Genomic DNA, 57,671 nt, shown 5'->3' on the forward strand with positions numbered 1-57,671 from the left:
CGTTCTTTAGCCAGCCAGGACAGCATAATGGTGTTCTCGTCGTCTGGGTGAGCGGCTACGTAGAGCACAGACCCCAGTACATTGAGTTTTTTGAGATTGAGAAGAATTTCCCCCGGAGGGAGCGGTTTGGGTACTTGAGCATACCCGACAGTATAAACAAACAGGATTAGAGCGAAGAGTGAAAAACGAAGCCTCATTGAAAATTGCTCAGGTTATTAGTAGATAAGGGAGCTTAAATGTACCAAAGTATGGGCAAACTAAGCCCGTTGTTGCGACGAAAGCCGATTACAAATTAATAACTGTTAATTAATATGTATTTAACTAACAATAAATTGAATTATATCTTTGGATTGTCGGAAATCTGTTTAACTTTGAAAATACCAAAACACTAACCGTCAAATTGTATGATCTTCGTCTGTATTGCCATCCTGGGATTGCTCATTTACGCAGTATTTCATCAATCCACTACGAATGAAAAAGTAACCCCAATCAGAATGGCGGCGTCGATCATGATTGCATTAAGTATTCTAGCTGCTGTACACGTGTTTATTCGTGAACGCAAAATTGCCCGCTCAACGGCTTCTAAAATTATGCACCACCAGACTGGCGTTCAGCAACGTGTAGCCGTGGCCTTACGTAATCGGAGGTAAGTGAATTGATAAGTATAGAAGAATCAGAAGATACCTACTTAATCTCAATAGCAGAGGAAGCGATACAAATCGCTTCCTCTTTTTTTATTTTATCAGGAGATTATATAACGTGTAATGGCAGGTAGAGTAGGAATGGAGTAGAATCTCGCTCCAGAAATTGTTAGGGATTGAAATAAGAAAGAAAAATCTCATTTCTAGTCAATTTCCATGTATTGCACTTTTTAATACAAGATTAGTTAAGCTAAATAAACGCGATAGTAAAATAAGCTATAAATGGATTTTTGAAATTAAATCATTGTATATATAGATACAATGTACTGTATGACAGATAGTTAAATGGTAATTTTATTGAAAATATACAATAATAAAACTTTTTATTAAATCGAAATAAATCTATTAATACGTAACTGGAATAATTTTTTTAAGATGAAATAAGCCTTTAAAAATCTGTCTAAGTACTAGTATCATTTTCTTTCGAGTAACGATAATATTTAGAATTTCTGAATATTAATCAAAGCCCTACACCGAATTCAATTCTCTTTGAACAAGTACACATCAGCCTTTTATAAAGACTGAAATAATGCCGTTGTGTCAGTATACAGACCACAACAGGTTCGCTTAATAAAAGGATCAGGGAATATTCAGTCTCTATTATTAACGTATGAAAAAGCGTCAACCTTTATGGCTTACTCTGCACGCTACCGGAGTGAGTTATTACTGTAAACGAATGAGTATACTGGCCTTTTGTGTGATGAGTTATACGGAAAGCCAGGCTCAGCAGACACCGCCAGACACCCTTAGCAGACCTAGGGTTGATACTACTTCCGTTCCGATTATTACGTCAGATACCATTCCGGTTCCGACCCGACCTGCGGTAAAACCAGACACGCTAGTCAAACCTAAAACAAAGCCCGATACAACGTCGGTTCCCATGAGCAAGCCTGACTCCGTTAATCGGCCTCCCGTCAGACCAGCCGCGAAACCGGACACTACCGCTCCCCGAAGGAGTGTACTTCAGCAAGATTCGGTACCCATCCCGGCGGTCAAGCAGGATACGGTTCCCAAACCTACTCAAACACCGGCCAAAGCAGATTCATTGTCTACACCACCACCGCTTCAAAATGCTGCTACGGATAGCCTACCGGGTGGGAAAGTCGTCAGAGGAAAAGTTTCGGATGAAAAAGCGGGAGGCTTACCCGGTGTTGGAATTACCGTAAAAAACACGAAGATTCAGACCATTACGGCGGTTGATGGAACGTATCAGATTAAAGTGCCGAACGCTCAATCCATTTTAGTCTTCAGTTTTACCGGGTATCAAGCCCAGGAACAGCCCGTTCGGAATCTAAGTACGATTAATGTTTCGATGAGGCCGGATGTAAAAGCGTTGAAAGAAGTCGTGGTGGTAGGGTACGGTACGCAAAACAAACGGGATCTTGCCAGTGCCACTTCCCGGGTATCTGCAACGGAGATAAAAACGGCGGTGGTTAATACCATTGATCAGGCCTTGCAGGGACGGACGACGGGCGTGCAGGTAACGGAATCGTCGGGGGAACCGGGTGCTTCTACCGTCGTTCGGATTCGGGGTAATAACTCCCTGAGCGGTAATAATGAGCCGCTTTATGTCGTCGATGGATTTCCAATGCCGCCTTACCGCGAAGCTTCCGCCAATTTTACGGGAGCTTACGCTCAGAACGGGTTGTACGGCATTAACCCGAACGATATTGAAAGCATGGAAGTATTGAAAGATGCTTCGGCGACGGCGATTTATGGTTCACGGGGGGCTAACGGGGTGATTCTGATTACAACCAAAAGTGGCAAGCGGGGCGAAGGACGGGTAGAATTAGTCAATCGAACGTCGTTTGGACAAATCGCCAATCCGATTCAGATGATGAACAGTCGGCAGTATGCGGAAGTCATTAACGAATCTTACGCCTTGACGAACCGACCTCCGGCTTTCACGGACATCAACGCTACTATGCCCAGCACCGATTGGGTAAAGGCGATTACCCAGCCTAGTTTTCGGCAGGATATTACGGTAGGCGTTTCGGGTGGAGGACCTAAAACATCCTTTTACCTTTCCACCAATTACCTCCACGAACGCGGAACGATCATTAATTCCAATAACAATCGGGGTAGTTTTCGGGCTAATATTAACAGCGATATTACCGATTGGTACACCGTGAAAGCTCAGCTTTCGCTGGTCCGTCAGCAATCCAACCGGGCCATTACGTCTTCTAAAGCCTGGCCGAGTTCGGGTGGGTTACTGGATGGATTGAAAGCACCACCGACGCTTGGTCTAGATTACCTGGGCTTCAACAGTGCCGGAATTCCCAATTATTCGGGTTATTACTTCGCCAATCCTTACAATGAGTTGATGTCCAAAACGGATGTTTCGCTCAATGATTACTCCATTCTGAACCTGGAAAACTGGTTCAAAATTGTGAAAGGGCTGCAATTGGTGGTAAGCGTAGGTACAAATCAGAACCTGACGCGTCGGAAAGTTTTTCTGCCCCCCACCACGGCGGAGGGATATGCCTCGAACGGGAGCGGCAGCAATACCCTGGCGAATACGTATAGCTATAACCTGAATTCCTATTTCCTGTATGAAAACAATTTTGCTAATAAACATTACCTCAACACAACGCTTGGGGTAGAATATAACCAGCAGATTGTGGAGTTACTCAACACCAATTCTACGGGTTACGCAATTCCTGAGTTCGGGGTAGATAACATTAGCAGTGCTCAGAATCAGAATATTGGATCATTCAAGGAAAACCGAACCATCCAATCGGCTTTCGCCCGGGTTAACTATACGTTCAACGGTAAGTATGTGCTGAATACTTCGTTACGTCTGGATGGAGCTTCGCCCTTTGCAGCTAACAAAAAGTATGGATTTTTTCCTTCGGTAGGGGTGGCCTGGAATCTCAATGAAGAGAACTTCATGAAAAACGTTCGCTTTGTTTCGAACGCCAAACTTCGGGGTTCGTTCGGGGAAACGGGTAGCCAGGCTATTGGGGCGTATTCTTCACTAACGCAGTTCTACAGCGGGTTTTACCAGATGGGGCAGGAAGGTAACATTGCGACCAGTTTGTATTCCACAACCATTGGTAACCCGAATCTTTCCTGGGAACGGACGCGACAGTTAAACGCGGGGATTGACTTTAGTTCAGCTAATGAGCGACTGAATTTCAGCGTTGACTATTACGAAAAACGAACACTGGGATTATTACAACCCCGTACCCTGCCTTCACAATCGGGTGTAAGTTCTATTCTGGATAATTACGGTTCCATGCGAAACCGGGGTGTAGAGGTTAGCATTCAGGCAACTATTATTCAAAAGAAAAGCTTGACTCTATCGACTCGACTGAACGTTTCCCATAACGTAACGACGCTGCTGGATCTGGGCGAACGAACCACGCCAGATTACGTGAACATCAGTGGAAACCTGCTGGGCGGAACCTCGGGTATTCTGATTCCGGGTCGGGAAGTGGGCTTGTTTTTTGGAAACCGAATTGTGGGTCTGGCCCAGCCCGGCGATTTTGATTCAGAAGGAACGCCCAATTATCCTTATGGAATCTTAAGCGATCAGATTCCGGGAACCTGGAAGTATCAGGATTTGAACGGAGACGGAAAAATTACGGCTGATGACCGGCAGGTTCTGGGCAAATCTAATCCTGATTTTACATTTGGCTGGAACACTGACTTTACCTGGAAAAACTTCGGATTAACCGCGTTTTTCACCGGGTCCGTGGGGAATGACGTACTAAATCTCACTCGTTTTTACCTCAATAATGGGCTGGTAGATTACGCGGGAGTTATTTTCAACCAGACTCAGGATTGGTATACTAACCGCTGGACCCCTTCCAATCCTCATAACAACCCTCGTTACCCAAGTACCCAACGAGGCATTGGATCGAGCGATATTAACTCGGTCATGCTGGAAGATGGTAGCTTCGCCCGATTGAAAATGCTGACGCTTTCCTACGGTTTTCCTACGTTGGGACCCGTTAAAAACCTCCGCCTTTTTGTAACGGGAACCAACTTGTTGACCATTACCAACTATACAGGATTCGATCCTGAAGTAAGTTCATTCAATCAGTCCTTATTACAGCAGGGAATTGACTACGGAGCTTATCCGGCCCAGCGTTCGTATACGTTTGGTCTTTCCTGCAACTTTTAATGAGCCAATCCATGAAAAATAGACTGCTTTTAGGATTTACCTTACTAATCGGACTTTCTTCCTGTCGAAATGCCCTGGATGAAGAACCGTTCTCGTCCATTTCTAAAGAACAGGTTTTCAGTAATGAAGACGGATTAAATAAGGCAACGTTAGGGGTGTACCAGATCTGGTCGGCACCGAATTTTAGTGATGTCTGGAGCCGTTTTCTATTAAGTGAATCAGGACATCGCTATTCCACGGGGGGCATCCTCGGTCCCGGAGCTGACCCTTACTATCGGTTCGGGCACTTACCTTCGGCGGGAGCTTTCGATGCCGTCTGGACGCGAATGTATAGGGTGATTTATCGGGCGAATATTGTCATTGATAACGCTCGGTCGGCAGTTGATCAGGACTCGACAGCAGCTCCTTACATCGCCGAAGCTCGTTTTCTGCGTGGATACGCTTACTTCAATCTCGTGCGGGATTTTGGCGGCGTTCCTCTGATTTTGCGTGAAATTACTTCTCTGAATGATCGGGACTTGATTTATGCTCCCCGGGCATCGGTGGAAGAAGTGTATGCCGCTATTATTGAAGATTTAACGTTTGCCGAAGCGAATCTACCCAATCAGTGGACGGGAGAAAATCTCGGTCGGGTTTCGGCAGGAACGGTGAAGGCCATGTTAGGGAAAGTATATATGCAGATGGCCGGTCAGCCCTTAAATCAATCGGAATACTACCAGCGGGCGGCGGCCAAATTGCAGGAAGTGGTCGGAACGGCTAATGAGGCCAAGTATAACTTTGGACTTATGGATGATTTTGAATCGATCTTTTCGCTGGATAATGAACGGAATAAAGAGCTGGTGTTATCCTTTGGCTACTTCATTAACTCTTCGAATCCAAACGGTAATATCTTTCCCTTTAATCTTTTCCCGCGTGGGTTAGTGAATGGAGATGAACAGACGAGTTACGGATTAACCTACGATTTGTACCGCCTTTACGAACGCACCGATACGCGTCGGGATTTCACCCTCGTAGATCGGTATGTATTCAAGGGTGTGGCAAACGGCGGGGCTGAACCGGGAGACAGCATTGTGTATAACCCCACAACGCGGCATTATTACGTGAAACGAACGGGAGAAATCTTTCTGCAAAGTAATTTTGAATGTGGACTGGCCTACGGAAAACTGGCTCGCGTAGCCCGGCCTTCGGGAGCAGCGGCTCAGGGGTATAGCTCCGATTTGATCGAGTTACGATTTTCGGATGTGTTACTCTTATTAGCCGAGGCTTTAAATGAAACGAATCAGACGGCTCAGGCCTTGCCCTTGCTGAACCGTGTACGAACCAGGGCGAAAGCTTCGACAGTGCGGGCTAGCTCGGTAGCTGATTTACGACAGGCCATTCGTCGGGAGCGGCGTCTGGAGTTAACCGGAGAGTTAACCACCGTTTACGACATTCGTCGCTGGGGCACTTTGAAAGAGGAAATGGCGGCCATTAAACCCGAGCAGATCATTAATAGCACCTTACCACCTTACGATGCTAAATTTGAAATATACCCCGTGCCTCAGTCTCAGCGGGACGCAAATCCGAATTTGACGCAGAATAGTGGTTGGTAGTGAGGGAACTTTGATTTGGGCAGTAAAACATATGAAACTCCGCTCTTTCGGATTTGCAATTCGAAAGCCATCTGTAAGGGATTTGTAATCTGAGCTGACTTAAATCAATCATAGTTAAAAGGAGAAGGCAGACCATCGGATCTGCCTTCTCCTTTTAGATACAATCACTTTCTTCGACTGACATGAAAAATACATGTCAGTTTATTTTAATGCATAAGTAAGATAACCACCATCCGCTACAATCTCAGCTCCGGTGATAAAGCTGGCTGCATCAGATGCCAGGAACAGGACTGTTTTAGCAATTTCATCGGGGTCTCCAAGCCTTTGCAAGGCGGTAGCACCCGCCAGCATACCTTGTGCTTCCGAAGGGATGACAGTAGCCAGACCTGGTGTGGTAATGGGCCCCGGGCTGATGATGTTAACGCGTATTTTTCTATCAGCCAGCTCATTAGCTGCGATTTGAGCAATTTTATTCAGTGCTCCCTTCGTTGCGGAATAGATGCTGGTTCCGAGGTTGGCAGCAGTAGCAGCAGTTGATGAAGTGAATAGTACGGACGCACCATCCGCCAAGTGAGGAATGAATTGTTGCAATGTGAAAAAATGCCCTTTCACATTTGTGTTAAACTGAGAGTCAAAATTTGCTTCGGTAACTTCTATAATGGGTTCAAAAACTCCGATTCCTGCATTCAGAAAGAGAACATCCAGCTTGTTTCCGGTCTTTGCGAACGCTTGTTCCAACGCCGCAATACCTGCAAGTTGGGAAGTGTCCGACACGACAGTGGTCAGTTTTGGGCTTTGTATTTGGTTACTCGCTTTTTGGAGATTTTCAGCATTTCTCCCAGTGATCCACACGTTGGCCCCTGATTCGATGAATGCTTTTGCCGTGGCGAATCCAATACCCGTAGTACCACCAGTAATAATGACGTTCTTACCTGTAAAGTCCATAGTTAATTTTAGCTATATTAGCAGTTTGTTTTCCGAACTACAAATCTAGCTAAAGTAGTTTGAAAAATAAACTACTTTTAATGAAAATAGAATGAAAACTAGCGAGAGAAGATCAACTTGTCCCATCAATTATTCGGTTGAAATTTTTGGTGATAAATGGATGTTTCTGATCTTGAGGGACATTATGTTCAACGGGAAGAATTCGTTTCTGGAGTTTCGGGCTTCGGACGAGAAAATATCTTCAGCTGTCCTTACCGAGAAGTTGAACCTATTATTGGAAGAAGGGATTGTTTCCAAAGTAACGTCGCCCAAAAATGCGTCCAAATTCCTGTATCTGATCACGGAAAAAGGCATTGAGCTGGTGCCAGCCATGGTAGAGTTTCTAGATTGGGGTTCCAGATATAACCCCGACGGAGGCCCCAAGACTTGGCTTGAACGGATCAGGCAAAATAAAAAAAAGGCGATTATGGAGCTTCAGGATAAATTAAGAGAGGACCGGCGTTCGCATGAGTTAACGTGAAATGAAGCACCTTATCAAGTAAAGGTCGGTAAGAGTAATAAGGTAATGTTTCACTTGAGTCTCAGGAATGGACAGGTAAGGGTATGGTATTGAAAATACAGGCCTCTAGCAATGTCCAAACATTAGCTGTAACAATATGACTGATCAGCAAGTAATAGAATTAATAGAAAAAGAATTTAAAGAGAAGACGCTCGGAGTAACGGAGCAATATCTTGAAATTCATATCCCTATTTATATTGACGGTAATCTAAAAATTGATCGAATTGACCGTGAGAAAAAAGGGGAACTAATTATTGCTTATTTACCTGTATTTAACGAAAGATTTTACTTTGCCATTTATATCGACATTGTAACGAATGACATAATCAGCATCGGGACCGAAGCTCACAATTGCGTATCTTTTAGGGCAGACTCTGCTAAATTCAACTTAGAAGAACTTGCTACAATGACGTTTCTCGACTCTACGGATGGAAGAAATAAAGGAGATAAAAAGGGAACTGGATTTTGGGAAGAAAGTACAATTTTTTTCGAACCTAACCCTGAACCAGATGAGTTTGAAGACAAACTGAAAAAGCTTTTAGACTTTTTAGAAAGCGATAGGGAAGGGACAAAGCATCTTGTAAGAGATGCTGGTGGATATATTCAAGTCACAATGGAGATGCATAATGGTAATAGTATGCTTGGAGGTCCGCATATTGATACCAAAGCATTAAAAAGAATGAGTGATTTAGGTTTAGAAATAAATTTCGACCTTTGCGTTGGAGGTAAAAGTTTTAAAGATTAAAATTACTACTATTGACAGTTTAACTTAAATTTTAGGCGAACCACAAGCATATAATTTGAATTCATTTACTGTGAATTAGTACTTTGTTTTTTGTGGAACATAATAAACAAAAATCATAGTTTATAAGCTGTTTCTTATTTCAAGCGAAGTAGAAAATTAATAATAAACTACATCATAGTGAGTGATTATAATAATCCTACTTTTCATAGGAAAGAACAGGCCGATGGCTTCATCGGAAACACTAAACCAAATGTCTTCCCAGTATTGTAACAGATAAGTTAAAGCAAATTTATCTATTTCGTTGGGGTAATTCCAGATAACAAATACCTCTGTATCTTTTAGTAACGCTAAATCTTTTAAAACAGCTTCTAATTCAACAGAAGTATTAATGCCACCATATTCTCTATTGTTGAATAATCTATCTACTAGATCTTTAAAAAGACTATTGTTTGAATTTATACCGTATTGCTTTCTAAAAAAATACTCTAAAAATAATTTTTCATGGGTAGATATGGGCTGAAGAGATATATGGTAGCCATATTCTTTAAAAAACAAATCCTTTTTAAATTGTTCCATTGCTATAATAATTTATCTTAGGTCTCCGCTCTTTCGAATTTGCTACAAAAAATAATGTAAATTAATTATTTTTAAGACACTGCTCAAGTTGAAAAGTTGCATTCTCTTTTATAATTGGATCATCAGATTCTTCTAGCAGCTTTAATTTCTGTATTGCTTCAGGGGTATTAACTGCCCCTAAAGCGTAAATACATTTTTTAGCTAATGCACGCATTTCATCATAATCAGGAACATCAACTGCAACTTCATATAATTTATCTACACTTTTAGGATCTTTAATAAACTCAAGTACACTAACAATGTCTTCTTCAGAAATATGCCATTTCTCATCCAAAAGATGAAGTAAAATATCTGTATAGTCTTCATCTGCACCACCCCAAAAAAGCACAGCAACTGTACAAGCTAAACCCTTTTTATCTTTATTTGCTAGATTTTCTTTTAATAAAGAGAGTGTTTGTTCTTTAAATTGGACTAACTTCCCTTCTGGAAATTGTCGCCAATAATTATTATCAAAGGGATCTTTATTTAATAATCCTTTATAAAATTTGTTAAAATCAAACATTACAGTATTTTTTTAAAACTTTGAATCCAAGGATTAAACATATGGGTATTTTGTTGTATCCCTAAATTCAGACTACCCTTTTCAAATTTCCACATTAAATTACTCCGCTCTTTCTGATTTGCAATCCGAAAGCCACATCTGTAAGGGATTTGTAATCTCTGTACTGTTTCAAGTATCGTTATCAGGAACAGTTTAATGGCGAATCGATTTCAAGCTTATACCCCCTTCCGTGTATATTAACGATTCGTACCAAAGGTGCGGGTTGCAGCTTTTTCCGCAGTCGGGAAACAAACACATCCAGGCTTCGGCCCACAAAAATGCCTTCATCTTCCCATACTTGCTTCATGAGTTGATCCCGATCAATAATCTCATTGGGAGCACTAGCGAATACCTTCATTAATTTGGCCTCTTTGGCCGATAGCTCAATGCGTTCTTCTCCCAATCTTAGAATCTGTTTTTCCAGGCAAAAAGTAAACGGACCCAGATTAATTAAAGTAAGGGGTACCCGATTTTCGATAATAGTAGGCGTTTTGCGGTTAAATACATGCCAACCAATTCCGATCAATAGAGCAGGTACAAGAAGCCAAGTCCATAGCACTGCACTGCTGGTTGAGGTTGTCTGAACGGGCGGTTGAGCAAATTGGATTTTGATGCTGTAAGCCCCCTGGGGCGGAGTTCTGGTTAAACAGGCAATCGTGCTCCGATTTAACGGTTGCCGGACCTCATAACTGTAAGCTACTGAGTTCAACTTTCCCTGCCCAACTTCCACCCGATAATCCAGAGACCCGTGATTTTCCTGCAAATGATGGTGAATAATCTCCACTAGTGAGGCTGGTTTAAAAGCAAAAGGACGCTGAAACCGGATTAGAAAGGTGCGGGCATCCACCTGTTCAATCGGCATTACCCAGGAAGTGGAATCGCCTGAGGCCAGCAATACCTCATGACCGATTTTTCGCAGGGTCACCAATAGCTTTCCTTCATCGCAATAGCCAGGCAGGTTAGGAAATAGCAGGAGCAGTGCGGTAAGGATTACATTTCTCATTGATCAAAAATAGGCTTCGAAAAAGGATAAATTTTACGTTTTACATTTCGTTAACACTTTTTTACAAGTGATTAACCCTCTTAACATAGTCAGGAGATAGGTTTGAGTCGGCTTTGCGATGAATGAACTTCTTTGCTACTAAAAAAGAAAATGATGAACGGTGTACCTGTATTTGCTTTGTTCTTAATGCTTGTTTTTTGCACGTCCTGTAGACAAGATCAAAAAGATACTATAAAGTCTGAGGACTCCATCACCTCCCAAGTACCTAACAGTATGGTTCGGAACGTGAAGCAAGATAGAAATGGGAACATCCTGATTGCTTCCTATAAGGGAGTATTTAGATACGATGGAAAATCGTTTGTTAATCTTACAAGTACTATAAGTTCTCCTAGTTTCTGGGATGTGCTCGAAGATCGAAAAGGAAATCTTTGGTTCGCTACCAGAGATTCTGGCGTCTATTATTACAATGGCAATTTGTTGCAACATTTTATAGTCAGCGAGGGGCTGGCTAGCAATCAGGTTTCGTCTATTTATGAGGATAAAACCGGTATGATCTGGTTCGCTACTGGCGGAGGACTCAGCCGTTTAGATGGGAAATCGTTTCGAAATTTTACAACCAAAGATGGACTTCCTGCCAACGCTGTTACGACGATCATGGAAGACAGAAGCGGGAAATTATGGATTGGTACCACTGGTGAGGCTTGCTTTTATGACGGGAAAACGTTTACCATTTTTAGAAATAAAGAGGGGAAAGCCTTTAGCAACGTCAGAGGTTTCGCCGAAGATAAAAGGGGGAATATCTGGTTCGGGGCAACGACAATCATGGACAGAAAAGGCGATAGCCTAATGGTTAGAGCAGGGCTGTGGTGTTATGACGGCAGCATTTTTACTCAAATGAATCAGAGAGGAACTTCTTCAATACTCGAGGATAAAAAAGGAAACATCTGGACGACCAGTTCCGTCAACCCTAATGGAGTCGGGGCCTGGAAACTTCTTCGTTATGATCAAAAGTCATTATCCGGTAAAAAGCCTGTTGCAACGGAGATCATATCAATCGATAAAATGCTTTGTGCGGTTTTGGAAGCCCATGAGGGCAGTATCTGGTTCGGGTCAATCAACGGAGTGTATCGTTATGACGGAAAGAATATCATAGACTTTAAAAGCAAAAAGGGTCAGTAATAAAATGTGCTACTGATTTTAAAACCATTGTCAATCCATATTATTTCATGTACCATGAACAACAAAACATTACTCACGTACTTCATTTTAATTATCGCTCCTTTATTCTTCAATTGCCGTGGGCCTGTAAAAGGAGAAAACAAGACTAATGCAACCACAAGCTCCGTATCCTTGCATACGGACAATGAAAAATATGTCAGGATAGATACGAAACAGAGTGTGATAACCTGGAAAGGTTCTAGCTTAAATGGTTTGAATAGCCAAACAGGGTATGTCTATCCATCAAAAGGAGAATTGATGATTGAAAACGGTCAACTTATGGGTGGTACCGTTGAAATCGACATGAATACAATTGAAGATAAACGCCATGAGAGTGATAATAAACTTGTTAATCACTTGAAAGATCCTGATTTCTTTGAAGTTGAAAAATTCCCATTTTCTATTATGTCCATTACTAAGATAAAATCAATGACTAGTGAGGATAAGCAAATAACAGGGAACCTGACGATCAAAGGTATCACACACCCCGTTACTTTTCCAGCTAAACTGGAAATGAAGGATGGAATTGTCAAAGCAAACGGCAAACTCATGATTGATCGAACTAAATGGGATGTTCGTTATAAATCAGCAAAGTTCTATACTCTTCTAGCTAATCAAACCATGTCGGATTCCATTGAATTTCATATTAATATCGTAGCAAAAACAAATAACTAAATCTATGGAAGATGATTGTTAACGAAATTCAACCATTTCCCGGTTTGTCGTCTGAGCCGTCCAGATCAGGACTATTCGTATTAAACCACGGTGGGATGACGGAGTAATAAAAAGTGCAGGCAGCCCTTTTGGACTGCCTGCACTTTTTATTACTCCACTTTTTCGGATTTGCAATCCGAAAGTAACTTCCAGGAAACACAAGACCAATAATTGTTTTAGTATTAAGTCATGAAATACTCATTCTGGGTCTTAATCTAAAAAAAGTTACACAAACTAAATTATATCATTTTTATTAAAAGTATTTTTTAGAAGTGTAATAAAGAATTATTTAATCATTTACTAGTAATAAACTATGTAACTTAATCAGTTATTTATAGTAAAAATCAGTTTTATTTTAATTAATTTTTCGAAGATAGAATTTGGTTGATTTTCAAAATCATTTCCTCCGCATTGTGATTGGTAGGGTCTAACTCTAATGATTTTTGATAATCGTTTATTGATAATTGATATTCTTTTTTATTGAAATAAGCTTCGCCACGACTGTCATAAGTGTTAGCTGACCCAGGAAACTCAGAAACATTAAGACTGAAAATTTTAATAGCTGAATCTATATTTCCGCTTCTTAATAGTTCATATCCTAATTTATTAAGTTCGCTTGAATTGTCAAAGCTATATTCTTTTTCGGAAATTTTCTTCAGCGAATAGTAAGCCCCTATGGCTTTATTTATGTCGATAAAAGATTCTTTTCTAATAGCTTGATAAATAGATTTTTTAGGGATTTTGTAATCTTTTCCTAACATCAAATCATGAATAATATGCCCTAAATCCCAAACTCTATTTAGATTATTAGACAATATTATTATCGTAATATTATTTTTAAAATCGTTTATAAAGATGGATTCAAATTTATATGATACCCCATTGTGTCTTTGTAGTTCTTCTTTTTCAAAATATCTACCCAGGGATCCACCTTCGTCAACTGCATAGGGGTTTTTTAATAAAGTTTGAAAAGAAGCCTTGGATATCAAACGATTAGAGTTCATAGCTTCAATCCATTTATAGAGATCATTGATATCTACCCAAAGCCATCCGCTAATAAATTTCAATTCTGGGCATTGGACATAATCCATATCATAACAAGAGGTTCGATTCTTATAACCCAATTTTGGTTCAAATACCGAATTGGTCATTTTCAATGGTTTAACGATATTTTGAATAACAAACTCCTCAAATGTTATTCCGGTTACCTTTTCAATTATTCTTCTTTGTAAAAACACATTGCTATTATCATACCTGTAATTAGTGCCTGGTTCGAAGAGTAGACTATCATTACTTCTCAAAATATTCCAAGCCTCTGCATCATTTTCGGGTTTTAATCGTTCAATAGGAGGAATACCACTAGCATAATTAATTAGATGACGTATAGAAACTTTATCTGACCATTTTGGTAATCCTAAATTAAATTTGGATACCTTGTCGTCAAGAGTAATAAGACCACGTTCAACTAAAATCATTATGGAAACAGCATTGAATTCCTTTGCTATAGAGCCAATGTTAAATATTGATTTATCTTGTAAAGCGGTTTGTTTCGTCTGATCTGTAAAACCAAATGATTTTTGATATATAATTTTATCATTTTTAGAGATAAGAACATTACCATTGAATAAACCTCTTTCATAGGACGTCGCCATTAAAGAATCTATTTGATTAATATTAAATAGAATAATTTTATCACTTTTTTGAGAAAATGCATTTATTGAAAAAAGAAAAAGAAATAATATAATTGTATTTTTCATTTTGACTTAGTTTTAATAGATAGGAGTTGATTAATTTTAAGAAGCATTTCTTTGGCATTATCATTTTTGCGGATTTAATTCCAAAGATTTTAAATAATGTTTCTTTGAGATTTCGAATTTCCCAGCGATGAAATAACATTTACCCATGCTATCGAAAGAATTTGCGGAATTTGGATTTCTTTCACATTGAGTTCAAATCCTTTTATTGACTTATTTAATCTGCCATTCCTAATTAAAATATAGCCAATAGAATTAAGTGTATTCCAAAACTCCAATGCGGGTTTTAAAAAAATAAACATAAAATTTCTCATAACCGATTCTGAATTTTTGACGCAAAAATGCCTCAAAAAAGCTCAGAATGCGACCGACTAAAAAAAATCGAACTCATTTTTGGGAAAATAGGTTTTTATAAAGCGTGTTTTCTGTAATCCGTTGGTGTTTTTCCTGTATATTTTTTGAAAGAAGTATTAAACGAAGATTTGGAATTGAAACCAACTTGGTATAGGATTTCCAAAACAGTCAGTTCTTTTTGAGAAGGATCTTTAAGGATTTGCATGGCTTTTTCAATTCTGTATTCATTTACGAAATCGAAAAAGTGTTTATCCATGTATAAGTTAATCAGGGTAGATAAATCTTTAACGGGTATTTTAACTTGCTCAGATAAATCCTGAATGGTCAATGAAGAATCCAAGTAAGGTTCTTTTTCCATCATAAAATCTTTTAAGAATTGGATTTCCTTATTTTTTTCTTCAGTTATCAGAAGACTAGTTTTTTGTTTGGGAATACTTTCTGTAATAGGTTTCAGATAGGAATTCACGCCTCTAAAAAAATCAGGATTGTTTAATGCAGTCAATAGATACCAGCAAGTGCAAAATAAAAAGGCACACCCATCAAGGGTTACAATCCAGGATCTGACCTCTCCCCAACCAAAGATAAAAGTAGCCAGCCATCTTAGAAGTACTAAAAAATGTAAGATATAATAGAGAATTGTTATTTTGTAAAGTGCATTAATTACAGAGATAGTTGGGTTCGTGTAATTCTCGAGGTAGACAGTTTTAGACTTTCTGATAACCAGAAATGAAGCGATAAAATACACTTGAAATAAAAATTCGAATAGAAATTGAAAAAATTGCATAAGAGGCATTTCATTCATGCCTTTAATAAAATGTATTTTAGAGGATCTATCTACAAAATAGATTCCCCACATTAAATACAAATTATATGCAATAAACGGAATTGTATGTAATAAATGCTTCTGTCTTAAACGAAAATTGGAGTAACAAATGGACAGTACATAAAGATAAAAAGATGCAGGAACCAAATAGACAATACTCCAACGAAATGCCTCGAGATTGATATGATTAATTGGAAACTCTCGCATTAAAAATTTTAATGCATCTACGGCATTTCCAACAAGAAAAAAAGCAAAAAGACGATTGCCTAATTTATATTTTGTTTTAACAGTTAACAAAAACAGGGCAAGAAAAAGTACTATAAAAATTCCAATAGAGGAAACTAGATGCAAAAAATTGTACTTGTTCATTTTGTTTTATATTGGAAAATAGCAATTAAATCAAACGGTAATATTTTAAAACGAGTTTTAGTGATAAATTTTCTTAAATGAAATACGTGGTTTTTCAGATACTCTGAAAACGTTAAATAGATTAGTGCATTGCTCATCAGGTTAATGAAAACGAATAAATAAATACAGTATTTGCTTTTAGCTCTAGATAAAGAAGTTGCATTTTTTTAAATGCTTTTGTAAAAGGTTACAAGTATAAAAGAAAGGTATTAGAATATGCCTTGAATACTCTGTTGCTTGAGAAAACCAATCATGTCTGACTGCATCCAAAGAAAGTAAATGCTCCGCTTTTTCGGATTTGCAATCCGAAAGCTATCTGTAAGGGATTTATAATCCCAGATTGCTGTTCATCTTAACTGATTATAAATTGCACCCAAATAAAAAGGCAGACCATTAGGGCTGCCTTTTTATTTGTCATAGCCGAGCGTAAATTACTTCTTCAACACGGGTAAAAGAATTTTACTGGCGGCTGAAGCATTATGGAATACTTTGATATTCGCTTTTTGGAAATCAGAGTCTTTTGCCTGATAAATATCTACAAATTTCTGAGGATTACGATCCGCTAAGGGGAACCAGCTACTTTGAATCTGTACCATAATTTTGTGGCCTTTTTTGAAGGTATGAGCCACATCAGGCAGATCGTACTTCACCTGCGTTACCTGGTTCGGAACGAAAGCTTCTGGCTTTTCGAAACTCTTGCGGAAACGGCCTCGCATGATCTCACCCCGAACCAGCATCTGATAGCCGTTCATAATGTATGAATCCGACTCGCTGTATTCAAAGTCATCAGGGAAGACGTCAATCAATTTTACTACAAAATCGGCGTCAGTAGAGCTGAGACTTACCTGCAAATCAGCCGTTAAGGTTCCTGAGAGCGTCACATCGTCGGTGAGAACTTCCGTTTCAAAAACTAGCACATCGGGACGAATGGCCGCAAAACGCTGATCGTCAGTCATGTACTCACGTGTACGGGCCGTTTTTACCCCTTCGGCGTAAGGAACGGGTTTTGCGGGATCACTCACATACTCTGTAAATTCTTTCGTGCTCTGAGGTTTGCTAAAGCTTAAGCCGCCATTCGCCTGTAAGTAAAGGGGCGTTTCAGTAACGGCTTTAGGAGGCCAGGTTTCGAAAGTCTTCCACTGATTTTCACCCGTAAAGAAGATCGTTGCTTCGTTCAGTTTGTCAACCGAACCCTTGCCTTTAAGGTAATAGTTAAAGAAAGGAATCTCTACGTTTTCAGCGTAATACGTACTTGTGGGGCTGCCGAACTGTACATTACCCAGCGAAGAGCCATCGCTACCACGACCCGCCCATTGACCGTGGAACCAGGGACCCATGATGATTTTATTATTATTTTTTGCCTTGCTTTCAATAGCACTGTACGTGGTCCAGGCACCGAAGCAGTCTTCCGCATCAAATAGACCACCCACTACCAGCGTCGCGATGTTTGGCGAGATGTTACCCACAAAATTCCGTACGTTACGATCTGTCCACCACTTCGTCATGTTAGGATGTGTCATCAGGTCATTCCAGAAACGAACGCTGTCACCCGCCATTTTTGTGAAGTTGGGCAGAGCTCCTGTTCTCAGAAAAAAGTCGTAGCTGTCTCTGGTTGGTAAGGCAAATCCTCTAGGGCCAACCGTAGTAGGTTTCGGACGCGGAGCACCAAATCCGCGAGCCACGTAGAAATTGAAGGCATCCATCAGCATGAATGCCCCGTTGTGGTGAAAATCATCACCCAGAAACCAATCCGTTACCGGAGCTTGCGGACTAGCCGCTTTCAAAGCAGGGTGGTTACTAAGAGCTGCCATGGTCGAATAAAAGCCGGGGTAGGAGATACCAAATACGCCAACCTTGCCATTGTTATCCGGCAGATTTTTCACCATCCAGTCAATGGTATCGTAGGTGTCACTGGCTTCGTCAACGTCTGATTTCCCCTTTTTTGCGGGGTTATACGGACGAATATCTTCAAATACACCTTCACTCATCCAGCGACCGCGAACGTCCTGAATCACCATGATGTAACCTTCCTTCAGATAGGTCTTATAATGATTAACGTAAAAAGGACGGTACACATCTGATCCGTACGGAGCACAGGAGTACGGCGTGCGGGTCATCAGAATGGGGTGTTTCTCTGTTTTGTCTTTGGGTAGGTAAATGGAAGTGAAGAGCTTCGTGCCATCCCGCATCGGAATGTATTGTTCTAGCTTGGTGTAATTGTTTCGAAACCAGGTGGAGTCAGCGTTTTGTGCCTGGGTAAAAAGCGGTACCAAAAAAAGCAGTAAGTAACGAATCTCTTTCATTATTGATGGAGGTTTACGGGAAAAACAGAAGATTCGTAAAGGTACACCTAAATCCGACATAGAAATATAGCCACAAAAAAAGCCTGACCGGAAGGCCAGGCTTTCTATCGTAATAGCAAGAACTATTTGCCACGAAGTGAACGTGGGATATCGATCGTACCAACAGGTAAGCTCAGAGCGTTTAAGATTTCAACGTTCTCAACTTTGATGTCGCTTACACGAACAGATTTACCCAGATCCAGACCTTCGATGCTAACTTCTACGAAATCAGGAATGTTGTCAGCTAAACCACGTAAAGTTACTTTACGTAATTTCTGAACCAGTTTACCCCCTTTGATAACCCCAGGAGAGTTACCTACGAATTTCACGGGAACGTTCACTTTAATAGGCTTATCTGTGATTTCCAGAAAGTCAGCGTGTAATAATGAATCGTTTACAGGGTGAAATTGAGTATCCTGAAGAATAGCTTTACGGATCTCACCTTCGATGTTTAACGTTACTTCGTAAGCTTCTGGAGTGAACAGAAGATCACGGAATAAAATGGTAGGAGCATAGAAGTGTAATTGCTCGCCACCGCCGTAAACTACCGATGGAGTGTAACCCTCGGCACGAAGATCTTTAGATCCTTTCTTGCCGAGATTCGCTCTTTTAAACCCTACAATCTCGAGTTTTTTCATTTGATTTGGTAATAAGCGTTTCAAGTCAGAGACTTAAAACATGATTAGTAATTAATAAAAAGGGAACTGATTGATTCGTAATCACGAATGCGACCAATAGCTTTTGCAAATAGCTCGGCTACGGACAATACCGTTACTTTTGGATTTTCCTGTTTCTGAGGAATGGTATCAGAAACGATCAACTCTTCCAGTGCGGAATTGAGAATATTTTCGTGAGCTTTTCCGGACATCACGGGGTGAGAACAGATCGCTCGAACTGATTTTGCTCCTTTATCAAGCAACAACTGGGCTGCTTTGCAAATGGTACCACCCGTATCCAGCAAGTCATCGACCAGAATAACGTTGGCATCGGTTACGTCTCCAATCAATTGCATGGAGGCGATTTCATTTGCTTTCTTGCGGAATTTATCCACGATTACCAGGTTGGAACCGGGGAAGAAACTCGCGAATTTCCGCGTCCGGGCTACGCCTCCAACGTCAGGAGAAGCAAAGACCAGGTTATCCAGATTTTTCGAGCGGATGTAAGGAACGAAAATTGAAGCTCCTTCCAGATGGTCCACTGGAAAATCAAAGAAACCCTGAATCTGACCTGCGTGTAAATCCATCGTAATTAAGCGGTCAGCACCTGCTGCCGTTAACAGATTGGCTACCAGTTTGGAACCGATAGAAACGCGAGGTTTATCTTTACGATCCTGGCGGGAATACCCGAAATAAGGAATCACAACCGTCACATAGTGAGCCGAAGCCCGACGAGCGGCGTCAATCATCAATAATAATTCCATCAGGTTTTCAGCTGGAGTAAACGTGCTTTGGATAAGAAACACGTCACAGCCGCGGATGGACTCATCAAAGCTGGGTGACATTTCACCGTCGGCAAAACGCTGAACGGTAACGGTTCCCAAATCTTTGCCGTAAAAACGAGCAATTTTTTGGGCTAAATACTGACTAGAACTGCCTGAGAAAATTTTTACCGGATTGGAAGCCATCGGTCTCCTTGTAAATTGAGCCGCAAAGGTATGAAAAAATACCTACAAAAACGCTCAAGGTTTTGAAAAAAGCTTGGAAATAATGGTTGATCTTCGGATAATCAGAAGCTTACTTAATCAGCTTTGGTAAATTTGGAAGTGCGGCCCAGCAGGGGAGTGCCAATGTACCCCCGAATGGCCAGTTCCTGATCGGAAACTTTCGTGATTTTGCAGGAATAGGTCTTCCCATTCCGGGGATCATAAATTTTGCCGTCTTCCCATACTTTATCGTCGCTTTGCTTGAAGTTAGAAAGGATGACTAAACCCATCAGCGGCTTATTTCTGAGTTTTTCATCGGGATTATTCACGTCTGTTTTGGGTTGATTGGCTTTTACCTCCTTTACCCAGACGATCTTGCCATAATAACGATCTCCCTGTTTATAGATCTGAATTTTGGATGTTTTTTCTTCGTTAAACCAGGTGCCCTGAATATCAGAAGCCCAAGAAGAAATAGCAGTGGTGAATAAAAAAACGAAGCTTAATAGGAATCTCATATCTGATAGTTTAATGGTAGTTTTCGGTATAAAAACGATACCAGAACAGCTCCCAGTATACCTACCGTCCCTCCCACAAGCACATCACCGGGATAATGAGCTCCTACGTAAATGCGACTGTAAGAAACCAAAGCTGCCCAGACGTATAACCATTTCAGCCAGGGATACTCTTTACCGATTAATAATACCAGCACCGTAACAAAGCCAAACGTATTGGCCGCGTGGCTGGAAGCAAAGCCGTACATCCCGCCGCATTCCCAAACGACGTGTACCATGTTTTCAATAGATGGCTCGTGGCAGGGGCGGGGGCGAGCAGCCCAGGGCTTCAGTATACTGCTGGTGATCTGGTCGCCTACGAGAATAGCCAGGACGCAGGTAAGGATGATACCTACGGCTTTAATCCGGTAACGCCAGATTAAGAACAACAGAATCAGAGCGTAAAAGGGAAACCAGAAATTTCGGTCGGAAATCCAGAACATGGCCTGATCCAGCCAGCTGGCGTGGGCTCCGTTGAGGGCCAGAAATAGCTCCGTATCTAATTCGTTAAGCATACAGGGGATGAAAAAACTTCCCGAAAGTGGTTAACGTTCGGGAAGCTAAAAAAGATACTAACTAAATCCGAGTACATCGCGAACGCGTTTGATCGTCTGTTGGGCCACGACCTTCGCTTTTTCCTCGCCAATGCTTAACGTTTTTTCCAGTTCCTGCGGATTTTCCATGTAATAATTGAAACGCTCGCGTTCGGTGGCGAAACGTTCCAAAATCAATTCGTACAAAGCCTGTTTGGCATGACCATAGCCGTAGTTACCTCCTTCATAATTGGCCTTCATTTGAGCCGTTTGCTCGGGCGATGCCAGTAAGGAGTAAAGCGTGAAGGTAATGTCACCTTCGGTTTTCTTCGGTTCTTCCAGCGGAGTCGAGTCCGTCAGAATGCTCATTACCGCTTTTCGTAACTGCTTTTCGGGTAGGAAAATGTTGATGTAGTTATTATACGACTTCGACATTTTACGACCATCCGTTCCCGGAATTGTCATGACACTTTCGCTGATACGGGCTTCGGGTAATACCAGCGTTTCTGGGTATTTATTATTGAACGCCGAGGCGATATCACGTGAGATTTCGAGGTGCTGTTTCTGATCTTTCCCCACCGGAACCAGCTCAGCGTCGTATAGTACGATATCTGCCGTTTGTAAAACCGGATACACGAATAATCCAGAGTTAACGTCCTTCAGGTTCTCTGATTTATCTTTGAATGAGTGAGCATTTGCCAGCATAGGGTAGGGAGTAAAGCACTCCAGATACCACGCTAATTCCGTGTGTTCAACAATGCGGGATTGACGGAAAAACACATTTTTCTCGGTATCAAAGCCGCAGGCAAGCCAGGCGGCTGCAATGGCATAAGTATATTGGCGACGAGCTTCGCCGTCTTTCAGTGACGTCAGGGAGTGGAGATCGGCAATGAAAAAGAATGAGTCATTGGCGGGATCTTTTGATAACTCAATGGAGGGGAGAATCGCCCCCAGAATATTTCCCAGGTGAGGAAGGCCGGAACTTTGAATGCCGGTAAGAATACGAGCCATCGGAACTTAAATAGTTAATTGGTTTTTTCGCTCTTGTAGGCGAGCGATCTAATTTTACTGCAAAACTGCAATCTGCAAACCGTAATCAAAAATATACTGACGAGACTATGCCTCAAATTCCAGCATCAACCTTAAAGTTTTTAAAAGACCTGTCTCAAAATAATACCCGCGAATGGTTTCAGGGCCACAAAAAAGAATGGGAATCGGTAAAGTCGAATTTTGAAGAAACCGTACAGGATTTAATTAATCGAATCGGGAAGTTCGAAAATCTGGCCGGAATTCGGGTGCAGGACTGTAACTACCGCATTGCCCGTGACGTGCGTTTTTCGCCGGATAAGTCGCCTTACAAAACCTGGCTGGCGGCTAGTTTCGGTGAAGGGGGCCGTAAATCGCCCAAAATGGATTACTATTTGCATATTTTGCCGGGCGGCTCGTTTCTGGGCGGAGGAATGTGGGATGCTAATCCGGTTCAACTGGCCAAATTTCGTCAGGAAGTGGATTACAATCCCCAGGAGATCAAGGCTATTATCTATGCCCCGCAATTCAAGGAGCACTTTGGTAACCCCGAAGGTTCTTCACTGAAAACTGCTCCCAAAGGATATCCCAAAGACCATCCCGATATTGAGCTGATTCGTCGGACGCAGTTATTTTTCTCGCATTCCTTTACGGATAAAGAGGTAACTTCGCCGGATTTTACCGAGAAAGTAGAGCAAAGCTGCCTGCTTTTGAAGCCTTACCTGGATTTTTTAAATATGATTTTTGAGGAATCTGCCGAGGAAGAAAACTAGTAATCGAAATGAATTAATTACTTTCTGCTGCTGTTATTACTACAGATAAGACGAAAGTAAGATTCTGAAGCTAGTTTGAACTTTCATGAAGCGAATCCGTTTTACCTTCGAAATACCTACTCATTACAAATAGAACAAGACAATGGCACACAAAGCAATTGAAGCAACTGATTCCAATTTTGAAGAACTGATTAATTCCGATAAACCTGTACTCGTAGATTTCTGGGCTGAATGGTGTGGACCCTGTAAGATGATCGGACCACTGGTTGAAGAACTGGCTGGCGAATACGAGGGTAAAGCCGTAGTAGCTAAAATGGACGTTGATGCGAACAGCACAACTCCTTCTAAATTTGGAATTCGCAGTATTCCTACGTTAATGATCTTCAAAAACGGGGAATTGGTTGATAAAGTAGTTGGTGCAGTACCTAAGCCTGTATTAGCTCAGAAACTGGCTGCTCAGTTATAATTTAAGTTGGAGTGTTTGATGAAAAGAGGTTTGAGCGTTTGAGCTCAAGCCTCTTTTTTTTGAGTTGTCGGGAAAAATTAAATGTAATCTAAGTTCTTGTAATGATTTATTGGGAGATAAAAGGTAGAATAGTAATCGATTAACAGACCACAAAAACGATCAACTAGTTACATTTAGTCAACGACCGCCTTAACCGCGTTCAAAATCACTTCACAAGCCTGACGAATTTCTGCTTCGGTGATGGTTAACGGCGGTGCAATTCGCATGGAGTTATCGCAAAACAGGAACCAATCGGTAATGACCCCATTTTCAATGCCGTGATCGATAATGGCTTTTAGCTGAGTAAAATTGGCAAATTCAACGGACATGAATAAACCATGACCCCTGACTTCCCGAATGGCTGGATGGACCAGCAACTCCCGGAATAATTCAGCTTTGGCTTGTACGGATTCACAAAGTTTTTCTTCCAGAATCGTTTGGACTGTTGCCAGCGAAGCCGCGGCACTCACGGGATGACCGCCGAAAGTAGTGATGTGACCCAGAATGGGGTTATTCTTGAAAACTTTCATCAATTCCTGCGGAGCTATAAACGCACCAATGGGCATACCGCCACCCATGCCTTTGGCCGAAAGGAGAACGTCAGGCACAATACCAAACTGCTCGAATGCCCAGAAGGAACCCGTCCGGCCAAACCCCGTCTGTATTTCATCAAAAATGAGTAAGGTACCGGTTGCGGTGCAGCGGTTTCGTAACGCCTGTAGGTACTCCCGCGAGGGAACCCGAATGCCCGATTCTGCGGAGATAACTTCGATGACAACAGCAGCCGTTCGGGTAGTAATGTATTCTAAATCAGTAATGAATCCGTGATGGATATGGCGGATGTCAGGTAACAAAGGGCGAAAGGGTTGCTTAAAAAAATCAGCCCCCGCCAGACTTAAAGCTCCCTGCGTGGAACCGTGATAGGCATTGATGCAGGAGATAAGTTCCGTTCGTCCCGTAAATCGTTTGGCCAGTTTCATGGCTCCTTCCACGGCTTCTGCTCCCGAGTTGGTCAGATACACATTGTTGAGGGCAAAGCCCATCGGTGTGCGGTAGTTACCTAACGTTTGCACCAGAGCTTCGGCTAACTGAACCTGTGGAGCCTGCACGTACTCGCCGTAAACCAGCGTATGCAGGTAATGATCCACCTGATTTTTAATGGCGTTAACCACATTCGGGTGGCGGTGTCCCACGTTGGATACGCCAATGCCCGCAATTAAATCCATATAAGCCTTACCATCAGGACTGTAAAGCCAAACCCCTTCGGCTTTTTCAATCTCCAGGGCTAGTGGGAAATCAGAAGTTTGAGCAAGATAATTTAAAAAAAGCTGTCGTTGATGCATGGCAAAACGCAAGCCTGAATGAGGCTTGCCATTAATAAAACGTCCGGCAAAGGTACAGCTTGTCTCGGGTTGGCGAGACAGGATTTGGGTAATAAGCGTAAGAGTCTTAGTTAAGATTCGAAGAAACAGGCCGTTCCGCCAACCCAGGTAAAGTCCTTATTAAAGCGAACGCCAATCATCTCGCCCCGGCTCAGACGACTCAAACTGGTAAGTAACTCAGGTCTTGTCGCGTGATCGGGCCAGACATAGAGCATCCGAATTTCGCATTTGACCAGGCCGTCTGGAGCCTGAATGACGGGTTGATAGCTTACTTTTTTCTGTAAAATATAGTTTTCGGGGTCTGTGATTTCCGCTAGTAACTCCCGGGTCGGGTAAAGGTTAACACCCGTTCCGGCAAAACTGAAGAGCGGTTTCAAAACATAGGCCTCCAGATTTTCGGGAAAATTACCCTGATACTCACTCAAGTAATGCGTTTCGGGAACGTAAGGAGACTGAAGTAGGGGTAAGGTATACTTGGAAATTCGGAAAAACCAGTTGGGGTGTCCCACCCAGGTAACATCCAGGTCGTCCATGAAACTAAACTCGGCCTGCAAGTCGGGATAACTCGTTAAATCGTCAAAAATCAGGCGGTTGTAGATGCGTTTGATCGGTGTTTTAACGCCATCCAAGTCATAATACAGCGTTCGACCTTCTTTTTTGATTTGGGTATAGCAAACCGAACGAATGCCGAGAAAGGCTTCGGTAACCGCAAAATCCACCCGGGTTTTCTGCTTTTCAGGAAAGATTTCCAGCAGAATGCAATGAGCAGGCTCTTCGTCCGCCAGGATTACTTCTTTAAGCTTTTGCTTGTATTCTTCCAGCGAATAATTGCCAAAATTCCAGATAAAAGATTCTGGAATTGGGAACTGACTTTTGAATAACTCCGGTAAATAGCCCTGAAAAGCAAACAAGGAAGGAAAGCCCTGTAACTCAATGAGCTGAGGGTCATATTCGCCCGCTTCGTTCTGGCAAATGGCAAAATCAATGGCCAGAAAATGCGTATGTGCATTTTCGTTGGGCACTCGCTGATGCGGAGGTATAGCGGCATCCGTTTTAGATTTAAAATCGGGTGCCGCTATCGTATCGATGAATGATTCGCAAGCCGTAGTTAATTTTTCACGCAGGGATACCGGAATGAAAACCGGCGATTCGGCAATTCGGAATTCCAGTTGATCAGGCCAGTCCCGGTGGATGGTATCGATCAATTGCTGGTATTTTTCTTCGGAAAAAGCTGCGTTATAACTCGCTCGGACTGACGGAATCATACGTTCCTTTTTACTTTAGTTGGAAGACAATTTGTGATAAGCATCCCGCAGGAAGGTCGGAATAATAACCGATTCCGTCAAGAGTATTTTGTCGGGATCATTCAAATGACTAACCATGCTCTGATACTTGTCGAAGCCATGTTCGTCAATGATCTGCTTCTGCTTTTCGGGCTGCTCAAAGTAACGCAGCATCCCTTCGGCATCGGCTTCGGGGTGAAATTGCGTTCCAAATACTTCCTTCGAGAAACGGATGGCCATGATGGCCCGCTCCAGCGGTACATGCGGACGAATCTTTTCGCGGCTCAATACCTTTGCACCCATCGCATCAATCTGAGCCAGATTGGCATTAATAATCTGATAATCCCGCGAATCAACCGCCCAGAAAGGATCTGGTAATAACTCGAAATAAGGTTCGTCGTAGCCATTGGCCGTTTTATGAATGGGGAAGGTTCCAAAGCTGGTAGACTTCCGGCGATTCACTGTGGCAAGGCCCAAATGATGACAAACCATCTGGAAGGAATGACAAATCAGTAAGAGGTATTTCTTAGGTGACTGCGTTTTATTATGTTCAAAAATTTCATCGATGAGGGCAAAGTAATCAGCCCCCCAGCCATCCGTTTCGAGTGGATTACCGGGACCACCCGTTGAGATGAAAATATCAAAATCGGCAATCTTCGGAAATTCAAATTTCTGACGAACATCAAAATGACTCACTTCACAACCTCCAATTTCGTCCGAAAACTCGCGGATCAACTGGTTAATGCAACGCATTCCTTCGTTGGGCACTCCATTATATAAATCAAGAATGGCAATCCGAATTCTATTCATTCTGCTCAATTTAATTAAGTAAATGTCTTGGCGGGGCAATCCTTCGCACCAATATAAATAGTAAAGATCGGTATCTTTATTGATAAAATCGGTATTATCGGATGCCGTAGCTAGTTTCTGCGACGATATAATCTACTACTTTCTTCAGATCCTGCGTTTCTTCCCATACCGCTAATTGCCGATCTGCTCCGGTTCCCATTTGTAGAATTTGGTGGATATACTCTACTTCTTTCCGGCTCCCTAATTCATCCAGAACATCATCTACAAAGTCGAGTAACTCCTGAGCTAAAACGTTATATTCCACTTCTTCCTGACGACCAAAATCAATCAATTTACCCGAAATTCCGTAACGGGCCGCCCGCCATTTGTTTTCACTAATGAGGGCTTTACGGTACAGGCGGAAGTTGAGATTCTGCTTCATCAGCTTGTAAATCTTCACCACCAAAGCCTGCATTAAAGCCGCCAGAGCGATGGTTTCATCTACCCGCATGGGAATGTCACAAATGCGAAATTCGACGGTATCAAAATGCGGATGTAGCCGAATGTCCCACCAGATTTTCTTGCCGTCGTCAATACAGTTGGTTTTAACGAGCAGCTTTATGTACTCGTCATATTCATTAGCCGTATTGAAATACTCAGGAATGCCGGTTCGGGGGAATTTATCGAAAACCTTCGAACGGTAACTCTTGAAACCCGTATCCCGACCGCACCAGAAGGGCGAATTGGTACTTAAAGCATAAATATGGGGCAGAAAATAACGCACGGCGTTCATGATCTCCAGCCCTTCGTTCCGACTTGGAATGCCCACGTGTACGTGCAAACCAAAGATGAGATTGGAACGAGCCACGTCTCGCATTTCGCTAATGAGCTGATCATAGCGGGGATTAGGCGTAATGAGCTGATCTACCCAGTCGGAAATGGGGTGAGTTCCGGCAGCGGCAATTCGCAGGTTTTGCTTATCGGCCAGCTCCATGATTTCGCGGCGGAGGAAGGTAACCTCCTCGCGAGCTTCATGAATATTCGTGCAAATGTTAGTGCCGATTTCCACCACGGCCTGGTGCATTTCGGCTTTTACACGTTCCTGTAAAATGATTTTACCGCCATCCACAATTTTACTCATGTGGGAGCGGAGTTCCCGGGTTTCGGGATCTATCGTCTGAAATTCTTCTTCGATTCCAAGGGTGAATACGGGCATAGATCGTACGTTCAGTTATTTCTTCCGGGATTTTTTAACTGGCTTGGCCGGAGCGTACTGCTCTAACAATTCGCTGATGTTACCGTTTGCAGTGGCCGTTTTAGCGAAATCGCCCCAGGTCAGGTTGAGTTTGCCGGGTTCAAATTCGCGGGCCTTTTCAATGGCGAAATTCGCCGCCGTTTCTACAACCCATTCAAAATTTTCAGCACCAACGGAGTTATAATCAGCGTCAGGAGCGGGGTTACCAAAGTCGATGGCGAGAGGAATGCCATCCCGAACGGCGAACTCTACCGTATTAAAGTCATAACCCAGAGCTTTATTCAGCCGCAGTACGTAATCTTCCATGAGCTTGATTAACTCAGGGCTATCGTTAAAACTTGCTACGTAACGTAAATGATGCGGATTCCGAGGTTCATAAGGCATCACCCGAACGTGCTTGCCGCCGATGCAGTAACAACGGTAATACGATTGAAAATCAACGGCTTCCTGAAGTAACATGACCAATTGACCCGTTTCATCGTAAGCTTTGAAAAGCTCTTCTTTGGTATCCACTTTGTAGACACTTTTCCAGCCCCCTCCTGAATGTGGTTTCATGAACGCGGGAAAGCCAATGTACTCATAGATTTCATCCCACGGCATCATGGCCAGGTTACGGAAAGACGTTTCCTGTGTATCGTCGGGACGAGCTTTAGAAGGTAACAGAACCGTATTAGGAACCGGAACGCCTACTTTTGTGGCTACGGCATTGTTAAAAAATTTCTCATCCGCACTCCACCAGAAGGGGTTATTAATGACGATTGTCCCGTTGATAGCGGCGTTCTTCAGATAAGCCCGGTAAAAAGGAACGTCCTGAGAAATGCGGTCAATGATAACGGCGTAATCGGTTGCTTCGCCCTGTACTACTTTGCTGATGCTTACCGGCTCGGCAATGATTCCCTCGGGGGCTTTTTGATTGATACGTTCGACAAAAGCGGCTGGGAAGGTGTTTTCCATGCCGTGAAGAATGCCAATTTTTTTCATCGTATAGAAGTAGTTGCAGATGATTAGATTCTGGATAAATACTGTGGAAACATGTCTCGCCAAACGGGCCAGTCGTGCGTGCCGTACCCGCGAATATCGAGCCAGTGACGAATGTTTTTATGAGACAGGATACTGGATAACCGCTCATTGGCAGGTCGGCAGAAATCAACCTGACACGTGCCTAATACAATATCCATATTCCACAAATTCGAATCGTTGGATTGGGGTAGATAATCGGGTGGGTTATTGAAATACACGTTGTTGTCGTAATAGCCATCCATGAACATGCGAATGTCAAAGGCGGCCCCCATCGTAAACAAATGAGACACTTTATAGGGATACCTAAACGCAAAATTAGCCGCGTGATATCCCCCGAAACTACAGCCTGAAACAGCTACCCGGGGGGCATTACACTGTCGCTGCACCCAGGGGACTAATTCATCGTGCAGAAAGAGGTAATATTGATTGGCATTGTGCACGCGGGCCGAAGGGTGCAGGTGTTTGCCGTACCAGGAGTCAGCATCAATGGAATCAACACAATAGAGTTTGATTTTTCCCTGTTCAATCAAAGGTCGGGCAGCCGCTACAAGCTGGTGATCTTTAGCCTGGTAATAGCGTCCCAGAGTGGTTGGGAAAACCAGAACAGGGTAACCCCAATGACCGAAAATTAACATTTCGACATTACGGTTCAGGTGATGGGAGTAATAAGTTAGGTACTGTTCGTTCACGTGATGAAGGGATTTCTTTACCCAAGATTCATTTCATTTTTAAATTATCCAAAATAAATTATTGATTTTTTATTGAAAATAAATATTTATTATCCATTTATTAACTTTAAGAAAAATTTAATTTGGTTTTGTGGGGATATGCCATTTGCTGAGAATATCATGCTTATTTTGCAGGTTTATTTTACCCTTCTGATTAGGGTTATTGTGGTGATCACCTAATTGAATACATTATGCAGAACCGGACGGTGTCCCTTCATTCGCGGTTTCTGGAACGTCAGGTTTCGTTAACTTTTTTGTTACCACCGAATTACGACGAATCAACTGAGGCTTATCCGCTGTTGATTTTGAATGATGGACAGGACTTTGAACGCCTTCGCCTCTCCGAAAGAGTCGAAGCATTGTATCAGCAGGAAGCCATTTCATCGCTGATGATCGTGGGTGTTCACGCCAACGAGTTACGTTTATCCGAATACGGTACCGCCCATCAACCGGATTATAAAGGCCGGGGGAATCGGGCAGAGGCCCATACGAAATTCATTTTACAGGAGTTAATACCTTATCTGGAAGAACGTTTTCGCTTAGTAACTGATGCGAAAGCAAGAGCCATAGCGGGCTTCTCGCTGGGGGGCTTATCTGCCTTGGACATTGCCTGGAATCATTCGGAAGTGTTTTCGAAAGTGGGAGTCTTTTCGGGATCGCTCTGGTGGCGAAGTCGGGCGTATGAAGAAGGATATGATGATGAAAATGACCGGATTATGCACGTTCAAATCCGTAAATCGGCTCATAGACCGGAGCTGAAATTCTGGTTACAGGCGGGTACGGACGATGAAAAAGATGACCGTAATCACAACGGAATTATCGACGCTATTGACGATACCCTCGACTTAATGAAAGAACTCAAAGCCAAAGGGTATCAACCCGATGTTGATTTTACCTATGAGGAAGTCGCCGGGGGGCAACATAATCCCGAAACCTGGGGAGCCATCATGCCCGTATTTTTGAAATGGGCTTTTGCCTCATCCTTTTAAAAAAGGTTAAAAACAAAGTCCGGTGCAACTTCGCCGGACTTTTCTGCATATACTAGGGAAACTAATCGCTGTAACTGTGAACGCACGTTTCCTTTTCCTTCTTTTCCTACTAACTCAACCGGTTTTCTCTTTCGCTCAGGGCGTAAAAGGAATCGTCAAAAATAAAAGCGGCGAGGTGTTGCCCTTTGCCTCCATTCAGGTAAAAGGAACGCAGACCGGAACGATAACCAATGAAGAGGGTCGTTATGAAATTAAATTACAACCCGGAACATACGAGCTTCAGTTTCAATACCTGAATCACCAGACCGAAGTTCGCCAGGTTGAAGTAAAGGAAGGCTTTCTGACGCTGGACGTAGCTCTGGAGCAGGTAGCCGTTCGACTCGCTGAAATTCGGGTTGGCAAAAGTAAGGAAGACCCTGCTTATACTATTATGCGGAAGGCCATCGCCACGGCTCGTTATCATCAGTTGGAAGTAGATACCTGGTCGGCCCGGACTTATGTAAAGGGAAATTTCAGAATTGAAAAAGTCCCGTTTCTTTTCGAAGACGCTCTGAAAAAGTCAAACCTACAGGTCGGTACGATGTACGTACTGGAATCCATTAACGACATCGAATTTCGACAGCCCAATCAGGTAACAGAAAAGGTAAGATCGATTCGTTCGAATCTGCCGCCGGGGGCCAATCCTTCCATCAACTTCGCCCGGCTAAGTTTTTACAACCCCAACCTCGGGGACATTGTCTCGCCTTTATCGCCCCGATCTTTTGGTTACTACAAATTCGAATACCTCGGATTTTTCACGGATCGCGGTCTGACGGTGAATCGCATCAAGGTAACTCCTCGCAGTAAGGGTATTAACGTTCTGGATGGTACCATCAACCTCATTGAAGGAAGCTGGAGTATCCACAGCTTGTCCTTTACATTTCAGGATGAAAACGGAATACAATACAGTATACGCCAGTTGTTTTCACCTTTCGAGAATGTCTGGATGCCCGTACAACTGGAGACGAATGCTAAAATCAGCATCTTCGGAGCCAAAGGCGAAACCCGTTACGTGACCTCCGTTCGCAATTACCAGCTTAAGGTGAATCCGAAATATCATCAGGTGCCGGAAGTAGTGGATGAAAAAATAGATAAGGAACTGGCGGCATCCCTCCGTAAACCTGCGGACATCAAAACCGTTCCCGCTCAGGCCACCCGGAAGCAATTGCGGAAAATGGTGGATCAAATGGAGAAAGAGGAACGGAAAGAACGTAAAAAACAGGGAGAAGATGTGACCATTACTCGTAACTGGAGTTTTCAGGTGGATTCGCTGGCTCGAAAACAGCCCAGTACTTTCTGGGAAGGCGAGCGTCAGGTGCCTTTAACCGCCCTGGAAACGCAGGGTTACCAGCGAGCCGATAGCTTGTATAAAGCCAATGAGGCCAAAATTCGGAAAGACTCGATCCGAAACTTACCGGCGTTTAAACTGGGGCATCTGATTGCCGGACATACTTATAATTACGGCCAACGGAAGGAAGGGGAGTGGTATCGTCAATCGTTGACGTTTGAATCACCGATTATGAACCTTACCAAGTTTGATTTCTTTAATTCCGTGGAAGGTTATGTATTAAAAACCCGATTGGCTTACACCGAGCGATTATCGAGAACAGCTCGCTGGCACATAGCTCTGGATGGACGCTATTCGTTTGCCCGCAACCGCCTGAATGGTGGGTTAACTACCGGATTTTCCAAGGAACGAACCATCGTGACCCTTCAGGCCGGACGGAATGTTTTTCAGTTCAATCCTGCCAATCCGATCCCTGAAAACTTAAATACCTATTATACCCTATTTAGAGAACGAAACCTGATTAAATTATACGAAAAAGCATACGTTGAAGGGCATGTAACGCAGCAACTGGGAAACCGTCTGCGAGCATCGTTTAGTATGGCGTTAGAGGATCGCTATTTGCTGCAAAATAGGGTGAGCAAAGGCTGGATTAACCGCCCGGAGGTTGAGTTTACTCCCAACAATCCTGATGATGTTAAATTCCCTAATCAGGCCAATTTCGGCTCAAACCGTGCCGCTATTGTTAGGGCTGGGCTATCGTATCGGCCTTTTGCCAAAGCTGCCATAGTGAATGGCCGCCGGTATGTAATCAATAATCGTTCGCCGGAATTTACCGGAAATTATACCTTGGGAGTTGCGGGCAGCCGGGTTTTTAGTTCGGTAGAATTAGGGGCTCGGGATGAAGTAACGCTCTTTCGGAATTCCTTCAGTTACGCAGTCCAAGCGGGAGGTTTTATCAAGGGTCCCACGTATTTCATGGATTTCAAGCACTTTAATGGCAATGAAACGATCTTCCAAAGTCCGGGGCTGATGAATTTCAGAATGCTTCCTTATTACTCATACAGTACTGCATCGGGGTACTTGCAGGCCCACGGAAGTTATAACTTCCGTAAGTTTTTGTTAACTCAGATTACTCCCGTCAGACTTTACGGAATTCGGGAAAATGTGTTCGTTAATTATCTTAAAACGAACAATGTAGGGCATCTGGAAGTAGGGTACGGCTTTGAAGGCATCCTGAAAGTATTAGGAGCGGAGGTCATCAGCAATTTCCAGAGTAATCGATTTCAAGGGATGGGCTTCCGAATCCGATCCGCATTTTAAGAAATTTATCTTTATTGATTATCAAAGGCTTATCGTACTGATAAGCCTTTTTTTATGAATTAATTTTTGAAAAACTATTTAATAAGTAAACGTTTATTTACTTTTGAAGTATCTATAACGATCTAGACGATGAGACCTAAGAATATTGAGAAGGAGGAAGCGATTCGTACAACGGCCATGCGAATCATTGCGGAGGAAGGACTGGAAAATCTTAGCATGCAGAAATTAGCGAAAGAAGCCAATATTTCGCCGCGAACGATTTACCTCAAGTACGAGAACAAAGAAGATTTACTGGTAAAACTCTTCATTGATGAAGTAATAGGATCTTACGAAGCTGCGGTATTACAGGACTTTAACGAAGCGATGGGCTTTGCCGAAGGCGTACAGAAGATATGGCTTAATGTCTTTCACTACTTCGTGGCCAATCGTTCAGCTTTTGTGTTGATGCAATACGGTAAATCGTCGCCCTTATTGAATCAATCCTTTCAGGAAAAGAATATTAAAGAAGGCCAGTTTTTCGCTCCGGTGCATCGCTTTCTCAAGCGTCATACCCAGGAAGGAATGATCGTTAATCTACCTTTTGAAGTGCAGCGAGCCTTGCTGTTTGCTCCAGTCTTGGAGCTTGTTAATGAATACTTTGAACACCTGAACCGTCCTCAACAGATTATTAATGAGGAGAGGATCATTCAAAGTTGCCAGTCGGTTATCAAAGGCATGAGGATACCTAACGATTAACGCATACCTAATAAAAAGCCATGAATTCAATACAAAACAAAACTATTGCCATTATCGGTGGCGGTCCCGGTGGGTTAACGCTAGCCCGACTTTTACAAATGAAGGGGGTAAGGGTTAACGTCTATGAACGAGACGAAAATGAGCACGTTCGGGTGCAGGGAGCTACCCTGGATTTACACCAGGAGTCGGGATTGAAGGCATTGGAAGAAGCCGGATTAACCGCAGCCTTTAAAGCTAACTATCGTCCTGGTGCCGATCACATGCGGATCATCGATAAAAATGCAACCATTCTCATGGACGAAGCTGTCAATGACCGTGAAGAGCTCTTCCGCCCTGAAATTGACCGGGGACCGCTGCGTAAAATTTTGCTGGATTCGTTAATACCCGGAACCGTCAGTTGGGATAGTCATTTCAAAGCCATGAGTCCCGAAGGGAATGGCTGGAATTTGCAGTTTCATAACGGTGCTACGGCCTATACCGATCTTGTGATTGCGGCCGATGGTGCGAATTCAAAAATCCGTCCGCTCATTACCCCCATTCGTCCATTTTATGCTGGAATAACGATTGTTGAAGGAGTTGTTCATCAGTCAGAAACGACGATTCCGGTCCTTCACGAGTTACTTCAGGGCGGTAAAATCTTTGCGTTGGGTGATTCCAAAACATTGATTGTTAGCTCTAAAGGTGACGGGAGTGTAGTATTTTATACCGGCTATAAGACCGATGAATTCTGGTATAAAACTAGCGGAATTGATTTCACGAATAAACGGGAAGTACTCAACTGGTTTAATACTGCATTTGCAGACTGGAATCCACTGTGGACGGAGCTATTTGAAAAGGCTGAATCTACGTTCATCCCTAGACCCCAATACTGCATGCCGCCTGACCAGCAATGGGAAGCGTTATCCAATGTAACCATGCTGGGTGATGCCGCTCACCTCATGCCGCCGTATGCGGGCGAAGGCGTGAATATGGCCATGCTTGACGCTCTGGAATTAGCCCATGCCCTAACTAACGAAAATTTTCAGGATACGCAGTCGGCCCTTGCGTTTTATGAAAAGAATATGTGTCGAAGGGCCGGAGAAATGGCACAGACCACCTTGGAGCAAACCGAATCCATGCACGCTCCAGATGGGTTGAGTCGAATGCTGGAAATGTTTAGTCAGGCATGATTACGAAAGGCCGGAATTTGATTCCGGCCTTTCATATTACTGAAGTTCAGTTAAGAATTGAAGGGTATCCACTCCGTCGGCGTAATCCCAGAGCTGAGGTGACTGGGTAGTGCCAAACGGAATGCTTCCCGGAAAATCCTTACTCACCATGCATTGAATTTTTTCTTGCTGAGCCTGAATCTTGGATTTTAACGCGTCCAAATTATCGTAACGTTCATAGAAAAGAACCGAAAGTGGAGATACCAGCGATTCGTTTTCAGTAACCGAAAGAAAGCCATTATCAAGAAACGGCGTACGATTGACGAGGTAAATCGAGCGGTTGTAATCGTAATTATGAACGTATTTATGATTGTTACTTACCGCTTCTAGCGAAGCAATTGCTTCAAAAAATGGCGTAAAGTCGTAATCATTCGGAACGTAAGCTTTTGAAATATTACGGCAGCCCAGTCCATAATAAGTCAGAATATCCTGACCCAGCTTGAAGAGTTCTTCAGTCGTTTCCGTTCCAGTGAGAATGGCTACCGAAGTACGGTTTTTGCGAATGATGTGTGGTTTTTTAGCGAAGTAATAATGGAAATAACGAGCCGAGTTGTCCGAACCCGTAGCAATCATCGCATCCACTTCCTTCATTAACTCGGTAAACGTAATCTGTTCTGCAAAGGCAGGCTCTAAGTCAACCAGCTTTTTCAACAAAGCCCGAATCAATACTTCGTCTTGCGAACTAGGCTTAATAAAGGCATGATGCCCCGAAATCAGAACGCATAAAATGTCGTGAAAACCAACGGCGGGGAGGTTACCAGCCAGTACTAGTCCGATTTTTTTAGGCGAAACCCTTGCGTTCAATGCGGGATAACGCTGGGCCCATTCCTGTAAAGCATCGGTCGTAAGAAAATTACGAGCGATTTCTTTCAGGCTTAGCTGAACTAATTCTGGGGTAAACCAGCCGTTTTTACGGTTTGCAAATTCAGCCCATTCCTGTATTTCCTCCGCATTTAATTCATCTGTAAGCCAGTTTCCTAATTGGGAAAGAGCTTGTATTCTATGGTTTACTAACATGAGTTTCCTTTATAAATAATATGCTGGGGTGATTATTCAGATTTTTTTGAGCCCCGAACTTTATTTAGTTACATTTGTTATCCGATTGGATAAATAGGCTACGAAATTACTAAACACGACTGACATGGCCATCATGATTACCGACGAGTGCATCAATTGCGGTGCCTGCGAACCTGAATGTCCCAATACTGCTATTTATGAAGGCGGGGTGTCCTGGAACTTTGCAGGAGGTACGGCATTGGTCGACGTCGAATTAGGCGACGGGACCGTGGTGAGTGCTAAAGAAGCTCAAACGCCCTTTTCTGAAGAATTCTATTATATTGTTACCGATAAGTGTACCGAATGCATTGGCTTCCATGAAGAACCCCAGTGTGCAGCGGTTTGCCCAGTAGATTGCTGTGTACCTGATCCGGAAAACGAGGAAGATGAAGACACCCTGATGGCCAAAAAGGCCTGGTTGCACGACGAATAGAGTTTTAATAGGTGGTGTAGATAACCAAAAGCACCATCAGAGTTAAGACCTCATATACAGTCTTGGAAGATTTAAAGGACGAGCAATGCTCGTCCTTTTTTTTGTACTTATCTGGGATGTGATAACACAGGTCAATTTTTAAAATATTTTGTAAATTGGCTTAAATACAGAATAATATGCAAACATACTATTTTTAAAATTTTGTTATACTTAAATTATAAAAAATATGTATATAATAAGAATGTGAGATTTTTATTCTGTTTTTATGAGAAATAAAAACCTAAAATTTGCATTTTTTACATTTTGACATAATATTTGATCCATATTTAAACCTCCATTATTATTCATGTAAACAAAATTATATAATGAAAAAGGCCGTACTTTCAATCTTTTCTTTGTTTTCACTGTATCCAGCATTTGCTGAAGTTTCCCCAGAAACGAAAAAGTTATTAAAGCCCAAAAAATCCGCTCAAACCGTCACTACGGATACTACGAAGAAAGCCCCGTTAGCAGAAGAGGGAAAAGAAACGAAGGAAGAAGGAAAGCTGACCTTTTCAGGATACATTGATACGTATTACATGGCTAACCTGAACAATCCGGCTTCTCGTAGTAACCTCGGAACATCCGGTTTGGATGAAAATGGAACACCTAAACCTGGTAACGCCCGGGCGTTCGATCAGAAATCAGGTCAGTTTTCCCTGGGTTTGATTCAGACGAAAGTTGCGTATACCAGCGACAAGCTCGATGCCGTAGCCGATATTACGTTTGGTCCTAACTCGGACATTGCTAACTATGGAAATTTTTTCAGTCCGCTTGGCTCAAACGGTTCTACTGCATTAGCTATTAAGCAGGCGTATTTGACTTATAAATTTTCGGGTAAGTTTTCGGTAACAGCGGGTCAATTCGGTACCCACATTGGCTATGAAGTTATTGATGCCCCGGTAAACTATAACTATTCGTTGTCTAACCTTTTCAATAATGGTCCTTTTTACCACGTAGGTGCAAAAGCCCAGTACTCTTTCAGTGATAAAGCCTATTTGATGGCTGGCGTGGTTAATAATATTGATAATATCAACGATAATAATAAAGCTAAGGGAATTATATCTCAATTTTTCTTCTCACCTGCAACCAATTTTAATGTATATTTGAACTGGATTGGCAGTAATGAATATTCGAATGTTGGGGCTCCGGCCAAAGGAAATTTTTATTCTTTGTTCGATTTGGCAACAACCTACCAAATTACTGAGCGTTTCTTTTTAGGGTTAAATGCAGCCTATGGTACTAATAAAACCACAATTCCAGTTACAAAAGCAACTTCAACTCCCAAATGGGGTGGTGTAGCCGTGTATAGTAACTATGCATTTAGTGATAAATTTGGCTTAGGTGTTCGTTATGAGCACTTTGACAATACCAAAGGTGATCGTGCATTGGTTAATGGGGATGGGTTAGGTACGTCGGTAAATTCATTCACCGTAACCGGTAACTTCACTTTAGCTGATGGACACTTATTACTGAAACCAGAGTTCCGCATGGATGCGTATCCTAAAGCTCCCGGATCGGTTCAAAAATTTGAAGATAGTGACGGCAATTATACCAAAAGCAGTCAATCAACCATTGCCGTGCATGCCATTGTTAAATTTTAAACCCTTTCTCTCATCGTTTACTAATACTCATCAAACATTTATTTCCTAACTTCTATGCAAAAACCATCGTACGTTCCATTGATTATACTGGCCGCAGTCAGTTTATTGGGAGCTTTTATGCCGAATTTGCCTACGCAGATTCACACGGAAGGACTTGATACTGGCGACATTGCCTGGATGATCGTTGCTTCGGCATTTGTATTGCTGATGACTCCTGGTCTGGCGTATTTTTACGGCGGAATGGTAAATGCCAAAAACGTAATCTCTACCATGTTCCAGAGTTTCATTGGCATGGGCGTAATTTCGGTACTCTGGGTGGTCGTTGGCTTTAGTATTGCCTTTGGAGACTCAGTAAAAATTGGCGATTACGGTTTTTTTGGTAACCCCGCTACCTTCTTTATGTGGAAGGGTGTTCTGGACGGCAAGCCCTGGTCACTGGCACCAACCATTCCGCTGGCTTTGTTTGCATTATTCCAGTTGAAGTTTGCCGTTATTGCTCCGGCACTGGTAACAGGCTCCATGGCTGAGCGGATTAACTTCCGTAGCTACGTGCTGTTCATGATTTTGTTTAGCGTTTTCGTGTACAGCCCTCTGGCACACATGACCTGGCACCCCGAAGGCTTCCTGGCTAAATTAGGTGTTCTGGATTTCGCCGGCGGTACTGTTGTACACATGTCGGCAGGTTGGGCTGCTTTAGCAGGAGCCATCTACCTGAAACGCCGGAAGTCACACATGGAAGCTAATTTCCTTCCTCCCGCAAACATCCCATTCGTACTGTTAGGTACGGCTCTGTTATGGGTAGGTTGGTTTGGTTTCAACGCTGGTTCAGCGGTAGCCGCTTCACCTTTAGCCGTTTCAGCTTTCGCTACTACTAACTTTGCTGCTGCAACTGCTGGTTTAGCCTGGGTATTATTCGATGCAGCGAAAGGTAAGAAAGTATCTTCTTTAGGTTTCTGTATTGGTGCGGTAGTAGGTCTGGTAGCTATTACGCCTGCGGCTGGTTTCGTGACGGTTCCTGTAGCTTTGTTCATTGGTACTGTAGCAGGTATTGTTTCTAACTACTTCGCTCACCTGAAAGCTAAAGGTGCTCTGGATGATACACTTGACGTATTCCCTTGCCACGGTATTGGTGGTATGGTTGGTATGATCATGACGGGTATCTTCGCTACGAAATCGGTGAACTCCGCAGTAGCAGTAGATGGTCTGGCGTATGGTCCTTTCGACACGTTCAAAGCTCACATGATTGCACTGGTGATCGTATCAGTATTTGCTTTTGTAGTTTCTTACTTCCTGTTATGGGTAACGGATAAAATCCTTCCTCTGCGTGTAACGGAAGAAGATGAGAAAACAGGTCTGGACGTAAGCCAACACGATGAATTTTTAATCGAGGCTTAGTCCTCATACCCCCAGCAAATCCACCGGTTTTCCGGTGGTTTTGTTGCATAGAATACGAAGGGAGCCCTGCATTGCGGGGCTCCCTTTTTATATAATTGCCAGAAAATCAGTATTAATAGTGAGCTTCAATCATCTGCGGCTCTTCCACTTCCACCAGGCCATTTTCAGCAATGGTAGTTAATTGAACGGTTTTGATCTCATTAATCAGCAAGGGATCGTATTGAGCGGTGATGCGGACGTAATTCTCGGTCCAGCCCTGCATCTGACCGTTTTCAATTTCCTCTTCGAAAAGAACCTGTAACGTATTCCCTAATTGGGTTTCGTAGAAGGCCCGACGTTTTTTATCGGATAGAATATGAAGCATTTTCGAACGCTCCGCTCGTTGAGAACCGGGCACGGCGGGCTTAATCGTTAATGCAGCCGTATTGGGACGTTCGGAGTACGTAAATACGTGTAAGTAAGAAATGGGTAAATCCTGTAAGAACTGATACGTTTCCAGAAATAACTCCTGGGTTTCGCCGGGATGCCCCACAATTACATCAACGCCAATACAGGCTTGGGGCATTAATTCTTTAATTTTTGCCACCCGATCAGCATATAGTTCACGTTTGTAGCGACGTTTCATGTAGCCGAGCACTTTGTTACTGCCCGACTGAAGAGGAACGTGAAAGTGCGGAACAAAACGTTTGGAGGTACTGATGAACTCCAGAATTTCGTCGGTCAATAAATTGGGTTCGATGGATGAAATACGAAAACGGTCAATCCCTTCTACGTCATCCAGAGCTTTTACCAAATCAGCAAATCGCTCATGGCGAATACCGTTCTGAATACCAAAGTCACCAATATTAACACCCGTTAGTACGATTTCTTTCACGCCACGTTCGGCAATTTCGTGGGCTGCCTTCAATACATTTTCAATGGTATCACTACGGCTAGCCCCGCGAGCCAGGGGAATGGTGCAATAGGAGCAAGGGTAATCGCAACCGTCCTGTACTTTGAGGAACGTACGGGTACGATCGTTCAGACTATAGCTGGCGTGATAATCCACCACCTCTTCGATATTCGAGTTATAAATCCGAGCCTCACCCGTAGGTTCTTTCTGAAATTCGTCGAGTAATTCTACCAGCCGAAATTTTTCGGCAGCACCCAAAACGGCATCTACACCAGGAATGGTAGCAATTTCCTGCGGTTTCAACTGGGCATAACAACCCACAATCGCCACGTAACCGTCGGGATTAATCCGTTGAGCTTCGCGAACGATTTTCTTACACTTCTTGTCCGCGTTATCGGTAACGGAACAAGTATTAATAATGAAGATATCTGGATTCTGATTGAACTCGACGCGTTGATACCCTTTCTCTTCGAAATTCCGGGCAATGGTCGACGTTTCAGAAAAGTTAAGTTTACAACCTAAGGTATAAAATGCTACTTTTTTCATGGAATCATCCCGCTTATGGGAAGAATAAAAGGCGTAAAACTCCTGACGAGTTCCGCTGGTTGCTCATATAAGTTGCAAAAATACCTAATTTGTTCAGTTTGAGCTAATAAAAAAGCCTCCGATGTGAGTCGGAGGCTTTCGGTAATCTATATCAAAGCAGATTATTCTGCACTTTTAACCGTTTTGATGATACGGGCAGCTACTTTGTAAGGATCTGCTGCTGAGTTTGGACGACGATCTTCTAACCAGCCTTTCCAACCACGTTCAACCGTAGCGATGGGGACACGGATCGAAGAACCGCGGTCAGAGATACCCCAAGAGAATTTGTTGATGGCAGCTGTTTCGTGCTTACCAGTCAAACGCAGGTGGTTATCAGGACCGTATACTGCTACGTGCTCTTTCACTACAGGACGGAAAGCTTCGAGTACTGTTTCGTAAGCTTCGCGGCTACCTGCGGTACGAAGTAACGTGTTAGAGAAGTTAGCGTGCATACCTGAACCGTTCCAATCCAGAGCTCCCAGGGGTTTGCAATGCCAGTTGATCACTACGTTATATTTTTCACCTACGCGTTCCAGCAGGTAACGAGCCACCCACGTTTCATCTCCAGCTTGTTTAGCACCTTTGGCGAATACCTGGAATTCCCACTGACCTAAAGCTACTTCTGCGTTGATACCTTCTACGTTCAGACCAGCCTCAAGGCAAAGCTCAAGGTGTTCTTCGATAATCTCGCGACCTACGGCCTTACCAGCACCTACGCTGCAATAGTATGGGCCTTGAGGAGCTGGGTATCCACCTGCTGGGAAGCCCAGAGGTTTGTTAGTTTCGGGATCCCACAGGAAGTATTCCTGCTCGAAACCGAACCAGAAATCATTATCATCGTCATCGATCGTAGCACGACCGTTAGACTCGTGTGCAGTACCATTTGCATTCAAGACTTCGCACATTACCAACCAACCATTGCCACCTAAACGGGCAGGATCCTTGCAAACAAATACTGGCTTAAGCAAACAATCAGAAGAGCGACCTGGAGCCTGTTCGGTAGAGCTGCCATCGAAAGACCACATATCGAGGTCTTCTAGTTTGCCTGAAAAATCATCAACAATTTTAGTCTTGCTGCGGAGGCTTTGCATGGGCTTGTATCCGTCGAGCCAGATATACTCCAATTTAGCTTTTGCCATGGTTTTGTTATATAAATAGTATGAAACGATTCGTTCGATTGACGGGTCAAATCTAAGTCGATAATAAGTACTTTTCCAAATCATTATTTGGCATATTCTTACTTTTTATGTTAAAATGTTTTGAATTATTTGAAATGTACAATAATATCTTTATTTTGTTAATATATATTTTTCATTACACCTCATTTTTCTAGAAAAAATCATCAAATGGATGAATTTTCGGGTAAATCCATTAAATTTTAACCTGTTTTTAACAAAATACCCCACTTTTTAAGGGTTAGACCTTAAAATGGCACTCTCCATTTTTTAATAGATGAATTTAGTAACTATGCTCTTAGTGCAAGAGTGAAATTGTATTTTACCAAGAGGATAGGTAAGGAAGAATTAATTTTTTGCAGATTTGCATTTCAGCCACCGTTCCTAATTTATTTAGAGCCAGGTTGAAACCTCTTTATAATGTAATACCCCGACTCTAATTACCATTCTATGGCATTAGCACGTTTTAAAGCATTAAGCCTTGCTCAGTCCCGACAGTTGCCCACGGTAAAGGTACCCTCTGAAAAAGTTACGGAGTATTTTGGCAGCTTAACCTTCAATGAAGAAGCCATGCGGTCTCTGTTGAGTCCGGAAACTTTTCAACGAATCACGAAGTCGATTAAAGAAGGACACAAAATAGACCGCGATACCGCCGATGAAGTGGCCGCCGCCATGAAGTCATGGGCCTTGTCGAAAGGAGCTTCTCACTATACCCATTGGTTTCAGCCTCTGACCGGAACTACTGCCGAAAAGCACGATGCTTTCTTTGATATTGTTCCCGGAACGGGTAAAGCCATTGAGAAATTCAAAGGCTCCGCTCTGGTTCAGCAGGAACCGGATGCCAGTTCATTCCCGAACGGTGGTATTCGCAGTACATTTGAAGCCCGTGGGTATTCAGCCTGGGACTCTTCGTCGCCTGCTTTCATTCTGGAAAACTCCGCAGGTACGTCTACACTTTGTATCCCCAGTGTATTTGTAGCCTATACGGGCGAAGCTCTGGATTACAAAACACCACTACTGAAGTCGATTGAACTCATTGACAAAGCGGCCACGAAAGTCATGAGTGAGTATTTCGACCGTAACACCGAAAAAACAATCCCAACGCTGGGAGCAGAGCAGGAATACTTCTTGGTAGATGAAGCTCTGTTTAATGCTCGGCCTGACTTATTAATGGCTGGACGTACCGTTTTCGGGCATTCTCCCGCCAAAGGTCAGCAACTGGAAGATCATTACTTCGGTTCGATACCTCCTCGCGTGAACGCCTTTATGGTTGATTTCGAGGTGGAAGCTCAGCGTTTAGGTATTCCCGTTCGCACGCGTCATAACGAAGTGGCTCCCGCTCAGTTTGAGGTGGCTCCCACGTTTGAGGAAGTAAATCTGGCTTGTGACCATAACGCCTTATTGATGGACCTGATGCAGAAAATTGCGTCCCGTCACAAATTCAAGGTGTTATTCCACGAAAAGCCATTCGCCGGAATTAACGGTTCAGGGAAACATAATAACTGGTCACTGGCGACAGATACGGGTATTAACGTATTGGGTCCCAGCACAAAACCCAAAGAAAGCCTGCGTTTTGTTAGTTTTCTGGTCTGCGTAGTAAAGGCCGTACACGACCACGCCGATCTTTTACGGGCAACCATTGCTACGGCGGGTAACGAACACCGTCTGGGAGCCAATGAAGCACCTCCGGCCATCATGTCGGTATTCCTGGGTTCTGAATTGAGCCGAGTGATTGATACCATCGAGAACATGCCTCTAATGACCGAGTTCAAGCTCGAAAAAGGAGATAACGTGTATCTGAAACTGGGTATTAACAAAGTTCCTTCGCTATTACTCGATAACACCGACCGTAATCGTACGTCGCCCTTCGCTTTCACGGGTAACAAATTTGAATTCAGAGCCGTAGGTTCTTCGGCAAACTCGGCGTCTGCCATGACGATTCTGAATACGATCGTTGCTGATCAGTTAATTCAGTTCCGTAAGGATGTCGATGAATTAATTAATACCGACCTGAAGAAAGAGCTGGCGATTGTTGAAGTATTGAAAAAATACATTACCTCTTCTAAACGCATCATTTTCGAAGGGAACGGTTATTCGGATGACTGGGTAGTAGAAGCCGAACGTCGTGGACTCTCAAACATTCGTTCAGCTCCAGAAGCTCTGGCGGTTTATACTCGAAAAGAAGTAGTTGACCTCTTTGAAAAATACGGAATCTTTACGGAGAAAGAACTGCACGCCCGTTACGAAATCGAGCTGGAGAATTACATCAAGAAAATTCAGATTGAATCCCGCGTCATTGGTGATCTGGCCATTAACCACATTATCTCCACGGCTCTGAAGTATCAGACCAAACTGGTGGAAAACGTGAAAGGTCAGAAAGACATCGGTATTGAAGAGAAGTATTATGCTCCAACGGTAGAAACGATCAAACGTATTGCAGAACATACGGCTCAGATTCAGATTCTGGTGGATGAAATGACTGAAGCCCGTAAAAAGGCAAATGCCATTACCGATAGCGAAGAACAGGCCAGACTTTACGGAACTGAAGTGAAGGATTACTTCGAAAAAATACGTTACAACGTCGATAAGCTGGAACTAATCGTGGATGACGACGAATGGCCACTGGTGAAATACCGTGAGCTTTTAATGCTTCGTTAATTCGCTTTTTAGTTAAAAAATAGGAAAAAGCCCGCAGACATTGCGGGCTTTTTTTTCGTACTTTGGCTTTCAAACCAATGCATAACTAATATGCCGACTGCAGAAAACTCCGGCTACGACTCATCAGCTATTCAGCAATTGAAAGAAGAAATCCGCCAGGGCGGCCATTCTTTTGTTTACACCGAAGACCCTGATCTGGACGAACCCATGGGAGATGAATATGCTCACTTTCAATTTGTTGGCAACCATGAAGGGAAGGAAGTGATTTTTGACGCGGTGTTATACACGCTTCGCCTGCACCACAGTAGTCTGGTGTACGAAGAAGCGGAACGCCGGGCCACGCAGGAACACCCACTCTACGTACCTATCGATCAGCGTGATGAAACCTATCAGGCCAATGACGAGATTGATGAAGAAGTGGAATTACTGATTACGGAAATTATTGAAGAGATTGAGGAAAACGAGGAAATCAAAGTAACCGAGCACTTGGAAACGGAAGTAAACCCCGAAGAAGGTACGGTTGAGCTGGACGTTTGCCTGAATGTAGAGGTATTGAACGACCAGGTGATTGAGCAATTCGTTTCAGAATTCACGTCAGGGCAGTTAGAGCTGGACCCTACGTTGTATTCCTTCCACAGTCTGGACGAAGAGGAATAATCCTTATTAGTATGGATCAGTGAATGGTGACACTGATCATCATTCACTGATTACTAGAGCATGCATTTATTTTTTGAATCAGAAATTCAGGAACACCTGTATCTATCGGAAGAAGAGTCACGTCACGCCGTGAAAGTATTGCGATTGGGTACGGGCGATATTATAAAAATTGTTGATGGCAAAGGGAATTTTTACGAGGCAGCAATCGTAAACCCTAATCCCAAACGCTGCTCTGTACAGATTCGGTCCGAACAACGGGAAGAGACACGTCCGTATTCGATCCATCTGGCGATTACGCCGACTAAAGATTTGGATCGAATTGAATGGATGCTGGAAAAATGCGTAGAAGTAGGCGTTAGCCGCGTAAGCTTTATCTTAACCAAACGTACGGACGAACGTTACTGGAAGGGCAAATCTATTAATCTGGAACGCTTGCAGAAAATTGCCGTTTCTGCCCTGAAACAATCTCTGAACTTGACTTTACCAGCGGTAGAAGGGCTTGTTCCCTGGAAAGATTTTCTGAATCAGGTAAGGCTAGGTAGTCAGAAGTTCATAGCTCACCTGGAAGATGATGACCGGAAATTGCTGAAAACGGAAATCATTCCGGGTAAAGATTACGTTATATTGATCGGACCGGAGGGAGACTTTACCGCTTCGGAAATTGAAGAGGCAAAAAGGGCTGGGTTTCTGTCGGTGAGCTTAGGAAACAGTCGCTTACGAACCGAAACGGCGGGCCTTATAGCCGTACACACGCTTGATTTGATGAATCAGTAAAGCCTATGAATCTGAAACGGATTGCTGGAAATGTGTTGATTATCATCTGCTTGATGAGTCTGAATACCTGGGCTCAGCAGGCTTCGCTACGAATTGCCCGCTTGAAATACGGGGGTGGGGGTGATTGGTATGGTAATAAAACTTCATTACCCAATCTGATCAAATTCTGCAATCAGAACTTGAAAACCAATCTGGCGGCGGAGGAAGATATTGTAGAGCCGGGGAGTCCTGAACTCTTCAATTATCCCTTTGTGCACATGACTGGGCATGGGAATGTAGTGTTCACTGAATCCGAAGCTCAAAATATACGTAAGTATCTGATAGCGGGTGGATTCCTGCATATTGACGATAACTACGGACTGGAAAAGTTCGTCCGTAGAGAAATGAAAAAAGTTTTTCCTGAGCTAAATTTTGTCGAGTTACCTTTTAATCATCCCCTTTACAAAGCAAAGTTTCCTTTTCCCGCGGGCTTACCCAAAGTGCACGAACACGATGGCAAGTCGCCGCAGGGCTGGGGATTAATCTGGCAGGGAAAACTGGTCTGTTTCTTTAGTTACGAATGTGATTTAGGAAATGGCTGGGAAGATCAAAGTGTGTATAACGACCCCGAAGCCGTGCGGCAGCAAGCCTTGCGAATGGGAGCCAATTTGGTTTATTACTCCATGACCACTTTATAATTCTGGAAATGTATAGTATGAAAAATTTTTTGAATATTTTATAAACATTTGCAACTATCCTGCTAAAGCTGGAGTTTGATTCTTAACTTTGTCACTGGTACAATTTTAATTCTGCCGAAATGCAACTAATTATTCCAACATTTATTATTCACTGGTACCTGTCGCTGTTCAGCCAGACCTTCTTTTTGCATCGTTACTCTGCTCACAAGATGTTTACGATGAATAAGTTTTGGGAACGCTTCTTCTACTTGCTTACGTACATCTCGCAAGGTTCGAGTTACCTGAGTCCTAAAGGGTATGCGATCCTTCACCGGATGCACCACGCGTTTAGCGATGGTCCAAGAGATCCTCACTCACCTCACAACTCAAGCAACGCTTTCACGATGATGTGGAAGACGAAAGACATTTATAACGCGATTCTTTTTGGTAAAACCAAAATTGAACCACAATTTGATCGTAACTATCCTTACTGGAACACCATTGAGAAAATCGGTGATTCATGGATTTCCCGCATCGGCTGGGGTACGGCTTATTCTTTGGTTTACATTGCTGCTTTCATCTGGTTTGATATGCACTGGGCGTTTTTCTTCCTGTTGCCTATTCACTTCCTGATGGGCCCCGTTCACGGTGCAATCGTAAACTGGAGTGGTCACAAATACGGTTACCAGAACTACGATAACAACGATAAGTCTCGTAACTCACTGATTCTGGATTTCCTGATGATGGGTGAATTATTCCAGAACAACCACCACAAGTTACCTAACCAGGTAAACTTTGCTTCAAAATGGTTTGAATTTGATCCTACCTATCCCGTAATCAAGACACTCCACTGGATGCGTATCATCCGCTTGAAGCCTGTCAAAGCTAAAGAATTACAGGAAGTGGAAGCTTAATTAAAAAGTTACCAATAACCAAAAAAGGACGATTCGTATGAGTCGTCCTTTTTTATTGGAATAATCGAGAGGTTATAAGTGAACTCTTCTATTTGCCTTACGCAGTCGCTCGGCTCTAGCCGAGTGACGCTATAACTGGTAGGCCTCTGGCCGATGTTCACCAGCCTGTTTCTGTTGGAGAAAGATGTTATCTGGCCCATTATGGGTTCGCATCCTACCGGCCAGAGGCCTAGAGCTAGGGGGTCACTCGGCTTTAGCCGAGCGACTGCGGGGGATTTCCAAGTAGAGACGCGACTTTATCGCGTCTGGGTAAGAGGCGATTTTTACCTTACGCCGAGCTTGGTGTTTCACTAGCCTCGGTTTGCGTACAAACGACTAGTGGACTGGTGGGACACCAGCCATGGTGGGGAGAGCCAGACGCGATTTAACCTTTATGCAAACGGTGGTTGGTGAGACACCAACCAGGGCAGGGAAGCCAAACACGACTTTTTAACCTTTACGCCGAGGTTGGTGTCTCACCAACCACTATTTGCATACAAATGATTGGGGACTGATGAGACACCAGCTATGGATAAGCTATTTCTTCTACAAAACCTCCTAGTAGTAATAGCTTAATTTAGATCAGCTTGCGGTTTGGATCGAAGTTTTCCAGATAATCTGACACTCGTTTGACAAACTGGCCTCCCAGTGAGCCATCAACAATGCGGTGATCATAAGAGTGAGAGATAAACATCTTTTGACGGATCGCAATTACATCACCTTCGGGCGTTTCGATAACTGCTGGTTTTTTCTGAATAACGCCGAAAGCCATGATTGCTACCTGAGGTTGCAGAATGATAGGTGTCCCCATGATGTTTCCAAAAGAACCAATGTTTGAAACGGTATAGGTTCCATCTACCAGATCTTCCGCCTTGAGTTTGTTCTCACGAGCCCGCTTCGTCAAATCGTTGATCTTCTTGGTTAAGCCAACCAGATTGTATTGATCCGCGTTATGAATCACAGGAACGATCAGATTACCATTGGGAAGAGCAACGGCCATACCTACGTTAACCGCTTTCTTGACCAGAATTTTATCTCCTTCGACGGAGCTGTTAATCATCGGAAAATCTTTAATCGCCTTCACTACGGCTTCAATTAATAAAGGCGTGTAGGTCAGATTCTCACCGTATTCTTTCTGAAACTGACCCTTCATCCGATCTCTCCAGCGAGAAAGCGTGGTCATGTCCGTTTCAACGAAGCTGCTTACGTGAGGAGCGATGCGTTTGGAATCCACCATTCGTTCGGCGATGATCTTCCGCATCCGATCCATTTCAATAATCTCTACAGTACCGCTACTAACGCTTACGGGTTTAGGAGCATTGGTGGGGGCTGGCGTTGGTGCCGCAACGGGTTGGGGTGTTTCAGGAGTAGGCTTCTGGGCAGGTCTATTGGCCACGTAATCCAGAATATCATTCTTGGTTACCCGACCGTCAGCTCCTGTTCCAGGAATCGCATTGAGCTCTTCCATAGAAATGCCTTCCTTCTCGCAAATAGTGAGAACTAAAGGGGAGTAGTAACGACCCTGGGTAGCGGGTGTTTCGAAACGCGGGCCGAGTGAAGCTGCTGCCGAGTGAACAGAACTTTCCAGGAAACTGGCTACTTCCTCTGGACTGCTGTTTTCATCGGGAGTAGGGGGCTCCGGTTTCGCTTCAGGAGTAGCCACTTCCGTACTTTCCATGCGGCAAATGGGTTTGCCAATAACGGCAACCTGACCTTCCTGAATCAAAATCTCCTTCAAAATACCTGTATGCGTAGAAGGAATTTCGGTATCTACTTTGTCCGTTGCTACTTCCAGCAGAGGCTCATCTATTTCCACGTGATCGCCGGGCTTTTTTAACCAGGTTAATACGGTTGCTTCGTGGATACTTTCGCCCATGGCAGGCATGAGAATCTCAGTCATAAGAAAACTGTGTTTATAAAACGACGATGAATTCTTGATTCAAAGTCATTTCAGCAATTAATCCAGAGGAATATTGAGCAGAACCTTTCTTAATACATTCAGCAGCGAAATAGCCGACTGATGAATGTTCTGTTCACGGGTTCCTCCGAGGGTGAGCTTTTTGGTAATCGTTTGTTGAGGCGTAGCCAGAGCAATCCAGACGGTACCCACGGGTTTTTCGGCAGTGCCGCCATCAGGGCCAGCTATTCCACTGGTTGCGAGTCCAAAGGTAGTCTGAAAACGTTTACGAACGCCTTCGGCCATTTCACGAATGGTTTCTTCGGAGACTGCTCCGTGGGCAAGCAGCGTTTGTTCCTGAACGCCCAGCGTGTGCATTTTGGCTTCGTTGGAGTAACTTACCACGCCACCCTCAAAATACGCTGAACATCCTGGAATCTTGGTAATCAGGTGAGAAAGGTACCCTCCAGTGCAGCTTTCCGCCGCTGAGAGGCTCTGTCCTGATTTTTTCAGTAACTCAGCAACGACGTCTTCAAACTCATCCGAATCGTAACCAAAAACGTAGGGCGAAATTAAAGGTAAAACTTTTATTACCTGTTCCTGGACCTCTTTTTCCAGAACATCCACGTTTGTTCCCGTAGCGGTGAGTCGCAGCTTTACCATGCCCATGGAAGGCAGATAGGCCAGCTTGATGTGCGAAGGGAGGGCATCTTCCCAGGCTTCAATTCGCTCCGCCAGAAAGGACTCCCCAATCCCAATCGTTTTGATCATTTTATGATAAATGACGGGTAATTCGAATGATTGCTTCAGGCGGGGAATGATTTCGTCCGTCATTAAGCCAATCATTTCATGCGGAACGCCAGGTAAGGAAACGAAAATGGTATTACGCTCCTGAAACCACATGCCCGGAGCAGTGCCGCGGGTATTAGGGATGTACGTCGCATTTAAGGGCAGGGCGGCCTGGCCCTTATTAATGTCGGTTATCTCGCGACCTCTTTTCCGGAAAAATTCGGTAACAAATACCAGAGCCTCTTCATGGATAGCCAGACTGGTTCCAAAATATTCGCAAAGGGTTGTTTTCGTGATGTCGTCTTTGGTGGGACCGAGTCCGCCCGTGATAATAACGATGTCCGCTCGTTGTTCGGCCTCGGCCAGAATGCGTAAGATTTCAGACTTATGATCGCCCACGGAGCTTTTTCGAATGGTTCGAACGCCAATGGCTGATAACTCAGCTCCGATCCATTGGGTGTTGGTATCCGTGATTTGTCCAAACAAAATCTCGTCTCCAATCGTAATAATTTCAGCAGTAATGGTATTCATTTTTTCTACGTAAGGAGTCTGTACCAGAAACTAGGAGAGAGGATGACAACATCGTTGATCATCTTCGCTTCATAAAGCTAATCGTAATATCTGGCGGTATGTTTCGATTTTGCTCTAATTTTGCAGCTCAAAACTACATAAAAAGTCTTGACCCAATTTAAAACATCAACCACACGAATCTTTATGAAATCAGTAAAAACATGGGTTGGTAGTCTGTTAGTACTAGGATTGACTACACAAATAGTTCAGGCTCAGACGGATACTACCCAGGCAGCTCCTAAAAAAAGTGGCTGGGGCGGCATTCTTCAAAAGGCTGGAACGATTCTGAATCAAAGTTCCTCGGCAACGGGTTTAGGTTCGGATGAAATTGCCAAAGGTCTTAAGGAAGCTTTAACCGTCGGTATTCGCAATGGTTCCGATCAGGCTTCAAAGACGGATGGTTTCTTTAAAAATTCCTTGATTAAAATTTTATTACCCCCTGAGATTCAGAAGGCTGAAAGTACGTTACGAAGAATTGGTTTAGGAAAACAAGTCGATCAGTTTGTATTAACCCTGAACCGGGGAGCTGAAGACGCGTCGAAGAAAGCATTCCCTATTTTCGTGGATGCGATTACCAAAATGACGATTCCCGATGCCATTAATATATTGAAAGGGGAGAAAAACGCAGCGACGGAATATCTAAAACGTACATCCTTTGATGCTCTTTACAAAGAATTCTCGCCAGTGATTCAGACTTCGATTGAAAAGACTCAGGCCACTAAATATTACGGTACAATCGTAACGAGTTATAATAAATTGCCATTGGTACCTCAGAAATTGAACCCTGATTTGAATGACTACGCCACTCGTAAAGCGATTGATGGGTTATTTAAACTGGTCGAGCAGGAGGAAGCGAAAATCCGCGAGAATCCACAGGCTCGGGTGACTGATTTGCTGAAAAAAGTTTTTGGACAGCAGTAGTTGGGTGCTTAGTTAGATGGATCCGCTGCCAGCTTTTTGCTGGCAGCACCTTCCCTGATACTTGACTGGTTGCTGCCGGCGAAAAAGCTGGCGGCGGGAGAGAAATAGTAACTAATCTCTACAAACAGAACCAACTAAACTCTTAACAACTAACAAACAGCGATTCCTGATACTTGACTGGTTGTTGCCAGCAAAAAAGCTGACAGCGATAGAGAAATAGTAATTAATCTCTACAAACAAAACCAACCAACAACTTTCAACAACTAACAAACAACGATAAGGAAGGAACTTATCGAAGGCTTTTGCCCTTTACTAACCTGATTAAATTTTTTGAAACGGGCACGCATGCCATTCATTTATGAAAAAAGCAGAAATCCATTTTGACGTTGAATTAGACGAGAATAACGTTCCCAACAAAATTTACTGGGATGCTTCAGACAACCCAAACGAAGGGCTGAATGACACGCAGGCCGTTTCTATTGCCACCTGGGATCGTTACCACCGGGCAACGATGAAGCTTGATTTATGGACGAAAGACATGGAAGTAGGCGACATGAAGCAATTTTACATTGAAATCATGTCAGGCGTGGCGGATTCTATTATATCAGCCACAGGCGATAAGAAAATGGCCGAGCAAATCCATGACGTTTGCAAAATTCTGAGCCGTAACCTAAAGGCTGAACTCGAAGAGTTACAGAGAAATGGCGGTAAATAATTTATAATAGGTAGTTTGATCGTTTGATAAATTTCGCTTTAGCGACGGAAGCGTTAACTTCATTTCTCAAACTTCAAACGATCAAATTTTCCAATCTTTATGCGGAAACTCCGTTGGGTTTTAGCCTTTCTTATTACCAGTACTTATGCCTTCGGGCAAGGCGTTAACTTTATTCCGGGTAATCTTCGGACGCCTTTCACCCAGGCGAAGACAAAGGGGAAATTAGTTTTCCTGGAAGTGTATTCGCCTACGTGTCACATCTGCGAGAGTTTCATTCCGACCTTCAAAAATGCTTCCGTAGGGAAAGCATTTAATGATCGGTTTGTGAGTTATAAGCTGGACGTTAATACGCCCGAGGCTCAGGCTTTTCTGGCGAAGCAAAACCTGTTTGTTCCGTCCTTACCTTTATTTCTGTTTTTTGATTCGAACGTGAAGCTCATTCACGCTCAAAGTACTGAAAATGCAGTACAACCCTTAGTCGCTCTGGCTAGTAAGGTGGCAGACCCCAAACAACGGGCTCAAAATTATCAGAATCGTTTTCGGCAGGGAGAACGTAATCCCAGTTTTCTGGCAGACTACGGGTATTTTAGCCGTATTATGAAAGATACGGTGAGTAACATTCAGGCCATGCAGGCTTATACGAAAGCACTCAAGCCTGCTGAGTATACGTCGAAAGCCGCGTTTACGGTTATCCAGAAGGTATTACTCGATGCTGAAAATCCCTTGTTTGATTACTTCATGACCCATTTGGCCTTGTATAAGTCGAAATTTCCCGCCGAAGATTTAAAGAAGATCGGTGAGTATATTGTCATGACGACGCTATACTCCAGCCGGGCGGCTACTATGAGTCCCGCACGAATTCAGAAATTGGGGTCTTACTTAAATACGCTGGGATTTGACAGAAAATCAATCGAAAATCGAACACTGATTCCTGAACTGAATGCCTTGATCAAAACCCAGCAATGGGCTCAGGTCATTGACCGGGTCAATCAGTACGAGAAGTTAGGAAGTCCGGGACCCGATGAGTTTACGTATTTGGGAAATTACTTAAAAGGTAAGTCACAGAACCCACAGGTAGTACAGAAAGCAACTATGCTGTTAAGCCGGGGTAGAAGATAACACAAACGGCCCGTCACTGCGGGCCGTTTGTTATGTACTCTCTTTCTCAATTAAAACTTGAAGTACTCTTTCGCATTGTTGTAACAAATGTTCTGAACCATCTGGCCGAGCCATTCGGTGTCGGCGGGTAACTCCCCGTTTTCAACGTCATTTCCAATCATATTACAAAGAATACGACGGAAATATTCGTGACGAGGGTAGGACAGGAAACTGCGTGAGTCCGTTAGCATTCCTAAGAAGCGGCTCAGCAAACCCATGTTAGACAGAGCGTTGATCTGCTTCTCCATGCCGTCCTTCTGATCCAGAAACCACCAGCCCGAACCCCACTGAATCTTGCCGGGTGTGCTGCCATCGTTGAAATTACCGATCATCGTCGCAAACACTTCGTTATCGGCTGGATTGAGGTTATAAAGAATGGTCTTGGCCAGTTTATCGTCGTTATCCAGCATGCCGAGGAAGGTGCTTAACGGACGAGCCTGCCCAAAGTCTCCGATGGAATCCCAACCCGTATCAGGACCCAACTGACGAAGCAGCCGGGCATTGTTATTCCGCAAAGCACCGAGGTGATACTGTTGCGTCCAGCCCTTTTCCCAGTCCATGATGGCAAATTCGAGCAACATGGCAGATTTGAACTTCAGACGTTCTTCTACGGAGGGTAACTGTCCGCTGCGGGCTTTAGCAAAAATCGTACGAATTTCGGATTCTGTATACTCAGCGGTGTACATGTGCTCCAGGCCGTGGTCAGACAAGCGACCGCCCAAAGAAGCGAAAAAGTCGTGACGCTGGCGGAGAGCCGCTACGTAATCGTCATACGTACTGATTGAACTATTGGAAACGCCTTCGATTTTGTCGACGTAAGCATTAAAATCCGACGGATCATCAATCGAAAGCATAGCCTTATCGGGACGGAAGGTCGGTAACACTTTGATGTCAAAACCTTCATTCACCAATTGCTGGTGAAATTTCAGATCGTCCGATGGATCATCCGTTGTACAAACCGTCTCGACGTTCATCCGGCGAAGCAGGTTCCGCACCGTGTAATCCGGCGTATTCAACAAAGCCGTAGCTTCCTCATAAATCTCTTTAGCCGATTGGCCATTCAGAACGCGATCAATGCCAAAATATCGCTGTAACTCCAGGTGAGTCCAGTGATATAAAGGATTTCTCATGGTATAAGGAACCGTTTCAGCCCATTTCTGGAACTTTTCGAAATCGGTCGCGTCCCCGGTGCAATAGCGTTCCGCCACCCCATTCGTCCGCATGGCACGCCACTTATAATGATCGCCATAAAGCCAGATCTGGGTCAAATTTGCAAAGCTTTTATCCGCAGCAATCTGATCGGGAGGAAGATGGCAATGGTAATCGATTATGGGCATTTCTCGTGCATAATCATGATACAGTACACGAGCGGTTTCAGTTTGGAGGAGGAAATCTTCGCTCAGGAACGGCTTAACAGAGAGTAATGTGGCGTTCATACGAATAGCGTTCTTTTCTGTCAAGACCTGACAAATTCACTCTATCCCTCAAAAAAGTTTCAAAATAAATGAAGATCGGCCCGATCCGGGTTATTTCTTCAGTCGCGTAGGAGAACCGAAATGCAATTGCAGGTAATGGGCGGCGTTTTCATCTCCCAATTGAGCGGCCTGCTCCCAGTCGCGACGAGCGGCGTCCATTTGCTGGAGGCGGTAACGGGCTTCACCCCGAAAACGGAGCACATTTGGATTTTCTGAACGCGAGTGCCAAACGGCTTTATCCAGTTCCAGAAAGGCCTGATCTGATTCGCCGAGTTCTAAATGCGAAAGTCCTTTGTAAAGGAAACATTCCCATTGGGTATTATCGAAAGAAGCGGAATGAGTGAAGTCGTACAGGGCTGAGTAATAGTTGCCGAGGTAATAATTACAAATGCCCCGGTAGAGGTAAGCAATGGCTGATTTAGGATAACGATCTACCAGCAAAAAGAAGTAGGCGTGAGCTTCTTCGTATTGCTTGTTCTTTACCAGATCAATACCCTCGCTGAAACGCTTCCGGTCCTTATCGGCGGGCGTGTCATGATCTTCCGTGAAATACCGAATAATCACGTAGGGAATGAATAACAGGATCAGGGCAATCGTTTCCATAGTTTCAATTGGGAAGCTGAGCTAGTTCAGCCTGTAATTTTCTGGGTAAACTGGATTTCACCAAGTCGTAGGAATGGTTGGTTAATTCCTTAATGAGCGTATCTGAACTTCCCACAGGACTCGTAACGGTATTCCAGTGTTTTTTATTCATGTGATACCCCGGCTGAATCCAGTCATATTGCTCCCGTAACTCCAATGCCCTTTCGGGATCGCATTTGAGGTTACAGGAGAAGGATTCGGTATCCAGTGGGGTTAGGGCAAAAACCTTTCCCATTACCTTATAAACCAAGGTATCAGGCCCGAAAGGGGTTTCTTCAGTAACGCCCTGCATACGCAGGCAATGCTCACGGAACAATTCTAAATTCACGGGGATGAATTTTTATTAACGAGTAAAAGCCCGTACAATCATCACAATCAAACAAAACAGGAACATCACAATGCTGATCTTGTTGATGCCGTGCATGAGTCTTAAATTGAAGCTATCGGGGCGAGAGGGGTCTTTTTTTCCGAAAACGCGAAAAAAATAACGAAAGGCTTCGCCCAGTTGAAATTGTTTTTTAATGCGATTTTCCATGAAATTCGTTTGGTGTTTTGAGTTTGTAGTTTTGAGTTAGAATTCTGAATGATAGAATACTATCTACCTCAAACCACTTTAATTTACTCTAAAACGGCTTCGGGTTCTTTCCAGACGCCGTCTTCACGCATAAGTTCAATAAGTTCATCGAGTGCCCGGTCGGCAGGGACGGAGCGTTTGACCACTTCCTGACCGCGATAAAGAGCAATCTTGTTTACGCCCATACCTACATAACCGTAATCTGCGTCAGCCATTTCACCGGGGCCGTTAACTATACAACCCATAATCCCGATTTTAATTCCCTTGAGGTGGTCTGTTCTTTGTCGAATTCGGGCCGTAGTGTCCTGTAAATCGAATAGCGTACGTCCACAGGAAGGGCAGGAGATATACTCCGTTTTGCTCATCCGGGTACGGGCCGCCTGCAAAATCCCAAACGCCAGTGAGTTTAGAAATTTAGCGTTGTTTTTCTGGTGACCAGCGGAATCAGTCTGTTTTAATAACAAGCCATCGCCTAAGCCATCTACCAGTAAACCCCCACAATCCGTGGCCGCGTAAAGCGTAG

At 43.4% G+C, this 57,671-nt stretch carries 53 protein-coding genes (2 of these 53 cut by a window edge); 24 read left to right on the plus strand and 29 right to left on the minus strand.

The genetic code is table 11. The annotated features are described in order from the left end of the window. A protein-coding gene (locus tag QE390_RS16715; protein ID WP_307142985.1) for a PIG-L family deacetylase crosses the window boundary here: on the minus strand, positions 1-197 show its 5' end (the start). 2,287 nt of this gene lie to the left of the window's left edge; the window shows 197 of its 2,484 coding nt (coding positions 1-197); it begins with the start codon at positions 195-197; the stop codon falls past the left edge of the window. 207 nt (positions 198-404) lie between these two features. On the opposite strand from QE390_RS16715, the gene QE390_RS16720 reads away from it, so the two are divergent. From QE390_RS16720 to QE390_RS16730, 3 genes are all read left to right on the plus strand, one after another. Further along, positions 405-650 carry a hypothetical protein gene (locus tag QE390_RS16720; protein ID WP_307142986.1) on the plus strand — a complete coding sequence of 82 codons (246 nt, stop codon included), beginning with the start codon at positions 405-407 and terminating at the stop codon, positions 648-650. Between the two features lie 661 nt (positions 651-1,311). Next, the gene (locus QE390_RS16725; protein ID WP_307142987.1) at positions 1,312-4,830 is read left to right on the plus strand and encodes a TonB-dependent receptor; all 3,519 of its coding nucleotides are present in this window, start codon (positions 1,312-1,314) and stop codon (positions 4,828-4,830) included. Between the two features lie 11 nt (positions 4,831-4,841). Further along, positions 4,842-6,422: a RagB/SusD family nutrient uptake outer membrane protein gene (locus QE390_RS16730; protein ID WP_307142988.1), complete on the plus strand. Its 1,581-nt coding sequence runs from the start codon at positions 4,842-4,844 to the stop codon at positions 6,420-6,422. A gap of 201 nt (positions 6,423-6,623) precedes the next feature. On the opposite strand, the gene QE390_RS16735 is transcribed toward QE390_RS16730, so the two are convergent. Further along, on the minus strand, positions 6,624-7,367 hold the full coding sequence (locus tag QE390_RS16735; RefSeq protein WP_106634833.1) for an SDR family NAD(P)-dependent oxidoreductase: 744 nt from the start codon (positions 7,365-7,367) through the stop codon (positions 6,624-6,626). 91 nt (positions 7,368-7,458) lie between these two features. Here QE390_RS16735 and QE390_RS16740 point away from each other — a divergent pair, with 91 nt between their 5' ends. Together QE390_RS16740 and QE390_RS16745 are read left to right on the plus strand one after the other, a co-directional pair. After that, a complete protein-coding gene (locus QE390_RS16740) occupies positions 7,459-7,887 on the plus strand; it encodes a helix-turn-helix domain-containing protein (RefSeq protein ID WP_106634832.1) in 429 nt (142 codons plus the stop codon). A 136-nt stretch (positions 7,888-8,023) separates the two neighbouring features. Then, positions 8,024-8,671 carry a DUF4279 domain-containing protein gene (locus QE390_RS16745; protein WP_307142989.1) on the plus strand — a complete coding sequence of 216 codons (648 nt, stop codon included), beginning with the start codon at positions 8,024-8,026 and terminating at the stop codon, positions 8,669-8,671. A 156-nt stretch (positions 8,672-8,827) separates the two neighbouring features. Here QE390_RS16745 and QE390_RS16750 read toward each other — a convergent pair whose 3' ends face one another. The 3 genes from QE390_RS16750 to QE390_RS16760 all read right to left on the minus strand — a co-directional run bounded on the left by QE390_RS16750 (position 8,828) and on the right by QE390_RS16760 (position 10,851). Further along, on the minus strand, positions 8,828-9,247 hold the full coding sequence (locus QE390_RS16750) for a hypothetical protein (RefSeq protein ID WP_307142990.1): 420 nt from the start codon (positions 9,245-9,247) through the stop codon (positions 8,828-8,830). A gap of 61 nt (positions 9,248-9,308) precedes the next feature. Continuing rightward, positions 9,309-9,809, minus strand: a complete 501-nt coding sequence (locus QE390_RS16755) for a HEAT repeat domain-containing protein (protein WP_307142991.1) — start codon at positions 9,807-9,809, stop codon at positions 9,309-9,311. A gap of 181 nt (positions 9,810-9,990) precedes the next feature. Continuing rightward, the gene (locus QE390_RS16760; protein ID WP_307142992.1) at positions 9,991-10,851 is read right to left on the minus strand and encodes a winged helix-turn-helix domain-containing protein; all 861 of its coding nucleotides are present in this window, start codon (positions 10,849-10,851) and stop codon (positions 9,991-9,993) included. Between the two features lie 150 nt (positions 10,852-11,001). Here QE390_RS16760 and QE390_RS16765 point away from each other — a divergent pair, with 150 nt between their 5' ends. Both QE390_RS16765 and QE390_RS16770 read left to right on the plus strand, forming a co-directional pair. Then, positions 11,002-12,030 (plus strand): two-component regulator propeller domain-containing protein, encoded by a 1,029-nt coding sequence (locus QE390_RS16765; RefSeq protein WP_307142993.1) that lies wholly within the window; start codon positions 11,002-11,004, stop codon positions 12,028-12,030. 54 nt (positions 12,031-12,084) lie between these two features. After that, on the plus strand, positions 12,085-12,744 hold the full coding sequence (locus QE390_RS16770) for a YceI family protein (protein ID WP_307142994.1): 660 nt from the start codon (positions 12,085-12,087) through the stop codon (positions 12,742-12,744). Positions 12,745-13,142: 398 nt separating this feature from the next. Here the strand turns inward: QE390_RS16770 and QE390_RS16775 are convergent, their stop codons facing one another. The 8 genes from QE390_RS16775 to trpS form a co-directional block, all read right to left on the minus strand. Then, positions 13,143-14,540 carry a serine hydrolase gene (locus QE390_RS16775; protein ID WP_307142995.1) on the minus strand — a complete coding sequence of 466 codons (1,398 nt, stop codon included), beginning with the start codon at positions 14,538-14,540 and terminating at the stop codon, positions 13,143-13,145. A 406-nt stretch (positions 14,541-14,946) separates the two neighbouring features. Beyond that, a complete protein-coding gene (locus QE390_RS16780) occupies positions 14,947-16,083 on the minus strand; it encodes an AraC family transcriptional regulator (protein ID WP_307142996.1) in 1,137 nt (378 codons plus the stop codon). 470 nt (positions 16,084-16,553) lie between these two features. Then, a complete protein-coding gene (locus QE390_RS16785) occupies positions 16,554-18,425 on the minus strand; it encodes a CocE/NonD family hydrolase (protein WP_307142997.1) in 1,872 nt (623 codons plus the stop codon). A 122-nt stretch (positions 18,426-18,547) separates the two neighbouring features. Next, complete coding sequence (locus tag QE390_RS16790) at positions 18,548-19,102, minus strand: 50S ribosomal protein L25/general stress protein Ctc (protein ID WP_106634827.1); 555 nt, start codon at positions 19,100-19,102, stop codon at positions 18,548-18,550. Positions 19,103-19,146: 44 nt separating this feature from the next. Then, positions 19,147-20,088 carry a ribose-phosphate pyrophosphokinase gene (locus QE390_RS16795; RefSeq protein ID WP_106634826.1) on the minus strand — a complete coding sequence of 314 codons (942 nt, stop codon included), beginning with the start codon at positions 20,086-20,088 and terminating at the stop codon, positions 19,147-19,149. Between the two features lie 113 nt (positions 20,089-20,201). Next, on the minus strand, positions 20,202-20,621 hold the full coding sequence (locus tag QE390_RS16800; RefSeq protein ID WP_307142998.1) for a DUF2147 domain-containing protein: 420 nt from the start codon (positions 20,619-20,621) through the stop codon (positions 20,202-20,204). Further along, a complete protein-coding gene (locus QE390_RS16805; protein ID WP_307142999.1) occupies positions 20,618-21,172 on the minus strand; it encodes a phosphatase PAP2 family protein in 555 nt (184 codons plus the stop codon). Before QE390_RS16805 ends, QE390_RS16800 begins: the two co-directional genes overlap by 4 nt. A gap of 57 nt (positions 21,173-21,229) precedes the next feature. Then, positions 21,230-22,201: a tryptophan--tRNA ligase gene (gene trpS / locus QE390_RS16810; protein WP_307143000.1), complete on the minus strand. Its 972-nt coding sequence runs from the start codon at positions 22,199-22,201 to the stop codon at positions 21,230-21,232. A 107-nt stretch (positions 22,202-22,308) separates the two neighbouring features. On the opposite strand from trpS, the gene QE390_RS16815 reads away from it, so the two are divergent. Together QE390_RS16815 and trxA are read left to right on the plus strand one after the other, a co-directional pair. After that, the gene (locus tag QE390_RS16815) at positions 22,309-22,989 is read left to right on the plus strand and encodes a DUF2461 domain-containing protein (protein ID WP_307143001.1); all 681 of its coding nucleotides are present in this window, start codon (positions 22,309-22,311) and stop codon (positions 22,987-22,989) included. A gap of 142 nt (positions 22,990-23,131) precedes the next feature. Beyond that, entirely contained in the window at positions 23,132-23,455 is a 324-nt protein-coding gene (gene trxA, locus QE390_RS16820) for a thioredoxin (protein WP_106634822.1), read from the plus strand. Between the two features lie 173 nt (positions 23,456-23,628). On the opposite strand, the gene QE390_RS16825 is transcribed toward trxA, so the two are convergent. The 6 genes from QE390_RS16825 to QE390_RS16850 all read right to left on the minus strand — a co-directional run bounded on the left by QE390_RS16825 (position 23,629) and on the right by QE390_RS16850 (position 29,912). Continuing rightward, a complete protein-coding gene (locus QE390_RS16825) occupies positions 23,629-24,837 on the minus strand; it encodes an aspartate aminotransferase family protein (protein ID WP_307143002.1) in 1,209 nt (402 codons plus the stop codon). Positions 24,838-24,947: 110 nt separating this feature from the next. Next, positions 24,948-26,141 (minus strand): hypothetical protein, encoded by a 1,194-nt coding sequence (locus QE390_RS16830; RefSeq protein ID WP_106634820.1) that lies wholly within the window; start codon positions 26,139-26,141, stop codon positions 24,948-24,950. Positions 26,142-26,156: 15 nt separating this feature from the next. Beyond that, the gene (locus tag QE390_RS16835) at positions 26,157-26,969 is read right to left on the minus strand and encodes a type 1 glutamine amidotransferase (protein WP_106634819.1); all 813 of its coding nucleotides are present in this window, start codon (positions 26,967-26,969) and stop codon (positions 26,157-26,159) included. Positions 26,970-27,063: 94 nt separating this feature from the next. Then, positions 27,064-28,164, minus strand: coding sequence for a carboxylate-amine ligase (locus tag QE390_RS16840; RefSeq protein ID WP_307143003.1), 1,101 nt, complete (start codon positions 28,162-28,164; stop codon positions 27,064-27,066). A 15-nt stretch (positions 28,165-28,179) separates the two neighbouring features. Further along, positions 28,180-29,184, minus strand: coding sequence for a RimK family alpha-L-glutamate ligase (locus QE390_RS16845; protein WP_106634817.1), 1,005 nt, complete (start codon positions 29,182-29,184; stop codon positions 28,180-28,182). Between the two features lie 23 nt (positions 29,185-29,207). Beyond that, positions 29,208-29,912 (minus strand): esterase family protein, encoded by a 705-nt coding sequence (locus tag QE390_RS16850; RefSeq protein WP_307143004.1) that lies wholly within the window; start codon positions 29,910-29,912, stop codon positions 29,208-29,210. 230 nt (positions 29,913-30,142) lie between these two features. Between QE390_RS16850 and QE390_RS16855 the strand changes: the two genes are divergently transcribed. From QE390_RS16855 to QE390_RS16870, 4 genes are all read left to right on the plus strand, one after another. After that, on the plus strand, positions 30,143-30,940 hold the full coding sequence (locus QE390_RS16855) for an esterase family protein (protein ID WP_307143005.1): 798 nt from the start codon (positions 30,143-30,145) through the stop codon (positions 30,938-30,940). 76 nt (positions 30,941-31,016) lie between these two features. After that, positions 31,017-33,587, plus strand: coding sequence for a DUF5686 and carboxypeptidase regulatory-like domain-containing protein (locus QE390_RS16860; protein ID WP_307143006.1), 2,571 nt, complete (start codon positions 31,017-31,019; stop codon positions 33,585-33,587). A gap of 129 nt (positions 33,588-33,716) precedes the next feature. Continuing rightward, positions 33,717-34,322, plus strand: a complete 606-nt coding sequence (locus QE390_RS16865) for a TetR/AcrR family transcriptional regulator (RefSeq protein ID WP_106634812.1) — start codon at positions 33,717-33,719, stop codon at positions 34,320-34,322. Between the two features lie 20 nt (positions 34,323-34,342). Further along, a complete protein-coding gene (locus QE390_RS16870) occupies positions 34,343-35,491 on the plus strand; it encodes an NAD(P)/FAD-dependent oxidoreductase (RefSeq protein WP_307143007.1) in 1,149 nt (382 codons plus the stop codon). 36 nt (positions 35,492-35,527) lie between these two features. Here QE390_RS16870 and QE390_RS16875 read toward each other — a convergent pair whose 3' ends face one another. Next, positions 35,528-36,547 carry an acyl-CoA reductase gene (locus QE390_RS16875; protein ID WP_307143008.1) on the minus strand — a complete coding sequence of 340 codons (1,020 nt, stop codon included), beginning with the start codon at positions 36,545-36,547 and terminating at the stop codon, positions 35,528-35,530. Positions 36,548-36,671: 124 nt separating this feature from the next. On the opposite strand from QE390_RS16875, the gene QE390_RS16880 reads away from it, so the two are divergent. The 3 genes from QE390_RS16880 to QE390_RS16890 all read left to right on the plus strand — a co-directional run bounded on the left by QE390_RS16880 (position 36,672) and on the right by QE390_RS16890 (position 40,057). Further along, positions 36,672-37,019, plus strand: a complete 348-nt coding sequence (locus QE390_RS16880) for a 4Fe-4S binding protein (RefSeq protein ID WP_106634810.1) — start codon at positions 36,672-36,674, stop codon at positions 37,017-37,019. Positions 37,020-37,384: 365 nt separating this feature from the next. Next, a complete protein-coding gene (locus QE390_RS16885) occupies positions 37,385-38,662 on the plus strand; it encodes a porin (RefSeq protein ID WP_307143009.1) in 1,278 nt (425 codons plus the stop codon). Positions 38,663-38,716: 54 nt separating this feature from the next. Next, positions 38,717-40,057 carry an ammonium transporter gene (locus QE390_RS16890; RefSeq protein ID WP_106634809.1) on the plus strand — a complete coding sequence of 447 codons (1,341 nt, stop codon included), beginning with the start codon at positions 38,717-38,719 and terminating at the stop codon, positions 40,055-40,057. 112 nt (positions 40,058-40,169) lie between these two features. Here the strand turns inward: QE390_RS16890 and mtaB are convergent, their stop codons facing one another. Continuing rightward, positions 40,170-41,495, minus strand: coding sequence for a tRNA (N(6)-L-threonylcarbamoyladenosine(37)-C(2))-methylthiotransferase MtaB (gene mtaB / locus QE390_RS16895; RefSeq protein ID WP_307143010.1), 1,326 nt, complete (start codon positions 41,493-41,495; stop codon positions 40,170-40,172). Between the two features lie 161 nt (positions 41,496-41,656). Further along, positions 41,657-42,673, minus strand: coding sequence for a glutamine synthetase beta-grasp domain-containing protein (locus tag QE390_RS16900; RefSeq protein ID WP_106635037.1), 1,017 nt, complete (start codon positions 42,671-42,673; stop codon positions 41,657-41,659). A gap of 486 nt (positions 42,674-43,159) precedes the next feature. Here QE390_RS16900 and QE390_RS16905 point away from each other — a divergent pair, with 486 nt between their 5' ends. From QE390_RS16905 to QE390_RS16925, 5 genes are all read left to right on the plus strand, one after another. Next, positions 43,160-45,367, plus strand: a complete 2,208-nt coding sequence (locus tag QE390_RS16905; RefSeq protein WP_106634807.1) for a glutamine synthetase III — start codon at positions 43,160-43,162, stop codon at positions 45,365-45,367. A gap of 90 nt (positions 45,368-45,457) precedes the next feature. Beyond that, a complete protein-coding gene (locus QE390_RS16910) occupies positions 45,458-46,024 on the plus strand; it encodes a hypothetical protein (RefSeq protein ID WP_106634806.1) in 567 nt (188 codons plus the stop codon). 60 nt (positions 46,025-46,084) lie between these two features. Continuing rightward, positions 46,085-46,798: a 16S rRNA (uracil(1498)-N(3))-methyltransferase gene (locus QE390_RS16915; protein ID WP_307143011.1), complete on the plus strand. Its 714-nt coding sequence runs from the start codon at positions 46,085-46,087 to the stop codon at positions 46,796-46,798. A 53-nt stretch (positions 46,799-46,851) separates the two neighbouring features. Continuing rightward, complete coding sequence (locus tag QE390_RS16920) at positions 46,852-47,475, plus strand: DUF4159 domain-containing protein (RefSeq protein WP_307143554.1); 624 nt, start codon at positions 46,852-46,854, stop codon at positions 47,473-47,475. 119 nt (positions 47,476-47,594) lie between these two features. Continuing rightward, positions 47,595-48,368 carry an acyl-CoA desaturase gene (locus QE390_RS16925; RefSeq protein WP_106634803.1) on the plus strand — a complete coding sequence of 258 codons (774 nt, stop codon included), beginning with the start codon at positions 47,595-47,597 and terminating at the stop codon, positions 48,366-48,368. A gap of 616 nt (positions 48,369-48,984) precedes the next feature. Here the strand turns inward: QE390_RS16925 and QE390_RS16930 are convergent. Beyond that, on the minus strand, positions 48,985-50,307 hold the full coding sequence (locus tag QE390_RS16930; protein WP_307143012.1) for a dihydrolipoamide acetyltransferase family protein: 1,323 nt from the start codon (positions 50,305-50,307) through the stop codon (positions 48,985-48,987). A 57-nt stretch (positions 50,308-50,364) separates the two neighbouring features. Next, positions 50,365-51,624: a competence/damage-inducible protein A gene (locus QE390_RS16935; protein WP_307143013.1), complete on the minus strand. Its 1,260-nt coding sequence runs from the start codon at positions 51,622-51,624 to the stop codon at positions 50,365-50,367. A 183-nt stretch (positions 51,625-51,807) separates the two neighbouring features. Between QE390_RS16935 and QE390_RS16940 the strand changes: the two genes are divergently transcribed. The 3 genes from QE390_RS16940 (at position 51,808) to QE390_RS16950 (ending at position 54,418) form a co-directional block, all read left to right on the plus strand. Beyond that, on the plus strand, positions 51,808-52,584 hold the full coding sequence (locus QE390_RS16940; protein WP_307143014.1) for a DUF4197 domain-containing protein: 777 nt from the start codon (positions 51,808-51,810) through the stop codon (positions 52,582-52,584). Positions 52,585-52,942: 358 nt separating this feature from the next. Then, entirely contained in the window at positions 52,943-53,299 is a 357-nt protein-coding gene (gene gldC / locus QE390_RS16945; RefSeq protein WP_307143015.1) for a gliding motility protein GldC, read from the plus strand. Between the two features lie 99 nt (positions 53,300-53,398). Beyond that, positions 53,399-54,418: a thioredoxin family protein gene (locus tag QE390_RS16950; protein WP_307143016.1), complete on the plus strand. Its 1,020-nt coding sequence runs from the start codon at positions 53,399-53,401 to the stop codon at positions 54,416-54,418. 50 nt (positions 54,419-54,468) lie between these two features. Here the strand turns inward: QE390_RS16950 and uxaC are convergent, their stop codons facing one another. The 5 genes from uxaC to ispG all read right to left on the minus strand — a co-directional run. After that, positions 54,469-55,893 carry a glucuronate isomerase gene (uxaC, locus tag QE390_RS16955; protein WP_307143017.1) on the minus strand — a complete coding sequence of 475 codons (1,425 nt, stop codon included), beginning with the start codon at positions 55,891-55,893 and terminating at the stop codon, positions 54,469-54,471. Positions 55,894-55,983: 90 nt separating this feature from the next. After that, positions 55,984-56,535 (minus strand): tetratricopeptide repeat protein, encoded by a 552-nt coding sequence (locus QE390_RS16960; RefSeq protein WP_106634798.1) that lies wholly within the window; start codon positions 56,533-56,535, stop codon positions 55,984-55,986. 4 nt (positions 56,536-56,539) lie between these two features. Continuing rightward, complete coding sequence (locus QE390_RS16965; protein ID WP_106634797.1) at positions 56,540-56,902, minus strand: MmcQ/YjbR family DNA-binding protein; 363 nt, start codon at positions 56,900-56,902, stop codon at positions 56,540-56,542. Between the two features lie 15 nt (positions 56,903-56,917). Beyond that, on the minus strand, positions 56,918-57,109 hold the full coding sequence (locus tag QE390_RS16970) for a DUF6728 family protein (protein WP_106634796.1): 192 nt from the start codon (positions 57,107-57,109) through the stop codon (positions 56,918-56,920). Positions 57,110-57,192: 83 nt separating this feature from the next. Continuing rightward, positions 57,193-57,671: the final stretch of a (E)-4-hydroxy-3-methylbut-2-enyl-diphosphate synthase gene (ispG, locus tag QE390_RS16975; RefSeq protein ID WP_307143018.1), read on the minus strand. The gene runs 1,534 nt beyond the window's last position; 479 of the gene's 2,013 nt are visible here — the last part of the coding sequence; its start codon lies beyond the right edge, outside the window; its stop codon occupies positions 57,193-57,195.

This window comes from Siphonobacter sp. SORGH_AS_1065 (assembly GCF_030818595.1).
Lineage (GTDB): Bacteria > Bacteroidota > Bacteroidia > Cytophagales > Spirosomataceae > Siphonobacter.

Bases quoted from the DNA above. Each gene is read 5' to 3' on its own strand.
- QE390_RS16800 (WP_307142998.1), bottom strand. From the start codon at position 20,621: ATGAGATTCCTATTAAGCTTCGTTTTTTTATTCACCACTGCTATTTCT.
- QE390_RS16720 (WP_307142986.1), top strand. From the start codon at position 405: ATGATCTTCGTCTGTATTGCCATCCTGGGATTGCTCATTTACGCAGTA.
- QE390_RS16830 (WP_106634820.1), bottom strand. From the start codon at position 26,141: ATGATTCCGTCAGTCCGAGCGAGTTATAACGCAGCTTTTTCCGAAGAA.
- QE390_RS16875 (WP_307143008.1), bottom strand. From the start codon at position 36,547: ATGTTAGTAAACCATAGAATACAAGCTCTTTCCCAATTAGGAAACTGG.
- QE390_RS16880 (WP_106634810.1), top strand. From the start codon at position 36,672: ATGGCCATCATGATTACCGACGAGTGCATCAATTGCGGTGCCTGCGAA.
- QE390_RS16835 (WP_106634819.1), bottom strand. From the start codon at position 26,969: ATGAATAGAATTCGGATTGCCATTCTTGATTTATATAATGGAGTGCCC.
- QE390_RS16730 (WP_307142988.1), top strand. From the start codon at position 4,842: ATGAAAAATAGACTGCTTTTAGGATTTACCTTACTAATCGGACTTTCT.
- QE390_RS16785 (WP_307142997.1), bottom strand. From the start codon at position 18,425: ATGAAAGAGATTCGTTACTTACTGCTTTTTTTGGTACCGCTTTTTACC.
- gldC (WP_307143015.1), top strand. From the start codon at position 52,943: ATGAAAAAAGCAGAAATCCATTTTGACGTTGAATTAGACGAGAATAAC.
- QE390_RS16900 (WP_106635037.1), bottom strand. From the start codon at position 42,673: ATGGCAAAAGCTAAATTGGAGTATATCTGGCTCGACGGATACAAGCCC.
- QE390_RS16930 (WP_307143012.1), bottom strand. From the start codon at position 50,307: ATGACTGAGATTCTCATGCCTGCCATGGGCGAAAGTATCCACGAAGCA.
- QE390_RS16890 (WP_106634809.1), top strand. From the start codon at position 38,717: ATGCAAAAACCATCGTACGTTCCATTGATTATACTGGCCGCAGTCAGT.
- QE390_RS16780 (WP_307142996.1), bottom strand. From the start codon at position 16,083: ATGAACAAGTACAATTTTTTGCATCTAGTTTCCTCTATTGGAATTTTT.
- QE390_RS16905 (WP_106634807.1), top strand. From the start codon at position 43,160: ATGGCATTAGCACGTTTTAAAGCATTAAGCCTTGCTCAGTCCCGACAG.
- QE390_RS16915 (WP_307143011.1), top strand. From the start codon at position 46,085: ATGCATTTATTTTTTGAATCAGAAATTCAGGAACACCTGTATCTATCG.
- QE390_RS16935 (WP_307143013.1), bottom strand. From the start codon at position 51,624: ATGAATACCATTACTGCTGAAATTATTACGATTGGAGACGAGATTTTG.
- QE390_RS16910 (WP_106634806.1), top strand. From the start codon at position 45,458: ATGCCGACTGCAGAAAACTCCGGCTACGACTCATCAGCTATTCAGCAA.
- QE390_RS16725 (WP_307142987.1), top strand. From the start codon at position 1,312: ATGAAAAAGCGTCAACCTTTATGGCTTACTCTGCACGCTACCGGAGTG.
- QE390_RS16925 (WP_106634803.1), top strand. From the start codon at position 47,595: ATGCAACTAATTATTCCAACATTTATTATTCACTGGTACCTGTCGCTG.
- mtaB (WP_307143010.1), bottom strand. From the start codon at position 41,495: ATGAAAAAAGTAGCATTTTATACCTTAGGTTGTAAACTTAACTTTTCT.
- uxaC (WP_307143017.1), bottom strand. From the start codon at position 55,893: ATGAACGCCACATTACTCTCTGTTAAGCCGTTCCTGAGCGAAGATTTC.
- QE390_RS16940 (WP_307143014.1), top strand. From the start codon at position 51,808: ATGAAATCAGTAAAAACATGGGTTGGTAGTCTGTTAGTACTAGGATTG.
- QE390_RS16845 (WP_106634817.1), bottom strand. From the start codon at position 29,184: ATGAAAAAAATTGGCATTCTTCACGGCATGGAAAACACCTTCCCAGCC.
- QE390_RS16775 (WP_307142995.1), bottom strand. From the start codon at position 14,540: ATGAAAAATACAATTATATTATTTCTTTTTCTTTTTTCAATAAATGCA.
- QE390_RS16770 (WP_307142994.1), top strand. From the start codon at position 12,085: ATGAACAACAAAACATTACTCACGTACTTCATTTTAATTATCGCTCCT.
- trpS (WP_307143000.1), bottom strand. From the start codon at position 22,201: ATGGCTCGTATTCTTACCGGCATTCAAAGTTCCGGCCTTCCTCACCTG.
- QE390_RS16765 (WP_307142993.1), top strand. From the start codon at position 11,002: ATGATGAACGGTGTACCTGTATTTGCTTTGTTCTTAATGCTTGTTTTT.
- QE390_RS16805 (WP_307142999.1), bottom strand. From the start codon at position 21,172: ATGCTTAACGAATTAGATACGGAGCTATTTCTGGCCCTCAACGGAGCC.
- QE390_RS16885 (WP_307143009.1), top strand. From the start codon at position 37,385: ATGAAAAAGGCCGTACTTTCAATCTTTTCTTTGTTTTCACTGTATCCA.
- QE390_RS16950 (WP_307143016.1), top strand. From the start codon at position 53,399: ATGCGGAAACTCCGTTGGGTTTTAGCCTTTCTTATTACCAGTACTTAT.
- QE390_RS16760 (WP_307142992.1), bottom strand. From the start codon at position 10,851: ATGAGAAATGTAATCCTTACCGCACTGCTCCTGCTATTTCCTAACCTG.
- QE390_RS16790 (WP_106634827.1), bottom strand. From the start codon at position 19,102: ATGAAAAAACTCGAGATTGTAGGGTTTAAAAGAGCGAATCTCGGCAAG.
- trxA (WP_106634822.1), top strand. From the start codon at position 23,132: ATGGCACACAAAGCAATTGAAGCAACTGATTCCAATTTTGAAGAACTG.
- QE390_RS16755 (WP_307142991.1), bottom strand. From the start codon at position 9,809: ATGTTTGATTTTAACAAATTTTATAAAGGATTATTAAATAAAGATCCC.
- QE390_RS16865 (WP_106634812.1), top strand. From the start codon at position 33,717: ATGAGACCTAAGAATATTGAGAAGGAGGAAGCGATTCGTACAACGGCC.
- QE390_RS16750 (WP_307142990.1), bottom strand. From the start codon at position 9,247: ATGGAACAATTTAAAAAGGATTTGTTTTTTAAAGAATATGGCTACCAT.
- QE390_RS16815 (WP_307143001.1), top strand. From the start codon at position 22,309: ATGCCTCAAATTCCAGCATCAACCTTAAAGTTTTTAAAAGACCTGTCT.
- QE390_RS16745 (WP_307142989.1), top strand. From the start codon at position 8,024: ATGACTGATCAGCAAGTAATAGAATTAATAGAAAAAGAATTTAAAGAG.
- QE390_RS16960 (WP_106634798.1), bottom strand. From the start codon at position 56,535: ATGGAAACGATTGCCCTGATCCTGTTATTCATTCCCTACGTGATTATT.
- QE390_RS16855 (WP_307143005.1), top strand. From the start codon at position 30,143: ATGCAGAACCGGACGGTGTCCCTTCATTCGCGGTTTCTGGAACGTCAG.
- QE390_RS16870 (WP_307143007.1), top strand. From the start codon at position 34,343: ATGAATTCAATACAAAACAAAACTATTGCCATTATCGGTGGCGGTCCC.
- QE390_RS16920 (WP_307143554.1), top strand. From the start codon at position 46,852: ATGAGTCTGAATACCTGGGCTCAGCAGGCTTCGCTACGAATTGCCCGC.
- QE390_RS16840 (WP_307143003.1), bottom strand. From the start codon at position 28,164: ATGCCCGTATTCACCCTTGGAATCGAAGAAGAATTTCAGACGATAGAT.
- QE390_RS16735 (WP_106634833.1), bottom strand. From the start codon at position 7,367: ATGGACTTTACAGGTAAGAACGTCATTATTACTGGTGGTACTACGGGT.
- QE390_RS16825 (WP_307143002.1), bottom strand. From the start codon at position 24,837: ATGCATCAACGACAGCTTTTTTTAAATTATCTTGCTCAAACTTCTGAT.
- QE390_RS16795 (WP_106634826.1), bottom strand. From the start codon at position 20,088: ATGGCTTCCAATCCGGTAAAAATTTTCTCAGGCAGTTCTAGTCAGTAT.
- QE390_RS16740 (WP_106634832.1), top strand. From the start codon at position 7,459: ATGAAAACTAGCGAGAGAAGATCAACTTGTCCCATCAATTATTCGGTT.
- QE390_RS16970 (WP_106634796.1), bottom strand. From the start codon at position 57,109: ATGGAAAATCGCATTAAAAAACAATTTCAACTGGGCGAAGCCTTTCGT.